Raw genomic sequence first — 56,888 nt, 5'->3', positions numbered from 1 at the left:
ATCCCGATGCTTTCCTCGCGCCACCGCCGGGCCTTGCGCCTGACCAGTTCTTTCCTTGCCCCTTATCGCTGGCCGGCCTTTGGTGCGCTGCTGGCACTGATCGTCACGGCGGGCATCACCCTGTCGATGGGGCAGGGCATCAAGTTGCTGGTCGATCAAGGCTTCATGACTCAATCGCCGCACTTGCTCAATCAATCCATCGGCCTGTTCATGCTGTTGGTGCTCGGCCTCGCGGTCGGCACGTTTGCGCGGTTTTATCTGGTGTCCTGGATCGGTGAGCGCGTGGTGGCGGACATCCGTCGGCAGGTGTTCAACCATCTGGTGTACCTGCATCCCGGGTTTTACGAGGACAACCGCAGCTCGGAAATCCAGTCGCGGCTGACCGCTGACACCACGCTGCTGCAATCAGTGATCGGCTCGTCGCTGTCGCTGTTCCTGCGCAATTTGCTGATGGTCATTGGCGGTGTGGTGCTGCTGTTCATCACCAACCCCAAGCTCACCAGCATCGTGGTAATAGCACTGCCGCTGGTGATTGCGCCGATCCTGATTTTTGGCCGCCGCGTGCGTAACCTCTCCCGGCTGAGTCAGGACCGGATCGCCGACATTGGCAGTTACGTCTCGGAAACCCTCGGCCAGATCAAAACCGTGCAGGCCTACAACCATCAGGTGCAAGACGAACAGCGTTTCGCCAGCACCGTCGAGCAGGCATTCGAGACTGCGCGCAAACGGATTTTCCAGCGGGCCTGGCTGATCACGCTGGTAATCGTGCTGGTGCTCGGCGCCGTCGCGGTGATGTTGTGGGTCGGCGGCATGGACGTGATCGCCGGGCGGATTTCTGCCGGTGAACTGGCGGCGTTCGTGTTCTACAGCCTGATCGTCGGCAGTGCGTTTGGCACGTTGAGCGAAGTGATCGGAGAGTTGCAGCGAGCGGCTGGCGCCGCCGAGCGCATCGCCGAATTGCTGCGTTCGGAAAACATCATCCAGCCACCGACCACAGGATTGGTGACGCTGCCGGAGCGGGTCAAAGGCGAGCTGGAGTTGCAGGATGTACGTTTTTCCTACCCTTCGCGTCCCGATAGCCTCGCCGTCGATGGCTTGAGTCTGACGATCAACGCCGGGGAAACCCTCGCGCTCGTGGGACCGTCCGGCGCGGGCAAGTCCACGGTGTATGACTTGCTGCTGCGTTTCTACGATCCCCGGGAAGGGCGGATCCTGATCGATGGCGTACCGCTGACGAGCCTCGATCCGCTGGACCTGCGTCGCTGCTTCGCGCTGGTCTCGCAAACCCCGGCACTGTTCTTCGGCAGTGTCGAAGAGAACATTCGCTACGGCTGCCCGACCGCCACGCTGGAGCAGGTGCGGGAGGCGGCCAGAATCGCCCACGCCCACGACTTCATCGAACAGATGCCCGACGGCTACCAGACCCATCTGGGCGACGGTGGCCTCGGTCTGTCAGGCGGACAACGCCAGCGCCTGGCCATTGCCCGGGCGTTGCTGGTCGACGCGCCGATCCTGCTGCTCGACGAAGCCACCAGCGCCCTTGATGCCCAAAGCGAACACCTGATTCAGCAAGCACTGCCGAGCCTGATGCAAAACCGCACCACGCTGGTCATTGCCCACCGGTTGGCGACGGTGAAAAACGCCGACCGGATTGCGGTGATGGATCAGGGCAAACTGGTGGCGATCGGTACGCATCAGGAGTTGATCGCCAGTAATCCGCTGTATGCGCGGTTGGCGGCGTTGCAGTTCAGTGATGGTCGTCAGGTTTCAACCGACCCTGTAACCGACTAAGTAATCGACCTAGTAGAACGCCATAAAAAATGCCCGCATCTCTCGATGCGGGCATTTTTGTTTACGTCGATCTATCGGCGAAACACGCCCCGATCACTGATCGTCGAAATACCGCTCATGCCAATCCACCAGCGGTTGCGGCGAATTGAGTTTCTGGCCGTAGATCACCGAGTAGGACAGCACGTTCTGCACGTACTGGCGGGTTTCGTCGAACGGGATGCTTTCCACCCACACGTCGAAGCTCAGATGGTCGGCGCCACGCAGCCACTGGCGCACGCGGCCGGGGCCGGCGTTGTAGGCGGCGGAGGCGAGCACGCGGTTGCCGTTGAACTGGCTGTGCACCTGGCTCAGGTAAGCGGCGCCGAGCTGGATGTTTTTATCCGGATCCAGCACCTGCTGTGGCGAGGCCAGCGGAATGCTGAACTTGCGCGCGGTTTCCTTGGCGGTGCCGGGCATCAGTTGCATCAGGCCGCTGGCGCCGACGCTGGAACGGGCGTCGTCCATGAATGCACTTTCCTGACGGGTGATGGCGAACACCCAGCTCGAATGCAGGCCGCGCACCTTGGCTTCGCGCACCAGAGTGTCGCGGTGGGCCATCGGGAAACGGATGTCCAGATCATCCCAGTACTGCGCCTGACTGATGGTGCGGATGGCCGGGAAGTACCATCTCAGGTCGTAGGCCAGTTTCGCCTGGGCGACCATTTCGTCGCGGCTGAAATGCCGGCTGACGTGATACCACTCGCGGCGGCCATCGACGATCTGCCCACGGGCGTGGAACTCCAGCGCACGACGCACGCCCGGGGTGTTGCGCACCTTGTTGATCAGCGCCTGACTGAGCACCAGCGGCTTGTTGTTCAGCGAGTACGGCGATTGCGAGCGGTCGGCGGCGAGGAAGCCGTAGAAATCCCGTTCCCGCGACAGATTCTTGTACAGCGTCTGCGCTTCCGGGTTTTGCGGTTGCGCCAGTTCCAGGCTGCGGGCCTGCCAGTAGCGCCAGCGGTTGGTAGTGGCCAGATCCTGCGGGAGACGGCGGGTCAGTTGGTAGGCGTCGTCCCAGCGCGCCAGACGCAGCAGCAGCCGCAGGCGCCATTCGGACACGGTGTTGTCGCGCAGTTCCGGGTCGTACTTGGTCATCACGTCCAGCGCGCGGCTGTCGAAGCGCCGGGCGAGGGTCAGGCCGATTTCCCGGGCGATCGCGACTTTTTCATCGCGGGAGAAATGCATGCTGCTGGCATAACCGTCGAGCAGGGCCATGGCCTTGTCCGGGTCCTGACGCGCGAGGCGGCGCAGGCCGAGGCTGACCACGTCCGACATCGGTTCATCGGCCGGCATGAACCGCGAAGGCTGATTGAGCAGTTCCGGTTTCTGCGCCACGTCCACCAGCAGGCGGCCGCGCGGGGCGAGGGTGGTCAGGCCGTTGACCAGGCTGTTGGCCAGCGGATAGTTGCGGTGTTGGGCGGCGAGTTTGGCGCGCTCCCAGCGTTTCTGTTCGGTCAACTGACCTTCGGCGGCCCACATGCCAAACAGCGCATCACAGGCGGCAGGCTGGGATTTGCCGGTCAGCCAGAGCTTCTCGGCGTTGGCGTAGCCCTCGGCCTTCTTGTTGTGGCTGATCTGGTATTGCGCGTGGAGGCAGTCAAGTTCAGTGAAATTCAGTTTCGGGTCGTAATACTTGACGAACGTCGCCCAATCGCCGCGATCGGCCAGCCAGCGCAGCCAGCGCAATTTCATCCAGTTGGCCTGCGGCAGGTCACCGTGCTCGGCGAGGAATTTCTCGATCTCCGCGTTGCTGGCGGTTTTCAGCCGCGCAGTCAGCTCGTCGTAGGCGAGGTACGGCTCCAGCGGATAATCGGCGAGAGCCTGGCTGTAACGGAAATACGGGCCGCTGTCGCCCTTGGCCAGGGCGCGCTTGGCTTCATCGTAATACTGGCGTTGGGTGGACAGGTCCACCGCCTGAGCGGATTGAACGGCAGCGGCGGAAAGCAGCAAACATGACAAAACACTGAAGAGGCGACTGCGCATGAGACATCCGGGCAGAGAAATCATGACAAGTGCCGGCTCAAAACCCGCACTGAATTGCCTGTAGCTTAGCCTTTTGCCAGCAAGGGGCGAAAGCTTTGCCGGCCTTGCAGCACAAGTTCGCAACAATTGTTGTGCAGAGTGCGTCAGCGGCGAAATTGCCGGCCTGTTCGGGCCCCGATTCAGGTAGAATGCGCGCCCGGTTTTTGGAGAAGCTCATGACCCTGCTCAAATTCAGCGATGTGTCCCTTGCATTCGGCGCGATGCCGTTGTTGGACAAGGTGTCCTGGCAGATCGCCCGTGGTGAGCGGGTGTGCATCATCGGCCGCAACGGCACTGGCAAATCCAGCATGATGAAACTGGTCAAGGGCGACCAGAAGCCTGATGACGGCTCGGTGTGGCGTGCCCCCGGTCTGAAAATCGGTGAATTGCCGCAGGAATTGCCTGTGGCCGACGAGCGGACAGTGTTCGACGTGGTTGCCGAAGGACTCGACGGCGTTGGCGCTTTGCTCGCCGAATACCATCACCTGAGCCAGAACATCGTCACCGATGCCGATCTGGACAAGCTGATGCATGTTCAGCACGACCTCGAAGCCCGCGATGGCTGGCGCTTGCAGACTTTGGTCGACAGCACCCTGAGTCGTCTGCAATTGCCGGCCGACAAGACCCTCGCCGAACTGTCCGGCGGCTGGCGTCGTCGCGTGCTGCTGGCGCAGGCGCTGGTGTCCGAGCCGGATCTGCTGCTGCTCGACGAGCCGACCAACCACCTGGACATCGGTGCGATTGCCTGGCTTGAAGAAGCGCTGAAGGATTTCCAGGGCGCCGTGCTGTTCATCACGCACGACCGTTCTTTCCTGCAAAACCTCGCCACCCGCATCCTTGAACTGGATCGCGGCGGCCTGATCGACTGGAACGGCGACTACGCCAGTTTCCTCGTCCATAAAGAAGCCGCACTGGCCGCCGAAGAAACCGCCAACGCGCTGTTCGACAAGCGTCTGGCCCAGGAAGAAGTGTGGATTCGTCAGGGCATCAAGGCCCGTCGCACCCGTAACGAAGGCCGCGTGCGTGCTCTGAAAGCCCTGCGCGTGGAGCGCAGTGAGCGTCGCGAGCGCACCGGCAAGGCCAACATCCAGCTGGAAACAGCGGAGAAGTCCGGCAAGCAGGTGATGGTGCTGGATAACGTGAGCTTCGCGCATCCGGGCGGTCCGTTCCTGATTCGCGATTTCTCCATGGTGCTGCAGCGCGGCGACCGGATCGGTCTGCTCGGCGCCAACGGTACCGGCAAAACCACTTTGCTGAAACTGATGCTCAGCGGTCTGCAACCGACCAGCGGCAAAGTGGAAGAGGGCACCAAGATCGACGTGGCCTACTTCGACCAGTTGCGCCATCAGCTGGATCTGGAAAAAACCGTGATCGACAACGTCGCCGAAGGTCGTGACTTCATCGATATCGACGGCCAGAGCCGCCACGTACTGAGCTACCTCGGCGACTTCCTGTTCAGCCCGCAGCGTGCCCGCACGCCGGTGAAGGCGTTGTCCGGTGGTGAGCGTGCACGTTTGCTGCTGGCCAAGCTGTTCAGCAAGCCTGCAAACCTGCTGGTACTCGACGAACCGACCAACGACCTCGACGTGGAAACCCTCGAGCTGCTCGAAGAAGTGCTGCTGACCTTCAACGGCACGGTGCTGATGGTCAGCCACGACCGGGCATTCCTCGACAACGTGGTTACCAGCACCTTGGTCTTCGAAGGTGAAGGCAAGGTTCGCGAATACGTCGGCGGCTATCAGGACTGGATCCGTCAGGGTGGTTCGCCGCGTCTGCTGGGCGTGACTGAAAGCAAATCCGGCAAGGCCGATCTGAATTCGGCGGTGGTGACTGCCGAACCGGCTCCGGTTGCCGCGCCGGTTGCTGCGGCCCCGGCTGCGAAGAAGAAACTGAGCTACAAGCTTCAGCGTGAGCTGGAAGCGTTGCCGGGCGACATCGACGCGAAGGAGCAGCAGATTGCTGCTGTCGAGGCTGAAATGGCCGAGGCCGGCTTCTATCAGCGTCCGCCGGCCGAGACGGCCAAGGTGATTGCTTCTCTGGAGCAGTTGCAGGCCGAGCTGGATGCGCTGGTGGAGCGTTGGGCTGAGCTGGACGCCTGATTGTTTCAAGGCATGAAAAAGCCCGGCATCCAGTAATGGGTGCCGGGCTTTTCAGCTTTTCACAAGCGAGTGGGATCAGCGTTTGACCAGGTGCACCGCCAGCACATCGCAAGGCGCGCCGTGCAGGACATCGTTGGCGGTCGAGCCCAATAGCAGCGCCAAACCGTGTCGGCCATGGCTGCCGACCACGATCAGGTCGCACTGCTGTTCCTTGGCGAAATGGTGGATTTCCTGACGCGGCTGGCCGTAGGTCAGGTGGCAGTTGGCGCCTTCGAGTTCGGTGTATTTGTGCTTCAGGCGTTCGAGGCGTTCCTTGGCCTGATCGAACTGCTGTTGTTGCAGTTGTGACAGATCCATCGGCACGTCACCGCCGAAGGCCATGGCCATCGGTTCGACGATATGCACCAGCGACAGCTTGGCGCCATTGCTCACCGACAGCTCTCGGGCGCGGTGGATCACAGGGTCGCACTCTTCGGTCAGATCTACGGCGACCAGGATATGGTGGTAGGGCATGAGGTGCTCCTCGTGAGGGATCAATATTGTTAAGTATGGCTGGTTTCAAGCGCATTGGTTCCAAAGTGACGCAATGGGCTCATGACAAAACGGGAGTAGAGATATGACGGTCTGGCTGGTGGTGTCAATCCTGCTGGTAGTGTTGAGTCCGCTGGCGTGGTTGCGTCCGTCCCGTGCCCAGAGTGGCCGGATAGCCTTGCGCACGGAGGCACGGCGCATCGGGCTGGCCATGCAACTGGCGCCTCAGGAATGGCCGCACTGGCTGAGCCAGGAGCCGCCAAACCCGTGCGCGCAATACCATCGGCCACGCCGTGGAAAGCAGCCGGCGTGCTGGACGTATTGGCAGAAATCCCCGGGGGTTTGGGTGAATCAGTGGCAGGAAGTCTGTGAGGATCCGCTGCTGCTCAATCATTTCGAAAAATTGCCGGGCAACGTTTTCAAGGTCGAGGCGGACAAGCAGATGATCGCGCTCTATTGGGGTGAGAAGGGTGACGCTTCGGTTTTGCTGGAAATTGATGCCACGCTGAAAGCGCTGGCATGACTCCCGGACTTTTCGCGCTGCAACGGTGCGAAACGTCCGGCAGACGCGCAATAAAAAGCCCGACATGATTCATCGGGCGGGGTTGGCCAGGCAGGCCGGAAATTCTTTTTTTGCGTTGGCCCGGAGTCATCCGGTCAGCAAACGTGCGCCTGTTTTCCTTCGTAGTCCAGCCAGCGTAGCCTGTTAAACAAGGCTTGCGGTGAATTAGGGCGACTTTTCTAACTATTAATCTTATGAATACCCTCACATGCAAGCGTGGGTGGCCGGGCTGCGTCCTACAGAAATGACCGCAAAGTCGCATTTCAACCCGTATTTAGGGCGATTGACAATTGTCGGAAATTCCGTGAAGGTGGCGTACCCAAATCAAACGGGCGTATGAATTGAGCGTTTGTATTGCAGACTGCTCCTACAGAATCCCGACTATCGCGTTGGCGGGTGTGCCGGGTGGATGGGTGTCAGCATCGACGAAAAAGCGTCCTGCCGAGCCATTTGCCTGCGTCCGACGTGTACTGTTCAGCTTCCATATCGTGGAGATCAGTTGATGATTTACGAAGGTAAAGCCATCACGGTTAAAGCTCTTGAAAGTGGCATCGTCGAATTGAAATTCGACCTCAAGGGTGAGTCCGTCAACAAGTTCAACCGTCTTACCCTGAACGAACTGCGTCAGGCCGTAGACACCATCAAGGCAGATGCTTCGATCAAGGGCGTGATCGTCAGCAGTGGCAAGGACGTGTTCATCGTCGGCGCCGACATCACCGAATTTGTCGACAACTTCAAGCTGCCGGATGCCGAGCTGGTTGCTGGCAATCTCGAAGCCAACAAGATCTTCAGCGATTTCGAAGACCTCAACGTTCCGACCGTCGCCGCGATCAATGGCATCGCTTTGGGCGGGGGGCTGGAAATGTGCCTGGCAGCGGACTACCGCGTCATGTCGACCAAGGCCAAGATCGGTCTGCCGGAAGTCAAGCTGGGCATCTACCCTGGCTTCGGCGGCACCGTGCGTCTGCCGCGCCTGATCGGTGCCGACAACGCCATCGAGTGGATTGCCGCCGGCAAGGAAAACCGTCCTGAAGACGCGCTGAAAGTCGGCGCCGTCGATGCCGTGGTTGCCCCTGAAAAACTGCAGGATGCCGCCCTTGAGCTGATCAAGCGCGCCGTCTCCGGCGAGTTCGATTACAAGGCCAAGCGTCAGCCTAAGCTGGAAAAGCTCAGGCTGAACGCCATTGAACAAATGATGGCTTTCGAAACCGCCAAAGGTTTCGTGGCTGGCCAGGCTGGCCCGAACTACCCGGCCCCGGTCGAAGCGATCAAGACCATCCAGAAAGCCGCGAACTTCGGTCGTGACAAGGCGCTGGAAGTCGAAGCCGCAGGTTTCGTGAAACTGGCCAAGACCTCTGCCGCGCAGAGCTTGATCGGTCTGTTCCTGAACGATCAGGAACTGAAGAAAAAGGCCAAGGCCTACGACGAAATCGCCAAGGACGTGAAGCAGGCCGCCGTACTGGGCGCCGGCATCATGGGTGGCGGTATCGCCTATCAGTCGGCTTCCAAAGGTACGCCGATCCTGATGAAGGACATCAACGAGCACGGCATCGAGCAAGGTCTGGCTGAAGCCGCCAAGCTGCTGGTCGGTCGCGTTGATAAAGGCCGCATGACCGCCGCGAAAATGGCTGAAGTGCTCAACGGCATTCGTCCGACCCTGTCCTACGGTGATTTCGGTCACGTCGACCTGGTCGTTGAAGCCGTGGTCGAGAATCCGAAGGTCAAGCAAGCCGTTCTGGCGGAAGTCGAAGACAAGGTCAAAGAGGACACCATCCTCGCGTCCAACACTTCGACCATTTCCATCAGCCTGCTGGCCAAGGCCCTCAAGCGTCCGGAAAACTTCGTCGGCATGCACTTCTTCAACCCGGTGCACATGATGCCGCTGGTGGAAGTGATCCGTGGCGAGAAGTCCAGCGAGCTGGCCATCGCCACCACCGTTGCCTACGCCAAGAAAATGGGCAAGAACCCGATCGTCGTCAACGACTGCCCGGGCTTCCTGGTCAACCGCGTACTGTTCCCGTACTTCGGCGGTTTCGCCAAACTGGTCAGTGCCGGTGTGGACTTCGTCCGTATCGACAAGATCATGGAAAAATTCGGCTGGCCGATGGGCCCGGCGTACCTGATGGACGTGGTCGGCATCGACACCGGTCACCACGGTCGTGACGTGATGGCTGAAGGCTTCCCGGACCGCATGAAGGACGACCGTCGTTCGGCCATCGACGTGCTTTACGAAGCCAAGCGTCTCGGTCAGAAGAACGGCAAGGGCTTCTATGCCTACGAGGCCGACAAGAAGGGCAAGCAGAAGAAAGTCGCCGATCCGTCGGTACTGGAAGTGCTCAAGCCGATCGTCTACGAGCAGCGCGAAGTCACTGACGAGGACATCATCAACTGGATGATGATCCCGCTGTGCCTGGAAACCGTGCGTTGCCTGGAAGACGGCATCGTCGAAACCGCCGCCGAAGCCGACATGGGTCTGGTCTACGGTATTGGTTTCCCTCCATTCCGTGGCGGTGCGCTGCGCTACATCGACTCGATCGGTGTTGCCGAGTTCGTTGCCCTGGCCGACCAGTACGCTGATTTGGGCGCGCTGTACCACCCGACCGCGAAGCTGCGTGAAATGGCCAAAAACGGCCAGAGCTTCTTCGGTTAAGCGCCCCCAACTAGAGTGAGAGTGAACTTATGAGCTTGAATCCTAGAGACGTCGTGATTGTCGACTTCGGTCGTACTCCGATGGGCCGCTCCAAGGGCGGCATGCACCGCAACACCCGCGCCGAAGACATGTCGGCACACCTGATCAGCAAACTGCTGGAACGCAACACCAAGGTCGATCCTGCCGAAGTCGAGGACGTGATCTGGGGCTGTGTGAACCAGACCCTGGAACAAGGCTGGAACATCGCGCGCATGGCGTCGCTGATGACCCAGATCCCGCACACCTCGGCCGGCCAGACTGTCAGCCGTCTGTGCGGCTCGTCGATGAGCGCGCTGCACACTGCTGCGCAAGCGATCATGACCGGCAACGGTGACGTGTTCGTGGTTGGCGGCGTCGAGCATATGGGTCACGTAAGCATGATGCACGGTGTCGATCCGAACCCGCACATGTCTCTGTACGCGGCGAAAGCCTCAGGCATGATGGGCCTGACCGCTGAAATGCTGGGCAAAATGCACGGCATCACTCGCGAACAGCAGGACGCCTTTGGCGTGCGTTCCCACCAGTTGGCCCACAAGGCGACTGTGGAAGGCAAGTTCAAGGACGAAATCATCCCGATGCAGGGTTACGACGAGAACGGTTTCCTGAAAACCTTCGACTACGACGAAACCATTCGTCCGGAAACCACCCTGGAAAGTCTGGCGGCTCTGAAGCCGGCGTTCAATCCAAAGGGCGGCACCGTGACCGCCGGTACTTCGTCGCAGATCACCGATGGTGCTTCGTGCATGATCGTGATGTCGGCGCAGCGTGCACAGGACCTGGGTATCCAGCCTCTGGCCGTGATTCGCTCGATGGCGGTAGCGGGTGTGGACCCGGCCATCATGGGCTATGGTCCGGTACCGGCTACTCAGAAAGCACTGAAACGTGCCGGCCTGGGTATCAACGATATCGACTTCTTCGAGCTCAATGAAGCGTTCGCCGCACAGGCCCTGCCAGTGCTGAAAGACCTGAAAGTGCTCGACAAGATGAATGAGAAGGTTAACCTGCACGGCGGCGCGATCGCCCTGGGTCACCCGTTCGGTTGCTCCGGTGCCCGTATTTCCGGCACTTTGCTGAACGTGATGAAGCAGAATGGCGGCACCTTCGGGGTGGCCACCATGTGCATTGGTCTCGGCCAAGGCATCTCCACCGTCTTCGAACGCGTTTAAGCGTCTCGTCGATGGAAGCCGGGGCCAAGTGCCCCGGTTTTTGTTTTTGCGGATTTATTTTTGTTTTTATTTTGAAAAAATTTGAGTGAGGGCCGAAGCATGCCGATACAACCTGGGCTCTACCAACATTACAAAGGTCCGCAGTACCGCGTATTCAGTGTCGCGCGGCATTCCGAGACCGAAGAAGAAGTGGTCTTTTACCAAGCCCTGTATGGTGATTACGGCTTTTGGGTACGTCCCTTGAGCATGTTCCTGGAGTCCGTCGAGGTTGACGGGGAGCAGGTCCCACGCTTTGCTTTGGTGCAAGCCGAACCGAGCCTTTTTTCGAAGCCGTAAGGCGAGTGTGCGCAAAACCCTGCGCTTGACCTCACCTTGTAGCCACTATATATAGCGGTGCCGCGTCAGGCGCCAACCGCCTTTCACTTCTAGAATTCAGGAATTTTCTGATCCATGGGCAAATCGCTGGTCATTGTGGAATCCCCGGCTAAGGCCAAGACCATCAACAAGTATCTGGGTAACCAATACGTGGTGAAGTCGAGTATCGGCCATATCCGAGACCTGCCCACCAGCGGTTCGGCTAGCGCCAGCAAGGAGCCTGCCGCCAAGCGCGGCAAGGCTGCTGCGGGCGAAGCGCCAGCGCTGTCGCCGAAAGAGAAGGCGCGCAAGCAGCTGGTCTCGCGCATGGGTGTCGATCCCGAGCACGGCTGGAAAGCCAAGTACGAGATCCTCCCAGGCAAGGAAAAGGTCATCGAAGAGCTGCGCCGGCTCGCCAAGGATGCTGACACCATCTATCTCGCAACCGACTTGGATCGCGAGGGGGAAGCCATTGCCTGGCACCTGCGCGAAGCCATCGGTGGTGACGACAGCCGCTACAAGCGCGTGGTGTTCAACGAAATCACCAAGAAGGCGATTCAGGAAGCCTTCTCGGAGCCGGGCGAACTCGACATCGATCGAGTGAACGCGCAGCAGGCCCGTCGTTTCCTCGACCGCGTTGTCGGCTACATGGTTTCGCCGCTGCTGTGGGCGAAGATCGCCCGTGGCCTGTCCGCCGGTCGCGTGCAATCGGTTGCCGTGAAGCTGGTGGTGGAGCGTGAGCGCGAGATCCGTGCGTTCAACCCGGAAGAGTACTGGGAAGTGCACGCCGACCTCGGCACCGCCAAAGGCTCGACCGTGCGTTTCGAAGTCGCTCGCGAGAAAGGCGAAGCGTTCAAGCCGCTGAACGAAGCGCAGGCCACGGCCGCGCTGGAGAAGCTCAAGTCCTCCAGCTACAGCATCGTCAAGCGTGAAGACAAACCGACCAGCAGCAAGCCGTCGGCACCGTTCATCACCTCCACACTGCAACAGGCCGCGAGCAACCGCCTGGGCTTCGGTGTGAAGAAAACCATGATGATGGCCCAGCGTCTGTACGAAGCCGGCTACATCACCTATATGCGTACCGACTCGACCAACCTCTCGGCTGATGCCGTAGCGATGGCGCGCGATTACATCGAAACCGAGTTCGGCAAGAAGTACCTGCCGGAGTCGCCGAACGTTTACAGCAGCAAGGAAGGCGCACAAGAGGCTCACGAAGCGATTCGTCCTTCCGACGCCAACACCACGCCAGCCAAGCTGGCCGGCATGGAGCGCGACGCTGAGCGCCTCTACGAGCTGATCTGGCGCCAGTTCCTGGCTTGCCAGATGCTGCCGGCGCAATACCTGTCGACCACCGTCAGCGTCGCTGCTGGCGACTTCGAGCTGCGCGCCAAGGGCCGCATCCTGAAGTTCGACGGTTACACCCGCGTGCTGCCGCAAATCACCAAGCCTGGCGACGATGACGTTCTGCCGGACATGGCGCAGGGCGACGTGATGAAGCTTATAAAGCTCGATCCGTCCCAGCACTTCACCAAGCCGCCGGCCCGTTATTCGGAAGCCAGCCTGGTGAAGGAAATGGAAAAGCGCGGCATCGGTCGTCCTTCGACCTACGCAGCGATCATCTCGACCATTCAGGATCGCGGCTACGTGACCCTGCACAATCGTCGTTTCTATTCGGAAAAGATGGGCGACATCGTTACCGAGCGTCTGTCGGAAAGCTTCTCGAATCTCATGGACTACGGCTTCACCGCCGGCATGGAAGAGAACCTCGATGACGTGGCCCAAGGCGAGCGCGACTGGAAAAACGTGCTGGACGAGTTCTACGGCGACTTCAAGAAAAAACTCGAAGTGGCTGAAAACCCAGAAGCTGGCATGCGTGCCAACCAGCCGGTGATGACCGACATTCCGTGCACCACTTGCGGCCGTCCAATGCAGATCCGTACTGCATCGACCGGCGTGTTCCTCGGCTGCTCCGGCTACAGCCTGCCGCCGAAAGAGCGCTGCAAGGCCACCGTCAACCTGGTGCCGGGCGATGAAATCGCGGCGGACGACGAGGGCGAGTCGGAATCCCTGGTACTGCGCGGCAAGCATCGCTGCCCGATCTGCAGCACGGCGATGGACGCTTACCTGCTCGACGAGAAGCGCAAGCTGCACATCTGCGGTAACAACCCGGATTGCGCCGGCTACGAGATCGAAGAGGGCAGCTACCGCATCAAGGGCTACGAAGGCCCGAGCCTGGAATGCGACAAGTGCGGCAGCGAGATGCAGCTCAAGACCGGCCGTTTCGGCAAGTTCTTCGGTTGCACCAATCCGACGTGCAAGAACACTCGCAAACTGCTGAAGAGCGGTGACGCGGCACCGCCGAAGATGGATCCGGTGAAGATGCCTGAGCTGAAATGCGAAAAGGTCAACGACACCTACATTCTGCGTGACGGTGCTTCCGGCCTGTTCCTGGCGGCTAGCCAGTTCCCGAAAAACCGCGAGACCCGTGCTCCGCTGGTGATTGAGATTCTGCCGCACAAGGATGAGATCGATCCGAAGTATCACTTCCTGTGCGAAGCGCCGCAGAAGGATCCGGATGGTCTGCCAGCCGTGATCCGCTACAGCCGCAAGACCAAGGAGCAATACGTTCAGACCGAAGTCGACGGCAAGCCGACTGGCTGGAAAGCATTCTTTGACGGTGGCAAATGGACGGTTGAAGACAAGCGTCCGGCGAAAGCCAAGGCTTGAGCAATCGCTGATCTGAAGGTGTCCTGACTGGGCATCTTCAATACAAAAGGCCGCATGACAACCTTCGGGTTTTCATGCGGCCTTTTTGTTTAATGCTTGCGGTTGGATTGGCTGATCCATGACACTGTCCGGCCTGTGTGAAGCAATTATTTCGTTGTGGAGAGTGCCAACATGGCCCACGAACTCTATACCCGTACCAATCAGAAGATCTATTTCGCGGGTTTGTCGCTGGAAGCGCTGGCCAGGGCCGAAGAGGGGCGGGCGATGAACTCGCTGGCGCTGATTCAGGCCGGGCGCGAATCCGCACTGTTTCATCTCTACGGTGCGTTGTTGGGGCTGTGTCATGAAATCGCCGGCTTCTATCGTCTGCCGCAAGCCAATGCGTCGCGGGCGGAAGTCTTGCTGACCCGCGAAGTGCTGGAGTCGATTGCCATTCCTGAGCTGGCGGAGATGATCGAGCTGGCAGGTAATCCGGAGACCTGGCTGTCCAAATTGCTGGCTGCGCACTCGGCGCTGTTTCAGCCGCCACGGGTGCCACACAAGCCGAAGGGTGATGTGACGCAGCCGTTGATTCAGGCGGTGAATCTGGATGAAGAAGAGGCGGTTGAAGAGCTGAGCCGCGAAGAGCTCGAGATCTGGCGGCAGAACCTCAAGGGGCTGGCGATCCGTTTCCGTGAAGGCTTGAACGAGTGCTGAGGAGCTGTGGACTGGCGGCGACGAGAGGCGTGCTGCTGGTCAAGATCCCGAGCGAAGCCTGAATGATGTCTATATAATCCCTGCCTTTCGTGGAGAACAGACCTATATGCCAACGTCCTTTCTAGAAATTGTCGAGCTACCAGACGGCCGAATCGAACTGCGCAGGGCCGAGGACGAGGGTTCTCTGGTGACTCTGGATTTCTCCGAGGATGCCAAGGCGTTTCTGCAGGGCCAGCACGTTGAAATTGCCAAAGCGATGTTGAGCGTCGGCGTGCAAATGGCGGGGCGTATGGTTGAAGGTGAATTCGATAAGGATGAGGGGCCGCGGGTTCTTCATTGATCCGCTGTCTGTCAGTTACTGCTCCAGATCGGCTTCTCTATCCCTGGAGAAGCCCTGCGCTTTATATGGCGCGCTTTGTTGCTGAATCACCCCAAACGAATGTTCAGGCTTTGAGCGTCCCCGGTGCGGGCGGCGCTGATCAGCTGTTGCCGTGACCCTGCGCTCAGTGGATTTAGCCACGTGACGACCGTGTGGCTGCGGCCCAGGCGTAATGCCTCACAGGCCAGTTGCTGCGTGCTTTGAGCGCCGCGCGGTTGCAACAGCAGGATGCGTTCTCGATTCAATCCAGCATCCCGCAACCAGGTCTGGGTCAGGCTTGCAGGCGGTGCAATCAGGGTCAGCCAGCGTGCGTCCTGATCTTCACTCAATTCGCGAAGAATCGGTGCCAGCAGGCTCAGGCAGTTCCCGGCCGCGCCGCGCAGTGACAGCTCGCTGAACGCTTCAGGTTCGGTATTCCACGGACGCTCGACGACATCCTTGAGGATGGGGGCGAGGGGTTGCGCCAGAAACGCTTCGAACAACGGCAATTGTGTTTGCTGAGGTGCGTGTGGGAACTGCATAAAGCCTCCTTTAGCGGCGGATAACGCCGACACTCAAGCCTTCGATCACCAGTTCCTGATCTTTCAGGTTGACTTCGATGGGGGCGAACTCGGGGTTTTCGGCAATCAGCCAGACTTTGCTGCCGTCACGCTTGAAGCGTTTGACGGTGACTTCGTCGCCGATCCGCGCAACCACGATCTGACCGTTGCGTGCCTCGCGAGTGGTATGAACCGCCAGCAGATCACCGTCGAAAATGCCGATGTCCTTCATGCTCATGCCATGAACGCGCAACAGGTAGTCGGCACGCGGATGAAAGAAGGCCGGGTTGATGTTGCAGGACTCTTCGATGTGTTGTTGGGCGAGAATCGGCGCGCCGGCAGCTACTCGACCGATGATCGGCAGGGTGGATTCGTCGACCTTGGCTTCAAAACCGGGGATCCGAATGCCGCGCGAGGCGCCGGGAGTCATCTCGATCGCGCCTTTGCGGGCGAGTGCCTTGAGGTGCTCTTCGGCCGCATTGGGCGACTTGAAACCCAGTTCCTGAGCGATTTCCGCACGGGTCGGCGGGTAGCCGTTGTCTTCGAGGCAACGTTTGATAAAGGCCAGAATCTCGGCTTGGCGTGGCGTCAGTTTAAGCATATTGATCGCTCTGTCTTTTTATACAGTGACTGGGATTATATACAGTGAAGCGGTCTTGGCAATGATCGTTTTTTGCCATGCCGCCGGACGGTCAGTGACGACGCCGATTAATGTGGCGTCCTTGTTGTGGTTAAATATCTGACCGACCATTCCCAAAACGAACTGGCAGGCTTGACAAGGCATAGGCTGAAACGTATGTTTCAAACAAGTGTTTGTCAGGCGGAGTAGCCATGGCCCAGTCGGAAACCGTTGAACGCATTCTTGATGCTGCAGAACAGCTGTTCGCGGAAAAAGGTTTCGCTGAAACCTCATTGCGTCTGATCACCAGCAAGGCAGGGGTCAACCTCGCTGCGGTGAACTATCACTTCGGCTCGAAGAAGGCGCTGATCCAGGCGGTTTTCTCGCGCTTCCTCGGTCCGTTCTGCATCAGTCTCGACAAAGAGCTGGAGCGCCGCCAGGCCAAGCCAGAGAACAAGCCTTCGCTCGAAGAGCTGCTGGAAATCCTCGTCGAGCAAGCGCTGGTGGTACAACCTCGCAGCGGCAACGATCTGTCGATCTTCATGCGCTTGCTCGGTCTGGCCTTCAGCCAGAGCCAGGGCCACCTGCGGCGTTATCTGGAAGACATGTACGGCAAGGTATTCCGTCGCTACATGTTGCTGGTGAACGAAGCTGCCCCGCGCATTCCTCCGATCGAACTGTTCTGGCGCGTGCACTTCATGCTCGGTGCCGCAGCATTCAGCATGTCGGGTATCAAGGCCTTGCGCGCGATTGCCGAGACCGATTTCGGTGTCAACACCTCCATCGAGCAGGTAATGCGTCTGATGGTGCCGTTCCTGGCAGCCGGCATGCGTGCCGAAACCGGTGTCACCGACACGGTAATGGCCACCGCGCAGTTGCGGCCACGCAGCAAATCCGCGCCGGCACCTGCCAAGGTTTAACCGTCCATGGGTGGGCGCGGCAGCTGACATCCGCTAAGCTAGCCGCCCATGTCGACTCTCGTTCTGAACCCGTTTCTCATTGAAATCACCGACCCGCCGGACAATGCCCCAGGCGGTGATTTTGTGGGCGACGGGTTTTTCGTTTTCAAGGAATCTCTATGACTGCTGGCCTGCAAGGCTCGTTGATGGTGGACGTCGCCGGTACCTGGCTGACGGCCGAAGATCGCCAATTGTTGCGCCAGCCCGAAGTGGGCGGCCTGATCATCTTTGCCCGCAACATCGAGCATCCGCGCCAGGTGCGCGAGCTGAGCGCGGCGATCCGTGCCATTCGTCCGGACTTGCTGCTGGCGGTGGATCAGGAGGGCGGCCGCGTCCAGCGCCTGCGTCAGGGCTTCGTCCGTTTGCCAGCCATGCGCGCCATCGCTGACAACCCGAACGCCGAGTATCTCGCCGAACAATGCGGCTGGATCATGGCCACCGAAGTGCTGGCGGTCGGCCTCGACCTGAGCTTCGCGCCGGTGCTGGATCTGGATTACCAGCGCAGTGCCGTCGTCGGCACCCGCTCGTTCGAAGGTGACCCGGAGCGCGCCGCGCTACTCGCCGGTGCGTTCATCAAAGGCATGAACAACGCCGGCATGGCCGCCACCGGCAAGCATTTCCCTGGCCACGGCTGGGCGGAAGCCGACTCCCACGTCGCAATCCCCAACGACGAGCGCAGCCTTGAAGAGATCCGCGCCAACGACCTCGTGCCGTTCGCCAGACTCAGCAAGCAACTGGCCGCCGTCATGCCCGCCCACGTCATTTACCCGCAAGTCGATGCACAGCCCGCCGGTTTCTCCCGGCGCTGGTTGCAGGACATCCTGCGCGGCGAGCTGCAGTTTGACGGCGTGATCTTCAGCGATGACCTGTCGATGGCCGGCGCGCATGTAGTGGGCGACGCCGCCAGTCGTATCGAAGCGGCTCTCAGCGCCGGTTGCGACATGGGCCTGGTGTGCAACGACCGCGCCGCCGCTGAACTGGCCCTGAGCGCTACGCAGCGCATGAAGGTCAAGCCGTCGCCGCGTATCGCACGCATGCGCGGTCAGGCATTCGCCAACACCGAATACCGTCAGGATCCGCGCTGGCTGACCGCTGTCGGTGCGCTCAAAGACGCTCAACTGATCGATTAAGGATTTTTCGCTATGACGGTTTACGCAATCATCGGCGGCACCGGCCTGACCCAGTTGGAAGGCCTGAGCATTCGTCAGTCGCTGGCGGTGGATACGCCCTATGGCGCGCCATCGGCCGAGGTTCAGATTGGTGAGTACGCCGGCAAGGAAGTGCTGTTCCTCGCTCGCCACGGTCATCCGCATCGCTTTCCGCCGCACAAGGTCAACTACCGCGCCAACCTGTGGGCGTTGAAGCAGGCCGGAGCCGAATCGATCATTGCGGTCAACGCCGTGGGCGGGATTCATCCTGCAATGGGCACCGGACATTTCTGCGTGCCGCATCAGGTCGTGGACTACACCAGCGGTCGCGAGCACACCTATTTCGCCGATGACCTGGAACATGTCACACACATCGACTTCAGCTTTCCCTACAGCGAACCGCTGCGTCAGCAATTGATTGCTGCGTTGGCCGCCGAAGGTTGCGAGTACAGCGATCAGGGCGTTTACGCCTGCACCCAAGGCCCGCGTCTGGAAACCGTGGCCGAGATCGTGCGCCTGGAGCGTGACGGTTGCGACATCGTCGGCATGACCGGCATGCCGGAAGCGGCGCTGGCCCGCGAGCTGGATCTGAATTACGCCTGCCTGTCGTTGGTGGTGAACCCGGCGGCGGGCAAGACCACTGAAGTGATCACCATGGCCGAGATCGAGCAGGCGCTGCATGACGGGATGGGCAAGGTGAAATCGACGTTGGCGCGGGTGCTCAAGGGCTGAGTCTGGCTCCGCAATGACGTGACTGAACAAGCGCTGAGAATCTCAGCGCTTTTCAAACTTGTCCGGCAACGGCGCAAACAGCGCCTCGATATCATCACTCTGCAACTTCCAGTCCCCGGCCTTGCGCCCATCCAGCACGCCGGCCGCCAGGTCGGATTTCTCCCGCTGCAGAAGCTGAATTTTCTCCTCGACCGTGCCCCGGGCAATCATCTTGTAAACGAACACCGGCTTCTCCTGACCAATGCGATAGGCGCGGTCGGTTGCCTGATTCTCGGTCGCCGGGTTCCACCACGGATCGTAGTGAATCACCGTGTCCGCTTCTGTCAGGTTCAGGCCCACACCACCAGCCTTCAGGCTGATCAGAAAGATCTGACGCTTGCCGCTCTGGAATTCCTTCACCGGGGTGCGTCGGTCACGGGTCTGTCCCGTCAGAAGCGCATACGCGACATTGCGTTTTTTCAGCTCGTCCTCGATCAGTGTCAGCATCGAAGTGAACTGCGAAAACAGCAGAATCCGCCGACCTTCCTCAAACAGCTCCTCAAGCATTTCCATCAGGCTGTCGAGCTTGCCCGATGTGCTGCCGCGGGCGGGCAGGGTGGCGTCGTTGACCAGGCGCAAATCGCAGCAGACCTGGCGCAGTTTGAGCAACGCTTCAAGAATAATGATCTGACTGCGCGCCACACCTTTGCGAGTGATCTCGTCGCGAACCTTTTTATCCATGGCCAGGCGCATGGTTTCGTACACGTCGCGCTGCGCCTCGTTGAGATCGACCCAGTGAATGATCTCGGTTTTCGGTGGCAACTCAGTCGCGACCTGTTCCTTGGTGCGGCGTAGCAGGAACGGTTTGATCCGGCCGTTGAGGTGCTGAAGTCTGACTTCGCTGGCGCGTTTTTCGATCGGCACACGGTAATCGGCGTTGAAGCTTTTGATGTCGCCGAGCCAGCCGGGCAGCAGGAAGTGAAACAGCGACCACAGTTCGCCCAGGTGATTTTCCAGCGGCGTCCCGCTCAGGCACAGACGCTGACGCGCATTGAGTTCACGGGCGGCCTGGGCGGCTTTGCTGTTCGGGTTCTTGATGTACTGCGCCTCATCCAGCACCAGCACGTGCAGTGGCTGCTGGGCCAGACGTTCGACATCCTTGGGCAGCAATGCATAAGTGGTGAGGATCAGGTCGTAATCGGCCAGATGCTCGAAATGCTTTTTTCTGCTGGCACCGTACAGGGCGACAACCTTGAGTTGTGGCGTGAAGTGCGCCGCTTCGTCCAGCCAGTTGGGGATCAGGCTGGTAGGCATCACCACCATGCACGGTCGATCCAGTCGCCCTGCGTTTTTCTCGCTGAGAATGTGCGCCAGCGTCTGCAGGGTTTTACCCAGGCCCATGTCGTCCGCGAGAATCCCGCCGACCTCCAGTTGCCGCAACGACTGCATCCAGCTCAAGCCTTCGAGCTGATAAGGACGCAGCGTCGCATTCAGCCCCTTCGGTGCCTTGGCGCTGTAATCGCGGATGTCGCGCAAGCGTTGGGCGAAGCTGCGGATCTGCTCGCCACCTTCCCAGAGCAGGGGAATGCCTTCCAGCGAATTCAGGCGCGTGGCGTCGGCTTTGCTCAGGCGCAGGGTGGTTTCGCCCGGCTCCTGCAAATAAAACTCGCCCAAGGTCGCCAGCACCGGTTTCAGCCGGCCGAGGGGCAGGGCGACTTGCAGCGGCCCGTGCTCGCTGTTGCGTTGCGGGATGTTCACCAGAATCAGTTCATCGTCGCGACGGCGGGCGAGACGTTCCGGGTTGAGTATTTCCGTGTGCGAACGCATCAGGTTGAGCAGGATCGGCAACAGGCTCAGGCGCTCACCGTTAACGATGATCCCCAGCTCCAGATCGAACCAGTCGCGCTCCGGCGTTTGCTCGACGGTGGCGTACCAGTCGTCGACGGCGGTCAGGTCGAAACCGAACTCATCGTCGACCAACAGCTCCCAGCCCTGGGTGCGCAGCTTCGGCAGATCGTTGAGGGTGAACGTCAGCCAAGCGCTGTCGTTGACCATCTCGTAAAGTTCGCCGGCGCTTTCCGGCAGGGCCTTGCTCTGCCGGGTGGCAATGCGGAAGCCGAGAATTCGCAGTTGCTCGCGGTAGCTCTGTTCGACGTCCGGGTGGCGCTTGACCCGCAGGGTCTGGGCTTCCTGGCGAATCAGAATGTCGCTGTTTTTCTGCCCGCTGACGTATTCGTCGAGGTAGCTGAAGGACAGCGCCGCACGGTGCTGGATGTAACGCTGCATCTTGCCGTTGCGCGGCTCGAACGCGCTGAACTCGACGCTGGCCAGCCACAGGCGCGGCACTGGCTGCACATTGTCCACCAGCACTTGCGGCGGCGCTTTCGGGCTGCGGTTTTCCAGCACGGCCTGGAGTTTTTCCAGCAGTTCGGCGTCTTTGGCAGCAGCGGGGTATTCGAGGGTTTCCTGCACTTGCAGCAACACCGCCGCGCAATGTTTGCAGTTGCTGTGCACCGGGCAGGTGCATGTGGCGTCGACCATCAGCAACGTGCCTTTGGCCGACTCACGCAGATGAATCGTCTGACGGTAGACGTTACCGCCAGAGCCTTCGCAGCTGGCGGTAATGGTCGCGTCGCCGACCTGCACGAATCGCACCCGGTTTTCCAGCGCGTAGCGACGGCCACGCTCCAGGCTTTGTTCCTTGAATCGGCTGACCCAGGAGGAGGCCAGCGGTTTACTCAGTGGCGGGGGCATAAGGACTTCGATCAGTCCGGAACGACTTCAGGCGCTTCCCGAGGCGCGGGCGCCGTCAGTGAAGTGATCTTGATCAGCAGGGCCAGATGGCCGTTGTCGAGGTAGTTGAGTTGGCCATTTTTGGTGTGGCTGTCCTGTTTCAGGCGCTCGCTGGCTGTGACCATGCCGTTGGCGTCGATCTGGTTGACCCAGAAGTCGGCGTTCACGTCGGTGAAGCGCCCGAGCTTCATTTCAATCGTGCCTTCGATCGGGAACTGGCCGAACTGCTCCTGACCTTCGCTGACCGCCACTTTGGCAGGCGTCTCGCCCAGCGTCTGCTGCCAGGCTTTGTGCATCAGCACGCTGTATTCGCCGCTGGCGGTGAGTTTGGTCACAACATCGTTCAGCGCCGGGGTGCGTTTGCTGTCATCGCCCAGGCGTTGCGCGCCGGCCGCCCAGTCTTCCGGTGCGGCGCGGCTGACAATCGCCGGCACGGCGTTCTGGCGTACCAGAATCATTTCGACCTGATACAGGTCATCGGCAAACGCCGTCGGTGCTACGAGCGTCAGTAGCAAAGTCAGAGAGCGAAACAGGCGCATGCGGCGTCCTTCAAGCAGTTTTCGGGATGAGGCGTTCGAACAACGCCTCCACAGTATTAAAGCGCTCTTCCGGGCGCTCCATCGGCACCTGGAACTTGAACATCGTGGCGCCTTCGAATTTGTAGCGTTTTGGCTGGCTCTGGATCAGTTTGATCAGGGTCATCGGATCGACCGGCGTCTGCGCCGCGAACTCGATACGGCCACCTTGCGGGCCGCCATCGACTTTCTTGATGCCCAGCTGCTCGGCCTGCAATTTAAGCGCCGTGATGCGCACCAGATTTTTGGTCGGCTCCGGCAGCAGACCAAAGCGGTCGATCATTTCCACTTGCAGATCCTTCAGACCTTCCTCGTCGGTGGCCGAAGCGATGCGTTTGTACAGGATCAGGCGTGCGTGAACGTCCGGCAGGTAATCTTCCGGAATCAGCGCCGGCACCCGCAGGTTGACTTCCGGGCCACCGCCGAGCGGTTGGTCGAGGTTCGGCTGTTCGCCCTTGCGGATCGACTTCACCGCGCGCTCGAGCATTTCCATGTACAGCGTGAATCCAACGGCCTGAATCTGCCCGCTCTGACCGTCGCCCAGCAATTCGCCGGCGCCACGGATTTCCAGATCGTTGGTGGCCAGCACGAAACCGGCACCCAGATCCTGAGTATTGGCAATCGCCTCCAGACGTTTTTCCGCGTCACCAGTAATTTGCTGGCGTGGCGGGGTCAGCAGGTAGGCGTAAGCCTGGTGGTGACTACGACCAACACGACCGCGCAACTGGTGCAACTGCGCCAGACCGAACTTGTCGGCGCGCTCGATGATGATGGTGTTGGCGCTCGGCACATCGATGCCGGTCTCGATGATGGTCGAGGCGATCAGCACGTTGAAGCGTTTGTGATAGAAATCGCTCATCACCTGTTCGAGTTCGCGTTCGCGCATCTGCCCGTGGCCGATGCCGATCCGCGCTTCCGGCACCAGTTCGGCCAGCTCGGCGGCGCACTTCTCGATGGTCTTCACGTCGTTGTGCAGGTAGTAAACCTGACCGCCACGCAGCAGCTCACGCAGCAAAGCCTCTTTGACCGTGCTCTTGTTCTGCTCCATGACGAAGGTGCGCACGGAGAGGCGTCGCGCCGGCGGCGTGGCGATGATTGACAGGTCGCGCATGCCCGACACCGCCATGTTCAGCGTGCGCGGAATCGGCGTGGCGGTCAGCGTAAGAATGTCGACTTCGCTGCGCAGGGCCTTGAGCTGTTCCTTCTGACGGACACCGAAACGGTGCTCTTCGTCGATGATCACCAGACCGAGGTTTTTGATCTTGACGTCGTCCTGCAGCAACTTGTGAGTGCCGATGACGATGTCGATATTGCCTTCGGCCAGTTGGGCGACCGCTGCGTTCACTTCCTTCGCCGACTTGAAGCGGCTCATCACTTCCACGGTCACCGGCCAGTCGGCGAAGCGGTCGCGGAAACTGTTGTAGTGCTGCTGGGCGAGCAGGGTGGTCGGCACCAGGATCGCCACTTGCTTGCCGCCGTGCACGGCGATGAACGCGGCGCGCATGGCCACTTCGGTCTTGCCGAAACCAACGTCGCCGCAGACCAGGCGATCCATCGGTTTCGGCGAAAGCATGTCCTCGCGCACGGCTTCGATGGTGGATTGCTGGTCTGGGGTTTCTTCGAACGGGAAGCCGGCGCTGAAGGTCGCGTAATCGGCCTTTGGATCGGCAAACGCATAACCTTCGCGTGCGGCGCGGCGGGCGTAGATGTCGAGCAATTCGGCAGCCACGTCGCGCACTTGCTCGGCAGCCTTGCGCTTGGCTTTCTGCCAGGTTTCGGAGCCGAGGCGGTGCAGCGGGGCCAGCGCATCGTCGCTGCCGGTGTAGCGGGCGATCAGGTGCAGGTTGGCCACCGGCACGTAGAGCTTGGCGTTCTCGGCGTATTCAAGGGTCAGGAATTCGGCAGCCTGATTGTCGATTTCCAGAATCGTCAGGCCGAGATAACGGCCGACGCCGTGATCGATGTGCACCACCGGCGCGCCTTCACGCAGTTCGGTGAGGTTCTTGATCACCGCATCGTTGTTGGCGTCGGCGCGTTTTTCGCGACGGCGACGCTGCATCACGCGCTGGCCGAACAGCGGACTTTCCGCGACCAGTGCCAGCGCCGGGTCGTCGAGCATCAGGCCTTCGTCGAGCGGGGCGATGGTGATCGCCAGGCGATCCTTGCTTGCGACAAAGTCCGGCCAGCTGTCGACGGTTTTCGGCCGTAGCTTCAGGCGATCCAGCAACTCCAGCAGCACCTCGCGACGACCGGCGGATTCGGCGGTGAACAGCACGCGTCCGGGGAATTCGTCGAGGAATGCCGACAGCGCGGCCAGCGGCTGGGTAGCCTTGGCCTCGATCGCGAGATTCGGCAGTGCCTGCGCCGGGAAACGCTCGCGGCCTGCACCGGACTCAACATCCTGCTGACTGGCGACCACACGCGGCCAGTTCTTCAGGCGGGCAAAGCAGTCCTCCACCGGCAGGAACAGTTCGGCCGGCGGCAATAAAGGACGCGAAGGGTCGACGCGGCGCTCTTCATAACGGTTGCGCACGTCGTTCCAGAAGTTTTCCGCCGCCTGCTCGATACCCGGCAGCGAGAACACCTGGGTGTCCTGCGGCAGGTAATCGAACAGCGTCGAGGTTTCTTCGAAGAACAGCGGCAGGTAGTACTCGATACCGGCCGGTGTGATGCCGCTGCTCAGGTCCTGAAAGATCGGGCAGCGACGGAAGTCGACGTCGAAACGCTCGCGAAAACGCGCCTTGAAGCGGGTGACCGCGTCTTTCAGCAGCGGGAATTCCTTGGCCGGCAGAAGCTTGACTGAATCGACCTTGTCGATGGAGCGCTGGTTTTCCGGATCAAAGGTACGCAGGGTTTCGATTTCGTCGTCGAACAGGTCGATGCGATAGGGCAGTTTGCTGCCCATCGGGAACAGGTCGATCAGTGCGCCACGTACGGTGAACTCGCCGTGCTCGTAGACCGTGTCGACGTAGCGATAGCCACTGGCTTCGAGCCGCGAGCGCATTTGCTCGACGTCGAGCTTCTGACCGACATCCAGCACCAGGCTGCTGCCGAGCAGGAATTTGGTCGGCGCCAGACGATGCAGGGCGGTGGTGATCGGCACCACCAGCACGCCGTGCTCCAGCTCCGGCAGCCTATAAAGGCTGGCGATGCGCTGGGAGATGATGTCCTGGTGCGGCGAAAACAGGTCGTAGGGCAGGGTTTCCCAGTCCGGGAAATGCAGCACCGGCAAATCCGGGGCGAAGAAACTCAGCTCCTGCTCCAGCCGTTCGGCACTCTGGCTGTCGGCGGTCAAAAGCAGCGTGAAGCGCTTGGCAGCGCTGGCAGCCTCGGCAATCGCCAGGCTCAGGGCGGCACCGGGGAGGTTGCCCCAGTGCTGTTTACCTGCCGCGGCAGGGAGAAGCGGTAGACGCAGAACAGGCACGGAAGGTTGAGCTCCAGGCGTTGCGACAAAGTCGGTAATTGTAGCGGCGTCCGGTGCCGCCTGTCAGTTGCAGGATGCGTCTATCTGCGCTGTTTGAGAAAAATGTAGTGGTAACCATAAAAACCAGCGCTTTTTTTACGGTTATGTAGTGCCAAAAGTCGGTGGTGTTACGGAGGGTTACAGACATCGTCTAACAGTCGTCGAAAAACTGACTGCGCTGGAAGCCCCGGTTTTACTGGGCTGGCGGAGAGCGTTATTTTTTTGGACGGATTTTTGTTACCGATTGCGCGACAAGCGCGCATTGCTACAAGAGGTTCTCGGCGGCATAATGTAGCCCCTTTTTTCTGCCCCTACATGTGGAAGGTTACCGTGACTCAGAAGCCCGACCAGTGTCTTGGTGAATGGATCGACCGTGAAGCACTCGCAGAAGCGATGATTCCGCTTATCGGTCAGCTCTACCGCAACAACAACGTGGTGAGCTCGATCTATGGCCGCAGCCTGATCAACCAGTCTGTCATCGCGATTCTCAAAGCTCACCGCTTTGCTCGCCACCGTTCTGCCGACGACAGCGAACTCTCCGTCCACGAAACATTCCCACTGCTCAAGGCCATGAGCGAGCTCAAGCTCGGCGCGGCCTCGGTAGATCTGGGCAAACTGGCGTACAAATTCCGCAACGAAGGCAACGGCCGCACCGCCGAGCAGTTCGTCCGCGAAGAAATGGCTGACGTGGTTGGCCAGCAAAACGCTTCGGCCCGCAAAGGCACCGACGTTGTTCTGTACGGCTTCGGTCGTATCGGCCGTCTGCTGGCGCGCATCCTGATCGAGAAAACCGGTGGCGGCGACGGCCTGCGTCTGCGTGCCATCGTGGTGCGCAAGGGCGCCGAAAACGACCTGACCAAGCGCGCCAGCCTGCTGCGTCGCGATTCGGTACATGGTTCGTTCAACGGCACCATCACCATCGACGAAGAAAACAACACCATCACCGCCAACGGCAACCTGATCCAGGTTATCTACGCGAAGAACCCTACCGAAGTGGATTACACCCAGTACGGCATCAAAGATGCGCTGCTGGTGGACAACACCGGTGTATGGCGTGATGCCGATGGCCTGGGCCAGCACCTGGCGTGCCCGGGTATCGACCGCGTGGTTCTGACTGCGCCTGGCAAGGGCAAGCTGAAGAACATCGTTCACGGTATCAACCACAACGAAATCACTGCTGACGACAAGATCGTGTCCGCCGCTTCCTGCACCACCAACGCCATCGTGCCGGTGCTGAAAGCCGTGAATGACAAGTTCGGCATCATCAACGGTCACGTCGAAACCGTTCACTCGTACACCAACGACCAGAACCTGATCGACAACTTCCACAAGGGCGATCGCCGTGGCCGTAGCGCCGCGCTGAACATGGTGATCACCGAGACCGGTGCTGCCACCGCTGCTGCCAAGGCCCTGCCTGAGCTTGCTGGCAAGCTGACCGGTAACGCGATCCGTGTTCCGACGCCGAACGTGTCGATGGCCATTCTCAACCTGAACCTCGAGAAAGCCGCCACCCGTGAAGAGATGAACGAGTACCTGCGCTACATGGCGCTGCACTCCGATCTGCACAAGCAAATCGACTTCGTCAATTCGCAGGAAGTGGTTTCGACCGACTTCGTGGGCTCGCGTCACGCCGGTGTGGTCGACGCTGAAGCGACCATCGTTCAGGACAACCGCGTTGTTCTGTACGTCTGGTACGACAACGAGTTCGGTTACAGCTGCCAGGTGGTTCGCGTAATGGAAGACATGGCCGGTGTAAACCCGCCAGCGTTCCCGCGCTAAGCCTTAGCTGCAAATGAAAACGCCCCGACTCTGGTCGGGGCGTTTTTGTTTGTGCGCGATTTGCCTTAGCGGGGGATGGCGGCTTGTGCCGTGCGCAGTTCGTGCCTGTTGCCACGAAACAGCACCAGCGTGGCGATCACGCCCAATACCGCTGCACCACTGAGCCAGATCCCCGGTGCCGCCTTGTTGTCCAGCACATGGATCAGATAAGTGCAGGCCGCCGGGGTAAAGCCACCAAAGGTGGCGGTCGCCAGGCTGTAGGCCAGCGAGAAGCCAGTCGTACGAACTTCTACCGGCATGATTTCGGTGAGTGCCACCACCATTGCCCCGTTGTACGAGCCGTACAGGAACGACAGCCACAGCTCGACGATCAGCAAATGGCTGAAGCTCGGGTTCGCCACCAGCCACGACAGCGCCGGGTAAGCGGTCAGGATCGCCAGAATCGTCGCCGCCAGCAGTAGGGGTTTACGCCCGACCTTGTCAGACACCGCGCCCATCACCGGCAACCAGAAGAAGTTCGACAGACCGATGCACACGGTCACCAGCAACGCATCGAAGTCCGACAGGTGCAATTCCGCCTTGCCGAACGTCGGTGTGTAGGCCGTGATCAGGTAGAACGACACCGTGGTCATGACCACCAGCGCCATGCCGGCGATGACGATGCCAAAGTTCTGACCGATCGAGCGGACAATTTCCTGCAGGGTAGGGCGATGTTTGCGCGCCTGGAACTCCGGGGTTTCCTCCAGCGAGCGGCGGATGACGAAAATCACCGGGACGATCATGCAGCCGATCAGGAACGGCACCCGCCAGCCCCATTCGCCCATCTGCTCAGGGCTCAGCCAATGGTTGAGGGCGACACCGAGCAGGCCGGCGAACACCACGGCCGCCTGCTGGCTGGCGGACTGCCAACTGACGAAAAAGCCCTTGCGGCCCGGCGTGGCGATTTCCGCCAGGTACACCGACACACCGCCTAATTCGACGCCAGCCGAGAAGCCTTGCAGCAAGCGGCCGAACAGCACGATCAGCGGCGCGGCAACCCCAAGGGTGGCGTAGCCCGGCACGCAGGCAATCAGCACGGTGCCGGCCGCCATCAGGGCCAATGTGATGATCAGGCCCTGGCGTCGGCCGTGACGGTCTATGTAGGCGCCGAGAAAAATCGCCCCCAGCGGACGCATCAGGAAACCTGCGCCGAAAGTGGCCAGAGAAAGCATCAGGGAAGCGAAGGCGCTGTCGGTGGGAAAGAAGGTCTTGGCAATGGCCGTGGCGTAGAAACCGTAGACCATGAAGTCGAACATCTCGAGAAAGTTGCCGCTGACAACGCGAAAAATCGCCTTGCCTTTGCCGGTCGTTGAGGACATGGGTAGGTACTCACTCTAAATCTTGTAAGAAAGCGTTGCGCTCGTAGCCCATAATGGCCGGCGCGGTTTTGCGGGGAGATGAAGAATTGTTAACTGGACGGTGGGGGATTCTCGTGCTGCTGGGCTGGGTTTTGGCCGGCTGTGGCAACGGCGATTCCCTTGAGACTTTCGGTGGCCCGACGATGGGCAGCACCTATTCGATCAAGTACGTGCGCCACGCCCATCTGCCTGCCCCCCAGACGGTGCGTATCGAAGTGGAAAAAATCCTCGCGGACGTCGACCGGCAGATGTCGACTTACCGCGCAGACTCCGATATCTCGCGCTTCAATGCATTGCCGGCTGATCGCTGTCAGGTCATGCCCGCACCGATCCTTGAATTGATCCGCGTGGGCGAACAGCTGTCGCAACAAAGCGAAGGCTCCTACGACCTCACGGTTGAGCCGCTGATGAATCTGTGGGGTTTCGGCCCGCAGGGGCGTGAAGAAAAAGTCCCGGATGCGGCGGCGCTGGCCAAAGTGCGCCAACGAGTCGGTCATCAACACCTGCACATCGACGGCGACCGGTTATGCAAGGATGCGGCGGTCGAGGTGGACGTCAACAGCATTGCCGCCGGGTACGCGGTTGACACCATTACCGCGCGGCTCGAGGCTCTGGGCATCCATGACTATCTCGCGGAAGCCACCGGCGAGCTCAAGGCTTCCGGCAAGAAGCTTGATGGTTCGCCGTGGCGTATCGCTCTGGAAGAACCGCAAGACGATCAGCAGGTGGCAGAGCGCGTCATTAATGTGGATGGCTACGGCCTGTCCACCTCCGGCGACTATCGCAACTATTTTCAGCAGGATGGCCGTCGCTATTCCCACACCTTCGATGCCCGGACCGGTGCGCCGGTCCTACACGATCTGGCGTCGGTCACGGTAATTCATCCTTCAGCGCTGATGGCCGATGGACTATCGACGCTGTTGCTGATTCTCGGGCCTGAAAGAGCTTGGGACTATGCCGAAAAACACGACATTGGTGCATTCTTTGTGATTCGTGCCGATACAGGTTTCGTCACACGCACCAGTCACGCTTTTGAACGGCTCAGTGGCGCAAAAGTTGACTGAGAACAGTACGAAAGCTGGCGTTGTAGTGCAGGCAAAAGTAGCCTACGACGCGACCAAGGGTTAATGTGCGCGGCGTTGACGCTTCTATAGACTGTGTCCGGGTTTTCTACTGGCCCCCAATTGTTCCTTCGCGCCGTCGTTCGGCGTGATTTAGCCGCCGGTGCTGCTGGCACCGCGGCCTGTTCTGAGGAGTACGCATGGCTGTCTACAACTACGACGTGGTGGTGCTGGGTTCCGGCCCGGCGGGAGAAGGCGCGGCAATGAACGCCGCCAAAGCAGGGCGCAAGGTGGCGATGGTCGACAGCCGTCGCCAGGTCGGCGGCAACTGCACCCACCTGGGCACCATCCCGTCCAAGGCCCTGCGTCACTCGGTGCGGCAGATCATGCAGTTCAACACCAATCCGATGTTCCGTGCGATCGGCGAGCCGCGCTGGTTCTCCTTCCCGGATGTGTTGAAAAGCGCCGAGAAAGTCATCTCCAAGCAAGTCGCTTCGCGTACCGGCTACTACGCCCGTAACCGCGTCGACGTGTTTTTCGGCACCGGCAGCTTTGCCGACGAGCAAACCATCGAAGTGGTCTGCGCCAACGGCGTGGTCGAAAAACTGGTGGCCAAGCACATCATCATCGCCACCGGTTCGCGTCCTTATCGCCCGGCGGACATCGACTTCCACCACCCGCGTATCTACGATAGCGACACCATCCTCAGCCTCGGCCACACCCCGCGCAAACTGATCGTTTACGGCGCCGGCGTGATCGGTTGCGAATACGCTTCGATCTTCAGCGGTCTGGGCGTGCTGGTCGAGCTGGTGGACAACCGCGGCCAGTTGCTGAGCTTCCTCGACTCGGAAATCTCCCAGGCGTTGAGCTACCACTTCAGCAACAACAACATCACCGTGCGTCACAACGAAGAATATGACCGCGTCGAAGGCGTGGACAACGGCGTAATCCTGCACTTGAAGTCCGGCAAGAAGATCAAGGCCGACGCCTTGCTCTGGTGCAACGGTCGTACCGGTAACACCGACCAGTTGGGTCTGGAAAACATCGGGGTCAAGGTCAACAGCCGTGGCCAGATCGAAGTCGACGAGAATTACCGCACCTGCGTGCAGAACATCTATGGCGCCGGTGACGTGATCGGCTGGCCGAGCCTGGCCAGTGCCGCCCACGACCAGGGCCGTTCGGCCGCTGGCAGCATCGTCGACAATGGCAGCTGGCGCTTCGTGAATGACGTGCCGACCGGCATCTACACCATTCCGGAGATCAGCTCGATCGGCAAGAACGAGCAGGAACTGACCCAGGCCAAAGTGCCGTATGAAGTGGGCAAGGCGTTCTTCAAGAGCATGGCGCGGGCACAGATCGCCGGCGAGCCGCAAGGCATGCTGAAGATCCTGTTCCACCGTGAAACCCTGGAAGTGCTGGGCGTTCACTGCTTCGGTTATCAGGCGTCGGAGATCGTGCACATCGGTCAGGCGATCATGAACCAGCCAGGTGAGCTGAATACTCTGAAATACTTCGTCAACACGACGTTCAACTACCCGACCATGGCCGAAGCCTATCGGGTAGCGGCGTACGACGGCCTCAACCGGCTTTTTTGACGGGCTCCGGCCGGTGGCCTGAGCCGGCCGGGGAGACCGATTTCAGCAATTCCCGAGGGTGGCAGTGGCCAAACCGGGAAAGTCTGTAATCAGGCTGTCAACGCCGAAGTCGGCGAGTCTGCGCATCAGCGCAGGCTCGTTGACGGTCCACACCGACACATGCAGCCCCTGACGCTGCGCCTTTTGCAGGCGTTCCGGCGTACACAGCGTCCAGTTCAACGCCAGAATCTCGCAACCGTAACTCTGTGCGACCTTCAACGGGTCGAGCCAGGCGTATTCGGCCACCAGGCCGCGCGATACGTCGGGCACCAGATCCAGTGCAGCCTTCAACACTTCCCGCGAACTCGAGGTGATTGTCACTTTGTCGAGCAGCCCGTGTCTGACTGCCATTTCACGGATCGCCAGCACGGTGGTCGCGGCGCGGGTGCGAGAAGCGCTTTTGACTTCCAGCTGCCAGTGCTCGAAATCACACTTTTCGAACAGTTCTTCCAGCGTTGGAATCGGGCATGGCTTGATCCAGCCCGGACCGCCCTTGCGCGCGTCGTAGGTCACCAGCTCGGCGGCGGTGTGCTCGACTACCTTGCCGCGCCGGTCGGTGGTGCGCTTGAGGGTCGGGTCGTGGATGACCATCAGCTCGCCGTCCTTGGACAGGTGCAGGTCCAGCTCGCAACGGCGAACGCCGTGCTTGAGACATTCCTGAAAACTGCTCAGGGTGTTTTCCGGTGCTTCGCCCTTGGCGCCGCGGTGGCCGTAGATAAGGGTCACGGTTCTTCCTTAATTTAGATGCCTGATTCGTTCTGTTCGCGGGCCAGGCGTCGTTCCTGGGCCTGCTTCTGCAAGATATAGCGGGCGAGCAACTGGCGCTGGGCGTCGGTCAGGTGTTCGAACTCGGTGCCGACGTCGTAGCCGTCGCCCTTGCGGTCGCAATGGGTCACGCGGGCACGCAACAACAGGCCAAGCGCCTGAGGCATCAGCACCAGTTTTACCGACAGGTGGGCGCCGCTGGCGATCGGGGTAGGGTGCTGAAAGTCGATGCCGCCCTCGGAGATGATCACCGGTTGCGGCTCGCCGATATGGCCGAGCACGGTCAGGGCGACCACCTGGCTGAGCAGGTCGATGCGTTTGTTCTGGGATTTCAGGAACGCCGCGATGGCGCGGTCGCGTTCACTGATCTGGCGCAGCAGGTGCTGCGACTCGAATTCGCTCAGGTGCAGTTCGCTGAGCAGGTTGAACAGTGGAGAAGCATCCTGCAACACTTCCTGGCCTGCGGCTTCGGGAGCGGACAGGGGCCGAATTTCCAGTGCGATCGTGTCCTCGATACGGTAGTATTCGCGGCGATCTTCTTCATCTAATGTCGACATGGCGAACCCATGGTAGCGGCGGTGGTCTGAGTGTAAAGCTGGTTATCGACCCCCGCCACAAGGACGTTCCTTTTCCCTCCGAACAAGCCCCGACATGTTCAGACCTCTCTTCGTATTTATCGGCACGCGTTATACCCGTGCAAAGCGTCGCAATCATTTTGTGTCATTCATTTCCCTGACTTCGATGATCGGGCTCGCCCTTGGCGTGGTCGTGATGATCGTGGTGCTGTCGGTGATGAACGGCTTCGATCATGAGATGCGCACCCGCGTGCTGGGCATGGTGCCCCACGCGACCATCGAGTCCGGTGAAGCCATCAACGACTGGCCGAGCCTGGCCGCCAAGGTCAAGCAGAACCCGCAGGTGGCGGCCGTCGCGCCTTTCACCCAGATGCAGGGGTTGCTGACCAACAACGGCCAGGTGTCCAAGGTGTTGCTCAATGCCATCGACCCTGCGCTGGAGCGCAACGTCTCGATCATCGACAACTTCATGAAGCAGGGCAAACTCGACGATCTGACGCCGGGCAGCTTCGGCATCGTGATCGGCGACAAGGCCGCGACCAAGCTCGGCGTAGGCATCGGTGACAAGATCACCTTCGTCGCACCGGAAGTCAGTGTGACCCCGGCCGGGATGTTCCCGCGCATGAAGCGCTTCACTGTGGTCGGCATCTTCCATGTCGGCGCCGGCGAGCTGGACGGCTATCTGGGCGTCACCAACCTGCAGGATCTGGCGAAGATGCACCGCTGGAAGCCTGATCAGGTACAGGGTCTGCGTCTGAAGTTCGACGATCTGTTCCAGGCGCCGCGTGAAGCGTGGAACATCGCCCAGCGCCTCGGCGAGGACCGTTACTACGCCCGCGACTGGACCCGTACCCACGGCAACCTGTATCAGGCGATCCGCATGGAAAAAGCCATGATCGGCCTGCTGTTGCTGCTGATCGTCGCCGTGGCGGCGTTCAACATCATTTCCACGCTGGTGATGGTGGTGAACGACAAGAAGGGCGACATCGCCATTCTGCGCACACTGGGCGCCACACCGGGCACGATCATGCGCACATTCATGGTGCAAGGCACGGTGATCGGCGTGGTCGGCACGGCCATCGGCGCCGTGGTCGGGATCTTCGCCGCGCTCAACGTCAGCGCCGCGATTTCGGCCCTCGAAGGCGTGATCGGACACAAATTCCTCAACGCCGACGTGTATTTCATCGATTACCTGCCGTCGCAGGTGCAGAGCCAGGACGTGGTCATGGTCTGCGCCGCTGCGTTGGTCCTGAGTTTCCTCGCCACCCTGTATCCAGCCTGGCGTGCCGCGCGCACCCAGCCGGCGGAGGCGCTACGTTATGAGTGAGTCGGGCATGAGTGAAAAAGCAATCTTGAGCTGCCGCAACCTGGGCAAATCCTACGAGGAAGGCCCGGAGTCGGTGGAAGTGCTGGCCAACCTGCAACTGGAACTGCATCCAGGCGAGCGGGTGGCGATCGTCGGCAAGTCCGGTTCGGGCAAAAGTACCTTGCTCAACCTGTTGGGCGGTCTCGACACGCCGACCAAGGGCGGTGTCTGGCTCGACGGTGAAGAACTGTCGGCGCTGAGCGAGAAAAAGCGTGGCCTGCTGCGTAACCGTGCCCTCGGGTTCGTGTACCAGTTCCACCACTTGCTGCCGGAATTCACCGCGCTGGAAAACGTCTGCATGCCGCTGCTGATCGGCAAGACCGCGATCCCGGAAGCCCGTCAGCGTGCCACGGCGTTGCTGGAGCGAGTGGGCCTGGGCCATCGCCTGGAACACAAACCGGCGGAGCTGTCCGGTGGCGAACGCCAGCGTGTGGCCATCGCCCGTGCGCTGGTCAACAATCCAGGACTGGTGATGCTCGACGAGCCGACCGGCAACCTAGACTCCCACACCGCTGAGGGCATTCAGGATCTGATGCTGGAACTCAGCACGTCGATGCGCACGGCGTTTCTGGTGGTGACTCACGACATGAACCTGGCTCGCCAGATGGACCGCGTCCTGCAGCTGCAGGAAGGTTGCCTGACCCCCATCTGACGGCTTGAAACCCGGTGCCTGAAAAGGCATCGGGTCTTTTATTTTTATACGGTGCCCCAGCGAATGTTCAGACCGTTATCGATCTTTATCGGCACGCGCTATACCCGCGCCAAGCGCCGCAATCGCTTTGTTTCGTTCATTTCGATGACCTCGATGATCGGCCTCGCCCTCGGCGTGCTGGCGATGATCGTGGTCCTGTCGGTGATGAACGGCTTCCAGCGCGAAATGAGCTCGCGCATCCTTGGCATGGTGCCTCACGCGACCATCGTCGGCGTCAAGCCGATCGACGACTGGCAGCCAGTCGCTGCCGCCGCGATGAAGAATCCGGAAGTGACCGCCGCCGTGCCGTTCACCGAGATGGAAGGCATGCTGTCCTACAAGGGCATGATGCAGCCGATCCAGATCAGCGGCGTCGATCCGGCTCAGGAAGGCAAGGTGTCGATCGTTGCCCAACATATTGTTCAAGGCCGTCTCGATGCCTTGAAACCGGGCGAATTCGGCGTAGTGCTCGGCGAAATCACCGCTCGGCGTTTCCGCCTCAACGTCGGCGACAAGATCACCCTGATCGTGCCGGAAGTCAGCACCGCACCGGGCGGCATCACCCCGCGCATGCAGCGTCTGAATGTGGTCGGCGTGTTCAAGGTCGGTGCCGAACTCGACGGTTCCATGGGCCTGATCCACGTCTCCGACGCCGCGACCATGCAGCACTGGGAGCCGAATCAGGTGCAGAGCGTGCGTCTGGCGGTGAAGGATCTGTACGCCGCACCGAAGGTTTCCTCGGACATTGCCTCCGGTCTCGGCGCCGATTTCAAGGCTGACGACTGGACCCACACCCAGGGCAGCCTGTTCAGTGCGATGAAGATGGAAAAAACCATGATCGGCCTGTTGCTGCTGATGATCGTCGCGGTGGCGGCGTTCAACATCATCGCGACCCTGATCATGGTGGTGAACGACAAGGGCGCGGATATCGCGATCCTGCGCACCATCGGCGCCACGCCACGGCAGATCATGGCGATCTTCATGGTGCAGGGCACGGTGATCGGTATCGTCGGCACCATCATCGGTGGCGTGCTGGGTGTGATTGCCGCGCTGAACGTCAGTGAGATGGTGGGCTGGGTCGAGCGAGTGACCGGGCAGCACATCTTCAGTTCGGACGTGTATTTCGTCAGCAACCTGCCATCGGAATTGCAGGGCGGTGACGTGCTGCTGATCTGCTCGGCGGGCTTTATCCTCAGCTTCCTGGCCACGGTTTACCCGGCCTGGCGGGCGGCGAAGATCGAACCGGCGCACGCATTGCGCTATTCGTAAGTTCCCCATTGAGGCCGGCATTGCCGGCCTCAATCGTTTTTCGGCAACTCAATCACAAACCGCGTCCAGCCCTGAGCCGATTCGCAATGAATCTGCCCGCCATGGGCCCGGATGATCGACTGAGTGATCGCCAGCCCCAATCCCGCATGCTCGCTGCTGCCTTCCTGGCGCGCCGGATCCGCCCGGTAGAAGCGGTCGAACAAGCGCGGCAACAACTCGACAGAAATCCCCTCACCACTGTTCTCCACAGTCACGCTCAAGAATTTCGCCTGCTCGACCACCTTTACACGCACTTCGCCGGCGGCCGGGGTAAAGCGCAACGCGTTATCCAGCAGATTCGACAGCGCCCGACGCAACATCGCGCGATCACCCTCGAACCGCCCCGCACCGTCACGGCTGAGGCTGACCTGAGCGTCTTCGGCCAGCGGCGCAAAAAACTCCAGCAACGCATCGGCTTCTTCCGCCAGCTCCAGCGGTTCACGCTTGGGCACCAGCAAGCCGTGGTCAGCCTTGGCCAGATAAAGCATGTCGTTCACCAACTGCGCCATCCATTGCAGCTCTTCGAGGTTGCTGTGCAGTGCCTCGCGATAGTCTTCGAGGGGGCGAGGGCGGGTCAGGGTGACCTGAGTTTGAGTCAGCAGGTTTGACAATGGGGTGCGCAGTTCATGGGCGATGTCGGCGGAAAACGCTGACAGCCGCTGAAAGGAGTCATCGAGGCGTCCGAGCATGGCGTTGAAGCTGTGGGCCAATTCCGCGAGTTCTGCAGGCATCCGTGCGTCCGGCAGTCGGGCATTCAGCGATTGCGCCGAAATCCCCCGGGCGACCGCACTCATGCGGCGTAACGGGCGAAGACCGCTGCGGGCAGCCCAGGCGCCGAGCAGCGCAGTGGCCAGCGCCGACAGGCCGACGGTCAGCCAGATCAGATGCTGCATGCGTTGCAGGAAGTGCTGGTGGTGGGTGATGTCCAGCAGCAAGGTCAATTGCGGGGAATCGGGTTTTCCCGGTTCAAGCGCGGCGTTGAGCAGGCGATAGTCGGTGCCGTTGTCGTTGATGGTGGCCAGGCCGGGCTGTTGCGGCAGATTCGCCGGGGTATGCAACGAGCGACCGAACCAGCGCTGCCCCTCAGAGCTGCTGATACGCAACGAAACATCGCCCTGTTGGCTCAATTCATCGGTGATGTGCGCGGCGTCGCTACCGCTGCGCAGCGTCTGACGCACGCTGAGCAGTTTTCCTTCGAGCAATTGCTGGTCGAGTTCGATGAAGTGGCCTTCGCTGGCCCGATTGAACACCACCCCGGCGACCAGCGAAACCACTGCGGTGCAGCCGGCGAACAACAGCACCAATCGGCCGCTCAAGGACAGTCGGCGCATCAGTCGGCACGCTCTTCAAGGACGTAACCCATGCCGCGTACGGTGTGGATCAGCTTGTTGGGGAAGTCGTCATCGATCTTCAGGCGCAGTCGACGAATCGCCACTTCGATCACATTGGTGTCGCTGTCGAAGTTCATGTCCCAGACCTGCGAGGCGATCAGTGACTTGGGCAGCACTTCGCCCTGACGGCGCAGGAGCATTTCCAGCAGGGCGAACTCTTTGGCGGTGAGGTCGATGCGTTGACCGCTGCGTTCGACCCGGCGGCGGATCAGATCCAGGCTCAGATCGGCTAGGCGCAGGCTGGTTTCCTGGGGCGTGGAACTGCCGCGGCGTAACAGGCTGCGCACCCGCGCCAGCAGTTCGGAGAAAGCGAACGGTTTGACCAGGTAGTCGTCGGCGCCCAGTTCGAGGCCGTGAACCCTATCTTCCACGGTGTCCTTGGCGGTCAAAAACAGGATCGGTGTTTCCAGGCCGGCGCTGCGCACCGCCTGCAGGATCTGCCAGCCATTGCGTCCGGGCAGCATCACATCGAGGATCAGCAGCGCATAGTCGCCACTCAACGCCAATTGCTGGCCGGTGGTGCCGTCGGCCACCAGTTCGGTGTTGAAACCGGCCTCGGTCAGGCCCTGGCGCAGGTACTGGCCGGTTTTGGGTTGGTCTTCGACGATCAGCAGTTTCATGGGCAACTCGGGTAGCGGGAACGAGGACGTTATACCGTGGGCTCACGCGGTGAGCGCCAAACTGACAAAGTTGTAATCTCTCTGTCAGGTCGCTGCCAGCGCAGGCGGGCTAGAGTTTCCCACAGGCTGAACCTTGATTTATTGGAGTACGACTATGTTTTTGCGCAACCGTCTGGCCCTTGCCGCGTGTCTGCTGGCGCTGAGTTCGCCGCTGTGGGCGTCGCCGGCGCACACCTATGACTTCGGCCAGCCGGCCCCGGCGGCCAAGGCCACCCGCAGCATTGAAGTGGTGATGGGCGACATGAGCTTCGATCCGAAGGCGATCGAGATCAAGGCCGGTGAGACCGTTCGTTTTGTGCTTGTGAATAAAGGCCAGTTGTTGCACGAATTCAACCTCGGCGACGCAACGATGCATGCCAAGCACCAGCAGGAAATGTTGCAGATGCAACAAAGCGGCATGCTGACGCCGACCGGCATGAAGGAAATGTCCCACGACATGGCGGGCATGGATCACGCCGCAATGGGCCATGGCATGAAGCACGACGACCCCAACAGCGTGCTTGTCGAACCGGGCAAGACCGCCGAGTTGACCTGGACCTTCAGCAAAGCGGTGAACCTGGAGTTTGCCTGCAATATTCCCGGGCATTACCAAGCGGGAATGGTCGGCAAACTGACTGTCAGTCAGTAAGCACTCAAAGGCGGAAGCAAAGGCTGGTAGAATCCGCTGATTCTTCAGTCAGGTTTCCGCCATGCATCCCGCAGCCGAACATTCGCCGCTGGGCAAATCCAGCGAATACATCGCCACGTACACGCCGTCCCTGCTGTTCCCGATCCCGCGCACCGCGAAATGGGCCGAATTGGGCCTGACCGCCGAGACCCTGCCGTATAAAGGCGTGGATTTCTGGAACTGCTTCGAACTGTCGTGGCTGCTGCCGTCGGGTAAACCGGTGGTGGCGATCGGTGAATTCAGCATTCCGGCGGATTCGCCGAACATCATCGAATCCAAGTCGTTCAAGCTGTACTTGAACTCGCTGAACCAGACGCCGTTCGCCGACACCGCGAGCCTGGAAGCGACGCTGGTCAAGGATTTGTCCGCTGCTGCCGGCAAACCGGTGGGCGTGCGCGTCCGCAGCCTGAAAGACGTCGAAGCCGAAGGCGTTGTGGCGCTGCCGGGCGTGTGCATCGACGATCTGGATATCAGCGTCAGTGACTACGAACACCCGCGTCCTGAGCTGCTGCGCTGCGACGATTCGCGGGTGGTGGAGGAGAGCGTGCACAGCCATCTGCTCAAATCCAACTGCCCGGTGACCAGTCAGCCGGACTGGGGCAGCGTGGTGGTGGAATACCGTGGCGCGGCGCTGGATCACGCCAGTTTGCTGGAGTACATCGTCAGCTTCCGTCAGCACTCGGACTTCCACGAGCAGTGCGTGGAGCGGATCTTCCTCGACCTGCAGCGCCTGCTGAAACCGGAAAAGCTCACGGTGTTTGCGCGTTACGTGCGCCGGGGCGGGCTGGACATCAACCCGTACCGCAGCACTGAAAGCGTGCAACTGCCGAACCACCGTCTGGTTCGTCAGTAACCCGCCTCGCGGACATGAAAAAGCCCTGCCAGTGATGGCAGGGCTTTTTTGCATTCGCGGGGTCTCAGATGCCCATGCTGACCAGGGAATTCATGATGTTGCGCAGTGTGCCGGCGATGGTGGGGTGATCAACTTCAAAGCGCTCAACGGCCAGGTTCACACCATCGGCAATGTTGGAGTCCTTGGTTTTGGTTTCCAGTTCAAGTTCCAGTTCGATCTGTTTCATCAGGGCATGTAGATCAGCGCGCTCGGCTTCGGTCAGCGGAGGATTTTGATCCAGTTGCTCGCGCAGGGCATTGAGCTGTTTCTGCAGTTCTTGAGCGGGCATGGTTGTTTCCTTTTATCGAGAGGCACTGGCATAGACCGCAGCCGTGCGCCAAAGGTCTATGGCTCTCCTTAAGACTAATCCACTCTTGGCCAACCTGCATGATCCCGGTCAGGGCTTTTCGCCTTTGAGGCGGCGCAGGTTGATGTCCGCCAGACAAGTGTCGAGTTCGCCCAGATGATCGATCACCGAGTGCACGCCCAGGCCGAACAGCTGCACCGTCGCCTTGCCGCGCAGCTGTTCGCGTTCTTTCTGGCTCAGGGCCTGCCATTCGCTTGGCGCCAGGCCGCACAGCGAGCCGCAGGACGCCAGGCCGATGGTCCACAACCCGGCATTCAGGCCCGATTGCAGCAAGCGCGGCTCGCCGCTGACCAGCACGCAACCGTCGAGGCAACCGACATTCAAGCCCATCAGCGCTTGCCAGCAGGCGTTGGGCGCCGGCCATGGATTGATTGTTGCCGAATGTTGCGACGGTTTTATCCAGTCAGGCAGTGTGGATGACAGCACTTGAGTGAAGCTTGCAGACAACTCATCCAGCCAGGCGCAGGGAATTTGCTGGCGCTGCAGGCTGCGCAGGCTGTCCAGGGCGCCGGGTGTGACGTCGGCGTGTTCCGGGCCGACGCTGGTGTGATGACGGGCGCGAGCGCCGAAGTCCACCAGACAGCCGCTGAGTCCGAACAGCACGGCGGTCAGCGTCGGTGCCGCGAGGGGCAAGGCTTCGGCTTGAGGCATGGAAAACGTCCCTGAAATAGCGATCAGGCTAGGCAACATCGGTGACAGTTGCATGACAGGCCAGTGACGAAGCGTCCTACAGAGGGTTTCACCGGGGGAACTGCCTAAAGTGCCGTTTCCGTCTTATACTGACGCACTAATCGCCGCGGCCCAGGTGCTGCGTCCGTACTATCCAAGGAGTTTTCTATGCGCTGGAGCCATCCTCTTGCTCAGCTTTGTGTATGTGCCAGCGTGATGCTGGTGCCGTTCGCCGCTCAAGCCGCAACGGAAGAAGACCCTTGGGAAAGCGTCAACCGTCCGATCTTCCAGTTCAACGATTTCGTCGACACCTATGCGCTGAAGCCGCTGGCGCAGGGCTACGAATTTGTTACTCCGCAATTCCTGGAAGACGGCATCCACAACATGTTCCGCAACGTCGGTGATGTCACCAACCTGGCGAACAACATTCTTCAGGCCAAACCGGCTGCGGCTGGCGTCGACACCGCGCGCCTGATCTTCAACACCACCTTCGGCCTGCTCGGATTCTTCGACGTCGGCACCAAAATGGGCCTGAACCGCAGCGACGAAGACTTCGGCCAGACCCTCGGCTACTGGGGCGTCGGCAGCGGTCCTTACGTGATGCTGCCACTGATGGGCCCGAGTACCCTGCGCGACGCGCCGTCCAAGTACGTCGACAGCTTCACCGGCCCGTACCGCTACATCAACGATGTGCCGGTGCGTAACTCGATTTTCGGCCTGAACATCGTTGATACCCGCGCCAGCCTGCTGTCGAGCGAGAAGCTGATCAGCGGCGACAAGTACACCTTCATCCGCAACGCCTACCTGCAGAACCGCGAGTTCAAGGTCAAGGACGGGCAGGTCGAAGACGATTTCTGATCTCGGTTGATCGGTATGAAAGGGCGGCCGCGAGGTCGCCTTTTTTGTGGGCGCGTCCAATGATTGGGTTACGGTTGAAGCCGTTCTTATAACTGCGAGTGATTTGACAAACAAAGTCTCCAAGCGACCATCGGCGCATGCTTGAAACGCTCGAAGGATGGGAGTACCGTCTGCGCCTTAGAAGGGCACCTCTGGTGCAACCGTGTGCGGGGCGAACGCTCCGAAGCGGTGCAGCAGAGAGGCTAGAAAGCGAATCCAGTAGTCTGTGCCGGGCCTTTGCCCCGCCTGCTACGCCAACCTAATTCTGGCGCCGTTTGCCCACATGCCAAAAACCAGTGCCACGCTGCTGATAATCGATGATGACGAAGTAGTGCGCGCGAGCCTCGCGGCCTATTTGGAAGACAGTGGTTTCAGCGTCTTGCAGGCCAGTAACGGCCAGCAGGGTCTTCAGGTATTCGAGCAAGACACGCCCGACTTGGTCATCTGCGATCTGCGCATGCCGCAGATGGGCGGTCTCGAACTCATCCGTCAGGTCACTGAGCGGTCACCGCAGACACCGGTGATCGTGGTCTCGGGCGCCGGCGTGATGAACGACGCGGTCGAGGCCCTGCGCCTGGGCGCGGCGGATTACCTGATCAAGCCTCTCGAAGATCTGGCCGTGCTCGAGCATTCCGTGCGCCGGGCCCTGGATCGTGCGCGCCTGCTGCTGGAAAACCAGCGCTACCGCGAGAAACTGGAAAAGGCCAACCGCGAACTCGAAGCCAGCCTGAACCTGCTCCAGGAGGACCAGAACGCCGGTCGCCAGGTGCAGATGAACATGCTGCCGGAAAGTCCGTGGGCCATCGACGAGTTCAGGTTCGCGCACCAGATCATCCCGTCGCTGTACCTGTCGGGTGATTTTGTCGACTATTTCCGTGTCGACGAGCGCCGGGTGGCGTTCTACCTGGCGGACGTTTCCGGTCATGGCGCTTCTTCAGCGTTCGTCACCGTGCTGCTGAAGTTCATGACCACGCGCTTGCTGTTCGAATCCAAGCGCAACGGCACGCTGCCGGAATTCAAGCCTTCGGAAGTCCTCGGTCATATCAACCGGGGGCTGATCAGTTGTAAGCTGGGTAAACACGTCACAATGGTCGGTGGAGTCATCGACGAGGAGACCGGTTTGTTGACCTATAGCATCGGCGGCCATCTGCCGTTGCCTGTGTTGTACACGCCTGACAGTGTTCGCTACCTCGAGGGGCGCGGTCTGCCGGTGGGGCTTTTCAACGAAGCCACCTACGAAGACCACGTGCTCGAGCTGCCACCGACGTTCAGCCTGACGCTGATGTCTGATGGCATTCTGGATCTTTTGCCAGAGCCCACACTCAAAGAGAAAGAAGCCGCTTTGCCGCAAAAGGTGAAGTCGGCGGGCGGCAGCCTGGATGGTCTGCGGCAGGTTTTTGGATTGGCCACGCTAGGGGAGATGCCGGATGATATCGCCCTGTTGGTGTTGAGCAGGAATCTTTGATGAGTACCGGTAGAATCCAGTTCGCCGAGCAGGACGGCACCTTCGTCCTGAAGTTCGTCGGTGAAGTTCGCCTGACCCTGTGTTCGGCGTTGGATGCGACTATTGAAAAAATCTTCACCGCGCTGAATTTCAACGCGATCGTGATCGATTTGACCGAAACCCGCAGCATCGACAGCACCACCCTGGGCCTGTTGGCCAAGCTGTCGATCCTGTCGCGGCAGAAGGTCGGCCTGCTGCCGACCGTGGTCACCACCCACGAGGACATCACCCGTCTGTTGCAGTCGATGGGTTTCGAGCAGGTGTTCAATATCGTCAATCATCCCGTGCCGTGCCCGGAATGCCTTGATGACCTGCCGGATCAGGATCAGTCGGAAGAGGTGGTGCGGATCAAGGTGCTCGAAGCGCACAAGATTCTCATGGGCCTGAACGACTCCAACCGCGAAGCCTTCCATGACCTGGTGAATGCCCTCGAGCGGCATTGATCGATCAATCCGCCAGGCACAAAAAAGGGCGAACCTGTGAGGGTTCGCCCTTTTTGCGTTTGTGCTCGGCCGATTACAGCTTGGCTTGCAGCAGCGCCTCGAGTTTTTCCTGGTCGCGGGCAAACTGACGGATGCCTTCGGCCAGTTTCTCGGTGGCCATCGCGTCTTCGTTGGACAACCAGCGGAATTGCGCTTCGTTGAGGCTCAGGCGCGCTTCGCCAGCATGGCCCGGAGCAAGTTTGCGTTCCAGCTTGCCGGTGTCGGCCGCCAGTTTCTCGATCAGGTCCGGGCTGATGGTCAGGCGGTCGCAGCCGGCCAGTTGCTCGATCTGACTGAGGTTGCGGAAGCTCGCACCCATGACCACGGTCTTGTAGTCATTGGCCTTGTAGTAGTTGTAGATGCGCGTCACGGACTGTACGCCCGGATCGTCGGCACCGGTGTAGTCGTTGCCGTTGGCCTTCTTGTACCAGTCGTAGATGCGACCCACGAACGGCGAGATCAGGAACACGCCGGCATCGGCGCAGGCAGCGGCCTGAGCGAAGGAGAACAGCAGGGTCAGGTTGGTCTGGATGCCTTCCTTCTCGAGGATCTCGGCGGCGCGGATGCCTTCCCAGGTCGAAGCGATTTTGATCAGCACCCGGTCACGGCCTACGCCGGCCTTGTCATACAGCTCGATCAGGCGATGGGCGCGCTTGAGCACCGCGTCCTGGTCGAACGACAGGCGCGCATCCACTTCAGTGGAAATGCGGCCCGGGATCACTTTAAGGATTTCCTGACCGACCGCGACGCCGAAACGGTCGCTGGCCAGGCCGACATCGCCCTTGCAGTCGCGCACGCTGGCGTTCAGCAGTTCGGCGTAGGCCGGAATCGCCGCTGCCTTGAGCAGCAGGGAAGGGTTGGTGGTGGCGTCGACCGGTTTGACCCGGGCAATCGCTTCGAAGTCGCCGGTGTCGGCCACGACGGTGGTGAATTGTTTGAGTTGTTCCAGCTTGGAAGTCATGAGCGTGCTCTGTCCTATGGGTCTGGTGACATTACCCGAGCGCCGACAGCCACTCAAGGGCATGTCGGCGTATCGAGCGCCCCGGTGGCAACAACCTGAAAACGGCTGTTTGAAAGGCGGGGCGCGTTATCGATCAATACGATGCCAAAAAGAACCACAGGTTCAAAGCAACCGACCCGCTGTACCGCTCAATCGGCGTTCAAATGAGTCGAGACCGCCGCCTGTGCCGGTTTCGGCTGGCCGTCGGAGGTCAGCAAGCCGAAATTCTTCTCCCGGTCGTTGCTGCCCGATTCGCTGTTCTTCCATTCATAAATCGACGTCAGCGGAATGTTGAGTTTTTTAACATCGGCGATGAACGCGGAGATTTTACTGGCTTGCCCTTCCGGCCCACCGTTTGAAGCGAGCGCCGAGATGCCCCATTCACTGATGACCCCCGGCAGACGGAAGTTTTGCTGGATGAAGGTCTGCGCGTTACTGATCTGCGTCGCGGTCATGCCGTAGGGGTGATAGGAAATGGCGTCCAGGCACTCGGGATACGTGCCGAGAATGCTGTTGAGTGCCACGGTCGGGGCGGAACCGGCCGCCGGCGGGCGGGCGAAACCGAATCCCACCAGGGGCGTCGATTGCGGCTTGCCCTGCAGCGTCTTGCACATGGCCGTCATGAACGGCACGAAGGTATTTTTGAAGTCCCCGGTGGGCCAGTAGGTGTCGAGATCCGGCTCATTCCAGATTTCGATCCCTACCAGTTGCGCGCTCCAGGTTTGCTCAAGCCCGGTTACCGCGTTGGCGAAGGCCTCGCCGGCGGTCGCCAGGTCGCCGCTCAACGGCTTGGTGGCGCGCACGGTCATCAAGACCGGCAAGCCGGCGGAGCGAGCCGCCGCAAACGCATCGCTGATCTGTTTCTGATAGGCCTTGGCGCCGAGGCTGTCGCTCCAGACGCCAAAGCGCACAAAGCTGAATCCGGCCGCTTTGATCTGCTCGGCGTCGGCCGGGTTGAAATTCTGGATCTTGACCTGTACGCCGATGGTTCTGGCGGGCAGTGACGGGAACAGCGCGCTGGCGTGAACCTGCGCGGTAGCACTGAGCATCAACAGGGCGGCGGCACCAAGATGTTTGAGATGTGCTGATTTCATGTCGGCTCTCCTGATGAGAATGACATCTAGCCAATAGTTATCTCGTTGCCTGTATTTCGATGCCGAAGAGGGCGTGAAGTGCACGAATGTTATTTTTTGTCGGAAAACGTTCGCCCGAAAATCACAGTTATTTTTAGTCCGGTAATTCTGGTTGGGAGACTTTTAGAGGCCGTGGTACTTAATGCATCGGTATTAAGGGTGAATCTATTTCCGAGTGAAGGAAGGTCTTGCGGGTTCACTCGAATTTGCAAGGCATGTTGGCCGATTGACATTACACGGGAAAGTAAACCTTGTTCAAAAAGATTCTTGTCGTTTGCGTAGGCAATATCTGCCGAAGTCCGACAGCGGAACTTCTGTTGCGCAACGCGCTGACCCCCTCGGCGATCAGCGTGACCTCCGCAGGCTTGTCTGCACGGGTTGGCGAAGGCATGGAGTCGACCGCGCGCCAGGTGCTGGAAGAACGCGGTCACAGTGCCGAAGGGTTCAAGGCGCGGCAACTGACAGCGGACATCGTCAATGAATCAGACCTGATTCTGGTGATGGAAAAACAACATGTTAATCAAGTACTGAAGATTGCCTCTCACGCCAGGGGCAAAGTGTTTCTGCTGGGCAAGTGGCAGAGCGAACGAGAAATACAGGACCCGTATCGTCAGGGGCAAGCCGCTTTTATTCATGCCCATGCATTGATTGAAGATGCTGTTAGCTCATGGGCGCAACGCCTGGCGCGTTGATGAATATTCTTCAGTTCAGTGAATGGTAAGAAAGACTTATGCAGTTACCGTCAGTAATCGGCACCCGTGAAAATGATCAAGACAGTATTGATCTTCTCGGCATCTTCGGCAGTCTGATCGATCAGAAGTGGTTGATCGGTGCGTTCACCGGCGCTTTCATGATGACCGGTGTGGCCTATGCGATTTTGGCCACGCCGGTGTATCTGGCCAATGCGTTGGTGCAGGTCGAACCGAAAAAGAACGACATGCTCGGTTTTTCCGACCTCAACAGCATGCTCGGCGGGCAATCGCCGTCGGTGACCGAAATCGGCATCATCAAATCCCGCGCGGTGATCGGCAAGACAGTCGACGACCTGCGCCTGGACATCGACGTCACCCCCAACACCTTTCCGCTGATTGGCGGCTTTCTTTCCCGGCGCTATCGCGGTGAGACCGAGCTCAGCGTCGCGCCGCCGCGCTTCGGCCTGAGCAGCTACGCCTGGGGCGGTGAACGCCTGGAGTTTGCCAAGCTCAATCTGCCCAAGGAACTGCTGGGCAAGAAACTCACCCTGATCGCCGGCGAACAACATCGCTTCCAACTGCTCGACGACAACGACAACCTGCTGGTCGACGGTGTGGCGGGCGAAGCCTTCGCCCAGGACGGCGTAGAAGGGCAGATCACGCAGCTGTTGGCCAACCCCGGGACCCGTTTCGAAGTGGTGCGCTACCCACGAATCGTGACCATTCAGGGTTATCAGGACGCGCTGGACATCTCCGAGCAAGGCAAGGAATCGGGGATCATCCGTCTGGCCCTGGCCAGCAGCGACGCCGCCGAAGCGGTGAAGATCCTCAACAAGATCGCTTCGCTGTACGTCGATCAGAACGTGCGCCGCACCTCGGCCGAAGCGGCGCAGAGCCTGGCCTTCCTGCAAAGCCAGTTGCCGCAGGTCAAACGCGATCTGGCCAAGGCCAGCGATGCGCTCAACGCCTATCAGACCCACGGCAAGACCGTGAACATCTCGCTGGAAACCCAATCGGTGCTCGGCCAGTCCGTGGCGCTCGAAACGCGGATTTCCGAGCTGAAACTGCAACAGGCGGAGATGGATCGCAAGTTCACCAAACAGCACCCGGCCTACCGCGCGCTGATGACCCAGATTGGCGAATTGACCCAGCAACAGCGCTCGCTGGAAGGCAAGGTTCAGGACCTGCCAGCCACGCAGCAGGAACTGCTCAACCTGACCCGCGATGTCGAAGTCGCCTCGCAGATCTACACCCAGTTGCTGAACAAATCCCAGGAGCTGGACATCATTCGCGCCGGTGCCGTGGGTAACGTGCGTCTGGTGGATACGGCGGACGTCGACCTGACCAGCCCGGTCAAACCGAAAAAAGCCCTGATCGTGTTGATCGCCACTTTCCTCGGCGCCTTCGTCGGCGTGGCGCTGGTGCTGTTGCGCAAATCCCTGAGCAAGGGCCTGGAAGGGCCGGAAGCCATCGAGCAGCTCGGCTTGCCGGTCTACGCGTCGATTCCCTACAGCGCCCTGCAGCAGGAAGAGGACAGCAAAAAAGTCCGGGCCAAAGTCGCGGCGGATACGCCGGCGTATCTGCTGGCCCTGCGCAACCCGACGGATCTGTCTATCGAATCGATCCGCAGCCTGCGCACCTGCCTGCACTTCGCCGCACTGGATTCGACCAACAACCGCATCATGATTTCCGGCCCGAGCCCGCAGGTCGGCAAGACCTTCGTCTCTTCCAACCTCGCAGCGGTCATGGCCCAGAGCGGGCAGCGCGTGGTGCTGATCGACGCCGACATGCGCAAGGGGCATCTGCACAAGACGCTGAACACGCCGATCACCAACGGCTTGTCCGATCTGCTGGTCAAGCGCTGCACCCTCGATCAGGCGATCAACAAAGTCGAAGTCGACAACCTGCACTTCATCAGCCGTGGCCAGGTCCCGCCCAACCCTTCCGAACTGTTGATGCACGCGAATTTCCGCGACCTGTTGGCGCAACTCAGCGAGCGCTATGACGTGGTGATCATCGACACGCCACCGCTGCTGGCGGTGACCGATGCGGCGATTGTCGGTCGCGAAGCCGGCATCAGTCTGATCGTCGCGCGGTTCGGGGTGAACCCGGCCAAGGAAATCGAAATGACGATCCGGCGTTTCGCTCAGAACGGTATCGAGTTGAAGGGCGCGGTGTTCAACGGCGTCGAGAAGCGCGCGGCCAGCTATTACGGCAATGGCAGTTATTACAACTACGAATACGCGTCCGACCAGTCCTGAATCTCAGCGACGGTCCTTACAGGCATGAAAGTGGGTGGGTTGTGAAAAAAATACTGCACGTGGCGGAAACGATCAAAGGCGGGGTGGCGACAGTCATCCGCACGATTTCGGCGGCTCCGGAAGACGGGCGCTATGAGCTGGTGTATCTGGTCCCGCTCGACCAGAAGAAAGAACTGCACGGCATCGATCCACAGCGGATCCGCACCTTCGCCCGAAGCGGGCGGAATGTGCCGTCGCTGCTGCGTTTCGCCTGGCAACTGGCGCGGGTCCTGCTCAAGGAAAAACCTGATGTGGTGCATTTGCACAGCACCTTTTCCGGGGTAATCGGCCGTTGCGTATGCGTGCTCCTGCGGCCATGGCGCAAGCCGAAAATCGTCTACTGCCCCCATGCGTTTTCGTTCCTGATGGAAAGCTCGCCGATCAAGCAGAAGGTCTATGCGGGGATCGAGCGCGTGCTGCAGAAGGTCACGGACAAGATCATCTGTGTCAGCCAATTCGAGCTGGACAAGGCCGCGAAGTTTGGCATCGAGCGCCAGCGCATGACGTTGATCTACAACGGCATCGACCACAAGGATGAAGAACGCAAAGTCGTTGATCCGGCACCGATTCATCTGCTGTTCGTCGGTCGCCTCGACTACCAGAAAGGCTTCGACGTATTGCTCAAGGCCTACAGCGAAGCACAGCGCAGCGACCTGAGACTGACGGTGGTGGGCAGCGCGGTGAACGAGGACGTCGTCGAATGTCCACCGCTGGACGGGGTGGAATACCTGCCCTGGGTGACGCCAACCGAGGTGCACGCGCTGTATCGGAAAGCCGATGCGCTGATCGTCCCGAGCCGCTGGGAAGGCTTTGCCATGGTGCCGCTGGAAGGCATGGCGCTGGGCCTGCCGGTGATCGCCAGCGACTGCACCTCGTTGCCCGAACTGGTCACCCATGGTGTGTCCGGTTACGTGTTCCCCGCCGGTGACCACCAGGCGCTGGCCGAGCGCCTGAAGAAAATCCAGAAGCCTGCGTTGTCGGCCCTCGGCATCGAAGGTCGGCGCATCGTCCGCGAGCGTTTCAGCGCCGCGTTGATGATCCGCCAGACCTACGACGTGTATTCCGCTCCCTCTTATTAAGTAGAACTCCGCTCATGAACGTAACGATTTTGCATGGCTACAGTGCCTCCAATTCCGGCGATGGTCTGCTGGTCGACCTGGCCATTGCGCTGGTGCAGCGCAACTTTGGCGAAGACACCGCGATCAGCGTCGTGGCGTCCGATCCGGACTCTTTCAAGTACCTGCCGCACCCGCGTTTCGACGCGCCGGTGATGGCGGCCAAGGGCCTGGGCCGGGTCAAGCAGGCGGTGTTCCTCAATCAGTCCTACGCGGGGCTGGCGGATCTGCTGAAGAAGACCGATCTGATCGTCGGCGTCGGTGGCGGTTACATGCGTTCGAAAAGTGCCTTCGAGCATATCAAGCTGAAACTCGGTCACGCCAAGCAACTGGAAACCGCGATCCTCAGCAAAGTGCCGTCGGTGTACCTGCCGCAAAGCATCGGGCCGTTCCACGGCGACAGCGACAAGATCGTCGGCCACTACGCCAGCGCCGATGCGGTGTTCGTGCGCGATAACCGTTCCTCGGCGCTGTTCGATGCCTGTGAAAATGTCTACCGCGCGCCGGACCTCGCAGTGCAGGCGCTGGCCGGCAAGATCCTTCAGCAACCCAAGTTCACCCGCTGCGCCTCGACGCCGGCCACGGTGTGCGTAGTGCTGCGCAAACCGCCGGCGTGGAGCAAGGAAAAGAAACTCGCCTACGTGGCCAACCTGAAGGTGCTGCTGCAGCGTTTGAAGAACAAAAGCAAAGTGGTCTGCGCCGTACAGAGCGCCGTGCGCGGTAATGATGACGGCGCGTTCTATCGCGAACTGGGCATCACCGAAGACCTGTTGCCGCTGAAGGCAACGCTGGCCAAATACCAACCGGACCTGGTGATTTCCGTACGCCTGCACGGCGCGATCGAATCGCTGCTCTCGGGCGTGCCGGCGTACCACATCAGCTACGAACGCAAAGGCTTCGGCGCCTATCAGGACATGGGCGTCGAAGACTGGGTGATCAACGGCGGCGACATCAATGTCGACACCATCATCGACACGGTTTACGCGCCGGACGCGCTGTCGAATTTCGGCAAACGCCTGACCGACACCTGCCGCGAGATCGAGGCGAAAACCGTGGCCATGGACGACATCATCAAGGGCGTCATTCGATGATATTCCGGCTGTTGCTGCGGGGCGGGGCACTGGGCGCGAAGTTCTTGCTGGTGCTCGCCATCACCCATTACCTCGGTTACGAGGCGCTGGGTTTTTACGGCGTGGTGGTTGCGGCGTCGTTGATCGCGTCGAAGTTCTACAGCGTCGGATTCAGTTCCGAGATCAATCGGCTGATCAGCGTCGGCGGCAGTTCGCGCCGTGTGGTGGACAAGGTGCTGCTGCTGTACCTGGCCGTGGGCCTGGCGTTGTCGGTGCTGACGGTGGTGATCTATTCGCTGTTCCAGTCGGTGGAGGCGACCACCGCGCTGATCGCCTGTGTGACGCTGGTGCTGCTCACCGAACACCTGTCGTTCGAGATCAACTCGTTCGTGTTTTCCGCGCAGAAAGCCACGGCGGGTGCGCTGCTGTTCTTCATCAAGACCGGGCTCTGGGCGCTGCTGGCCGTGGGCGGAATGGCGCTCGGCTGGGTGTCCGCAATCGCCAGTGTGTTGTGGCTGTGGGTCATCGCCAACGTGCTGGTGATCGTCGCCGGTTACCTGATCGTGGTGAAGGTTCATCGCGGGCGCGAAGAGGGAACGCTGGCAACGGCGGCCGTGTGGAAAGCCGGGTTGCCGTTTTACCTCGGCACTGGCCTGATCGCGCTGAGTCAGTACGCCGAGCGTTTTCTGATCATCGACCTCGAACCCTACGCCAGCCTCGGTAAATACGTGTACGCGTGGTCGGCGGCCAACACTTTGCAGGCGCTGTCCTACGCGGTGGTGGCGGTGGTCGGCATTCCGCTGCTCGCCAAGCGTTATCAGGCCGATCAGCAACCGTTCACGGTCCGGCAGTTATTCGTGAACAAATGGGTCGCGCGGTCGCTGGCGGTGTCGGCGGCGGTCGCGGTGGGCATTTATCTGTTCTTCAACGTGGTGCTCGATTACGTCGCCACCAGCGTTCCGCGTCCGGACAACGGCATCCTCGGCGTGCTGATTTTCTCCTTCGCCCTGCGTGCCATTGGCGACATCGTCTGGGGCGGGTTGATCGCCTCGAAAAACAGCCGGGTGTCCCTCGCCAGTGCGGCCATTTGTCTGTTGGTTTCAGTGCCGGTCAGTTACCTGCTGATCAAGCATTATTCGATCTACGGCGCGGCCTGGGGCAACGTGTTTGCGATCATCGTGCAGCTCGGCGTGATTGCGTTGCTGACTCGCGCCACTCGCGCGAAAAAGGCTGTCGTGTCATGGGCCTGAAACTGCCGTGCATCGAGTTTCGTGGTCGCCGTCTCGATTCGTCGCTGTCGTTCCTGATCCTGTTCACCGGGCTGTTTCTGTCGGTGGCGATGCCGCTCTTGGTGCCGCGCGATCCGGGCCCGGACGCGATGACCCTGTGGTCGTCCTATGCCCGGGCCGACAACTGTAATTTCTGGAACCCGTTCTCGCCGGATCGCTCGTCCTACGAGTGTTCGGCGTTCCTGCTGCGGCCCACCGGGATCAACCTGACCAACGCCTGGGCCTACGGGATGTTCTGCAACTTTTTCCTCACGGCGATTCCCGTGGTGGTGTTCCGGCGCATGCCGCTGACCATCTTCGGAACCCTGTGCCTGTGGGGCATTGTGCGTTCGTTTTTTCTGGAAAACCTGACCAAGGAAATCATTGTCTCGGTGGCGGTGCTGAGCATTCTGTTCAGCTCATTGACGCGCAAATATCGCGGCGGATTTTTCCTCTCGGCGGTGATCTACGGCGTGCTGATCCGGCCCTACTGGATTCTGTTTTCGCTGTCCTGGGTCGGCGTCTGCGTGATGAAAAAATACGTCTCGCGCACGACCTTCTTCCTGATGCTGTTCCTGTTCTATCTCGCGGTTGCGATGGCGATCCAGCTGGCGCTGGGCTTTCCGGTGTCGTCGATTCGCGCCAGCAACAACGAACTGCGCACGGCGGGCGAGGAGGGTTCCAAATCGCTGATCGTCTCGTGGCTCAGCGGCAGCGACTTCGTCTCGCAGGCCCTCGACTCGATGATCATTTTCTTCCGCTTGTCGTTCCCCGTAGAGCTGATCCTGCTCTCCGGGCCGGGTCAGGTGATCTTCGTCGCGTTGATGATCATGACCGCGCTGCTGCTGTTCAAAGTCATCACCTCGACCGATTACAAGGGCGCGCCGATCCAGACCAAACCCAAGGAACTGATCGCGATTCCGCTGGCGTTTTTGCTGGTTCAAGGCTTGTTCGAACCGGACTTCGGCTCGTTCGCTCGGCACTTTTCGATGGTGGTGCCGGTGCTGTTCGTGGGTCTGGGTCTGATGCTGCGGGCGAACAAGCCGGTGAAGGTTGAATCAAGAATTCTGAATTGAGGCGGGTGCTTTATGTCGAGCAAGAAAAAGTCCCTGGAGATCGAAACCCTGCGTGGCCTGGCGTGCCTGTTGCTGGTGCTCTATCACGTGATCGGGCCGTTGGGCGGTGGTTTGAAAATCGACATCGGCTCGCCGTTCCGGGTGATCGCCGATTCGATGGTGTACGTGCGCATGCCGCTGTTCACCTTTATTTCCGGCTACATCTATTCCCTCTACAAGATTCGCGGCAATGACTTTTCCGCGTTCTTCAGCGGCAAGGTGCGGCGGCTGATCGTGCCGCTGTTTTGCGTGGGCGTGCCGTTCTCGGTGTTGCAGGCGGTGGGGCCGGGCGTGAACAAGGACGTCAGCGTGATGGATGCGTTGTTATCGTTCTATGTGCCGATCAACCACTTCTGGTTCTTGCAGGCGGTGTTCATCATCTTCATGTTCGTCGGCCTGCTGGAATGGCGCGGGTTGCTGCGTACACCGACGCGCCTGTACCTGTTGTTCGCCTTCGCGGCGGCGGTGTTCCTGTTGCCTGCGTTTCCGGTGGATGCGTTCGGCATCAACGGGGCGATTTATCTGCTGCCGTTCTTCGTGGCGGGCATGATCGGCCAGGAGAAAGTCAGCGAGCTGAAGCAGACGTTCAAGGTGATCGGCCCGCTGGTGTTTGTGCTGATCTCGCTGACGCTACTGTACGTGGCGGCGGTGGACCGCGAGCTGATTGTCGACCGCCGCAGCCTGATCGGCCTGACGGTGGGCTGCGTGTCGTGCATCGCGTTGCTGTCGAGTGACATGCGCTCGAAGGCGCTGACCTGGCTTGGCGGTTACTCCTACGCGATTTTTCTGTTTCACGTATTGTTCGCCGCCACGTCGCGTTCGATCCTCGGCCGCCTGGGTGTGAAAGACGAAAGCGTGCTGGTGTTCTGCGGTTTGACGTGTGGCTTGCTCGGGCCTGTGGTGTTGTCGATGATTTTCAGTCGCTTCAACTTCACTTCAGTGTTGTTTCTCGGCGAACGTGCGGCGACGAAAAAGAAACCGGCGGCAACCATCGCTCCGGTGGCGCAGACCCGATGAAGGAAGCGATTCATGCTGGCTGTTGATGAGGTGCCGCCGGTGGCGGCGTCGGTGGTGCAGGTCGGTGACGCCCGCGAGCGGTTTGGCCAGTGGCGCGAAGGCAAGGCCGGCAAGGTGTTGTCGATCTCGGTGATCGGTGACAGCTACAGCGCCGGGCAGGATTTCTACCTGAACAAACTGGTGCAACGCGTGGCCGGGGAGGTCGGGTTTGCCGGGCCGGGGTATGTCGGGTTCAACCACGGCGCAGCGCTGGGCGGCACGCACTTCAAGTACACCCGCAGCAGCGAAAAATACTTCGGCGGTGACTGGCAGGTCTCCGGCCTCGGCCAGGCCAGCCCCGACAGCCGCACGGTGACCGGCCACCCCGGCGCCTGGCTGCAAGTCGAGGCCAGCCCGACGCCCGCCATCAATACCGCCGTGACTCAGGCGAAGCTGCTCTACCTCGGCAACGGTCAGTCCAGTGAGTTGCGTTATCGCTGGTCACCCTCCGCCGACTGGCAACCGTTGAAACTCGCGAGCGAGGGCGTACAGGAAGTCCCGCTGCCCGGTACGTCGGCCGCGACCGATTGGGCCTTCAGGCTTGAAGTGGTAAAAGGCGCGCCGACCCTGTTCGGTCTGTGGCTGAGCAACGATCAGAACGGGGTTCGGGTATCGAAACTGGCGGCGTCCGGCGCGGCGTCCGCTGATTTCTATCACGACGATGCTCGCTGGCAGGCGCAGTGGAAAGCCGTTGTATCGAAGATTCCCGCAGACATTTACCTGATCATGCTCGGTGGCAACGATCAGGGTTTCGGCGTGAAGCCCGAGCAGTATCTGCATAACGTTCAGGGGCTGGTCGGCATGCTCCGCGAGATTCAGCCGGCGGCGAGCATCAACCTGATCCTGCGTCAGGACACCACCCGCTCCAGCGCCTATCCGATGTCGGCTTATGCGCAGGTCATCGAACCCTGGGCCCGTGCGCAGCATCTGGGTTATGCCAATCTGCAATGCGCGTTTGGCACCGACGTCAAACGCTACGCCGCCGCGATGATCGGGCCGGACAAGATTCATCCGCTGCCGGCCACGGGCGGGCGGGTGATTGCCGATTACTTCTATCGTTGGGTCGTGGGCGGGCAACAAAAAGTCTCGCCACAGGACAGCTGTGGCGAGACTTCGAAGTAGCCGTCAGTTATCGAACAGATCCAGATGGCTCAGCAGCTCTGCGGTTTTCTGCGGCATCAACTGCGTCACGCAACGGGTTTCCACGTTGACGATGATCGCCGGGTCGTTGCAGCAGATCCGCACCCGAAAACGCCAGTCGCTGAAGATCATCTTCAGGCCATCGCGGTCATCGACCTCCAGCGCCTGTTCGCCGTAAATCCGTTTCAGGTGGGCGAGCAGGGGGTAGGGATCGCGCATCGGTCGGCGTATGTCCCCGGACGAGGGAAACACGCCGAGGCGGTCGACCAGCAGCAGGGTGCCCAGCCACGGGCCATTGGCGCTGGGCAATGGCTGATGGCGGGATAACCAGCTCATCACCCCGAGGTTGTCCACCTCACGTTCAATCTCTGCGGAATGTTGTGCAATGTTCATGGTTGCCTCGTTGGCTGTGCGTGCTGCGATGGATCAGTGGGGGCCGCTCAGCGGCCCTTCAGGTAAACGTTGTCGTAGCAGAAGTTGGTCGCCTGCAGGTAGCCCTCGGCGTCACCGCAGTCAAAGCGCAGGCCTTTGAATTTGTAGGCCAGCACGCAACCGTTCTGCGCCTGTTTCATCAGGGCGTCGGTGATCTGGATTTCGCCGCCCTTGCCCGGCTCGGTGTCGGCAATCAGGTCGAAGATGTCCGGCGTGAGGATGTAGCGGCCGATGATCGCCAGGTTCGACGGTGCGTCTTGCGGGGCCGGTTTTTCCACCATGTGGTTGACCCGGTAGATGCCCTCGGAAATCGCCTCGCCGGCGATCACGCCGTACTTGTGGGTCTGGTCGCGCGGGACTTCCTGGATGGCGACGATCGAGCAGCGGAATTTCTTGTAGAGCTCGATCATCTGCGTGAGCACGCCGTCGCCTTCCAGGTTCAGGCACAGGTCGTCCGCCAGCACCACGGCGAACGGCTCGTCGCCGATCAACGGGCGGCCGCTGAGAATCGCGTGGCCCAGGCCTTTCATTTCCACCTGACGGGTGTAGGAGAAGGTGCAGGTGTCGATCAGCTCGCGAG

At 60.3% G+C, this 56,888-nt stretch carries 49 protein-coding genes (2 of these 49 running past the window's edge); 31 read left to right on the top strand and 18 right to left on the bottom strand.

What is annotated here, in order from left to right; genetic code table 11:
• Positions 1-1,791: the 3' portion of an ABC transporter transmembrane domain-containing protein gene (locus QRN46_RS07500; protein WP_011335200.1), read on the top strand. 3 nt of this gene lie to the left of the window's left edge; only the last 1,791 of its 1,794 coding nucleotides appear in the window; its start codon lies beyond the left edge, outside the window; it ends in the stop codon at positions 1,789-1,791.
• Positions 1,792-1,884: 93 nt separating this feature from the next.
• On the opposite strand, the gene QRN46_RS07495 is transcribed toward QRN46_RS07500, so the two are convergent.
• Positions 1,885-3,813, bottom strand: coding sequence for a transglycosylase SLT domain-containing protein (locus QRN46_RS07495; RefSeq protein WP_041475375.1), 1,929 nt, complete (start codon positions 3,811-3,813; stop codon positions 1,885-1,887).
• A gap of 215 nt (positions 3,814-4,028) precedes the next feature.
• Here QRN46_RS07495 and QRN46_RS07490 point away from each other — a divergent pair, with 215 nt between their 5' ends.
• Complete coding sequence (locus QRN46_RS07490; RefSeq protein ID WP_011335198.1) at positions 4,029-5,951, top strand: ATP-binding cassette domain-containing protein; 1,923 nt, start codon at positions 4,029-4,031, stop codon at positions 5,949-5,951.
• A 75-nt stretch (positions 5,952-6,026) separates the two neighbouring features.
• Here QRN46_RS07490 and QRN46_RS07485 read toward each other — a convergent pair whose 3' ends face one another.
• On the bottom strand, positions 6,027-6,464 hold the full coding sequence (locus QRN46_RS07485; RefSeq protein WP_011335197.1) for a universal stress protein: 438 nt from the start codon (positions 6,462-6,464) through the stop codon (positions 6,027-6,029).
• 103 nt (positions 6,465-6,567) lie between these two features.
• Between QRN46_RS07485 and QRN46_RS07480 the strand changes: the two genes are divergently transcribed.
• The 7 genes from QRN46_RS07480 (at position 6,568) to QRN46_RS07450 (ending at position 15,016) form a co-directional block, all read left to right on the top strand.
• On the top strand, positions 6,568-7,005 hold the full coding sequence (locus QRN46_RS07480) for a hypothetical protein (RefSeq protein ID WP_011335196.1): 438 nt from the start codon (positions 6,568-6,570) through the stop codon (positions 7,003-7,005).
• Between the two features lie 541 nt (positions 7,006-7,546).
• Positions 7,547-9,694 carry a fatty acid oxidation complex subunit alpha FadB gene (gene fadB, locus QRN46_RS07475; protein WP_011335195.1) on the top strand — a complete coding sequence of 716 codons (2,148 nt, stop codon included), beginning with the start codon at positions 7,547-7,549 and terminating at the stop codon, positions 9,692-9,694.
• Between the two features lie 29 nt (positions 9,695-9,723).
• Positions 9,724-10,899, top strand: coding sequence for an acetyl-CoA C-acyltransferase FadA (gene fadA / locus QRN46_RS07470; protein WP_007953060.1), 1,176 nt, complete (start codon positions 9,724-9,726; stop codon positions 10,897-10,899).
• Positions 10,900-10,998: 99 nt separating this feature from the next.
• On the top strand, positions 10,999-11,235 hold the full coding sequence (locus QRN46_RS07465; protein ID WP_007953059.1) for a DUF1653 domain-containing protein: 237 nt from the start codon (positions 10,999-11,001) through the stop codon (positions 11,233-11,235).
• A 114-nt stretch (positions 11,236-11,349) separates the two neighbouring features.
• A complete protein-coding gene (gene topA / locus QRN46_RS07460) occupies positions 11,350-13,980 on the top strand; it encodes a type I DNA topoisomerase (protein WP_007953057.1) in 2,631 nt (876 codons plus the stop codon).
• A 171-nt stretch (positions 13,981-14,151) separates the two neighbouring features.
• Positions 14,152-14,676, top strand: coding sequence for a DUF6586 family protein (locus QRN46_RS07455; RefSeq protein WP_011335194.1), 525 nt, complete (start codon positions 14,152-14,154; stop codon positions 14,674-14,676).
• 106 nt (positions 14,677-14,782) lie between these two features.
• A complete protein-coding gene (locus tag QRN46_RS07450) occupies positions 14,783-15,016 on the top strand; it encodes a hypothetical protein (RefSeq protein ID WP_007953047.1) in 234 nt (77 codons plus the stop codon).
• A gap of 86 nt (positions 15,017-15,102) precedes the next feature.
• On the opposite strand, the gene sulA is transcribed toward QRN46_RS07450, so the two are convergent.
• Together sulA and lexA are read right to left on the bottom strand one after the other, a co-directional pair.
• Positions 15,103-15,576 carry an SOS-induced cell division inhibitor SulA gene (gene sulA / locus QRN46_RS07445; protein WP_011335193.1) on the bottom strand — a complete coding sequence of 158 codons (474 nt, stop codon included), beginning with the start codon at positions 15,574-15,576 and terminating at the stop codon, positions 15,103-15,105.
• Positions 15,577-15,586: 10 nt separating this feature from the next.
• The gene (gene lexA / locus QRN46_RS07440) at positions 15,587-16,195 is read right to left on the bottom strand and encodes a transcriptional repressor LexA (RefSeq protein ID WP_007953044.1); all 609 of its coding nucleotides are present in this window, start codon (positions 16,193-16,195) and stop codon (positions 15,587-15,589) included.
• Positions 16,196-16,425: 230 nt separating this feature from the next.
• On the opposite strand from lexA, the gene QRN46_RS07435 reads away from it, so the two are divergent.
• The 3 genes from QRN46_RS07435 to QRN46_RS07425 all read left to right on the top strand — a co-directional run bounded on the left by QRN46_RS07435 (position 16,426) and on the right by QRN46_RS07425 (position 19,052).
• Positions 16,426-17,133 carry a TetR/AcrR family transcriptional regulator gene (locus QRN46_RS07435; RefSeq protein WP_011335192.1) on the top strand — a complete coding sequence of 236 codons (708 nt, stop codon included), beginning with the start codon at positions 16,426-16,428 and terminating at the stop codon, positions 17,131-17,133.
• 170 nt (positions 17,134-17,303) lie between these two features.
• On the top strand, positions 17,304-18,302 hold the full coding sequence (gene nagZ / locus QRN46_RS07430) for a beta-N-acetylhexosaminidase (RefSeq protein WP_181457897.1): 999 nt from the start codon (positions 17,304-17,306) through the stop codon (positions 18,300-18,302).
• Between the two features lie 12 nt (positions 18,303-18,314).
• A complete protein-coding gene (locus QRN46_RS07425) occupies positions 18,315-19,052 on the top strand; it encodes an S-methyl-5'-thioinosine phosphorylase (protein ID WP_011335190.1) in 738 nt (245 codons plus the stop codon).
• Positions 19,053-19,094: 42 nt separating this feature from the next.
• Here QRN46_RS07425 and QRN46_RS07420 read toward each other — a convergent pair whose 3' ends face one another.
• Genes QRN46_RS07420 through mfd form a run of 3 tightly spaced genes read right to left on the bottom strand, consistent with a single transcriptional unit; the run spans position 19,095 to position 25,823 of the window.
• Entirely contained in the window at positions 19,095-21,785 is a 2,691-nt protein-coding gene (locus tag QRN46_RS07420) for a DEAD/DEAH box helicase (protein WP_201820403.1), read from the bottom strand.
• A gap of 11 nt (positions 21,786-21,796) precedes the next feature.
• Positions 21,797-22,363 carry a CsiV family protein gene (locus QRN46_RS07415; protein ID WP_007953029.1) on the bottom strand — a complete coding sequence of 189 codons (567 nt, stop codon included), beginning with the start codon at positions 22,361-22,363 and terminating at the stop codon, positions 21,797-21,799.
• A gap of 10 nt (positions 22,364-22,373) precedes the next feature.
• The gene (gene mfd / locus QRN46_RS07410; protein ID WP_285354460.1) at positions 22,374-25,823 is read right to left on the bottom strand and encodes a transcription-repair coupling factor; all 3,450 of its coding nucleotides are present in this window, start codon (positions 25,821-25,823) and stop codon (positions 22,374-22,376) included.
• Positions 25,824-26,177: 354 nt separating this feature from the next.
• Here mfd and QRN46_RS07405 point away from each other — a divergent pair, with 354 nt between their 5' ends.
• Positions 26,178-27,641 (top strand): glyceraldehyde-3-phosphate dehydrogenase, encoded by a 1,464-nt coding sequence (locus tag QRN46_RS07405; protein WP_011335187.1) that lies wholly within the window; start codon positions 26,178-26,180, stop codon positions 27,639-27,641.
• 65 nt (positions 27,642-27,706) lie between these two features.
• On the opposite strand, the gene QRN46_RS07400 is transcribed toward QRN46_RS07405, so the two are convergent.
• Entirely contained in the window at positions 27,707-28,999 is a 1,293-nt protein-coding gene (locus tag QRN46_RS07400; RefSeq protein ID WP_011335186.1) for an MFS transporter, read from the bottom strand.
• Between the two features lie 53 nt (positions 29,000-29,052).
• Here QRN46_RS07400 and QRN46_RS07395 point away from each other — a divergent pair, with 53 nt between their 5' ends.
• Both QRN46_RS07395 and sthA read left to right on the top strand, forming a co-directional pair.
• The gene (locus tag QRN46_RS07395; RefSeq protein ID WP_011335185.1) at positions 29,053-30,102 is read left to right on the top strand and encodes an FAD:protein FMN transferase; all 1,050 of its coding nucleotides are present in this window, start codon (positions 29,053-29,055) and stop codon (positions 30,100-30,102) included.
• A gap of 197 nt (positions 30,103-30,299) precedes the next feature.
• Positions 30,300-31,694 (top strand): Si-specific NAD(P)(+) transhydrogenase, encoded by a 1,395-nt coding sequence (gene sthA / locus QRN46_RS07390; protein WP_007953019.1) that lies wholly within the window; start codon positions 30,300-30,302, stop codon positions 31,692-31,694.
• Positions 31,695-31,736: 42 nt separating this feature from the next.
• On the opposite strand, the gene QRN46_RS07385 is transcribed toward sthA, so the two are convergent.
• Positions 31,737-32,459, bottom strand: coding sequence for a glycerophosphodiester phosphodiesterase (locus QRN46_RS07385; protein WP_039772788.1), 723 nt, complete (start codon positions 32,457-32,459; stop codon positions 31,737-31,739).
• 14 nt (positions 32,460-32,473) lie between these two features.
• Positions 32,474-33,055 carry a PilZ domain-containing protein gene (locus tag QRN46_RS07380; protein WP_011335183.1) on the bottom strand — a complete coding sequence of 194 codons (582 nt, stop codon included), beginning with the start codon at positions 33,053-33,055 and terminating at the stop codon, positions 32,474-32,476.
• 94 nt (positions 33,056-33,149) lie between these two features.
• Here QRN46_RS07380 and QRN46_RS07375 point away from each other — a divergent pair, with 94 nt between their 5' ends.
• From QRN46_RS07375 to QRN46_RS07365, 3 genes are all read left to right on the top strand, one after another.
• Complete coding sequence (locus QRN46_RS07375; protein WP_011335182.1) at positions 33,150-34,400, top strand: lipoprotein-releasing ABC transporter permease subunit; 1,251 nt, start codon at positions 33,150-33,152, stop codon at positions 34,398-34,400.
• Positions 34,401-34,407: 7 nt separating this feature from the next.
• Positions 34,408-35,091, top strand: a complete 684-nt coding sequence (gene lolD, locus QRN46_RS07370; RefSeq protein ID WP_162831788.1) for a lipoprotein-releasing ABC transporter ATP-binding protein LolD — start codon at positions 34,408-34,410, stop codon at positions 35,089-35,091.
• A gap of 63 nt (positions 35,092-35,154) precedes the next feature.
• Positions 35,155-36,399 carry a lipoprotein-releasing ABC transporter permease subunit gene (locus QRN46_RS07365; protein WP_011335181.1) on the top strand — a complete coding sequence of 415 codons (1,245 nt, stop codon included), beginning with the start codon at positions 35,155-35,157 and terminating at the stop codon, positions 36,397-36,399.
• A 29-nt stretch (positions 36,400-36,428) separates the two neighbouring features.
• Here the strand turns inward: QRN46_RS07365 and QRN46_RS07360 are convergent, their stop codons facing one another.
• On the bottom strand, positions 36,429-37,769 hold the full coding sequence (locus QRN46_RS07360) for a heavy metal sensor histidine kinase (RefSeq protein ID WP_011335180.1): 1,341 nt from the start codon (positions 37,767-37,769) through the stop codon (positions 36,429-36,431).
• The gene (locus QRN46_RS07355; RefSeq protein WP_011335179.1) at positions 37,769-38,449 is read right to left on the bottom strand and encodes a heavy metal response regulator transcription factor; all 681 of its coding nucleotides are present in this window, start codon (positions 38,447-38,449) and stop codon (positions 37,769-37,771) included. Before QRN46_RS07355 ends, QRN46_RS07360 begins: the two co-directional genes overlap by 1 nt.
• Before the next feature lie 154 nt (positions 38,450-38,603).
• Here QRN46_RS07355 and copI point away from each other — a divergent pair, with 154 nt between their 5' ends.
• A complete protein-coding gene (gene copI / locus QRN46_RS07350; protein WP_011335178.1) occupies positions 38,604-39,137 on the top strand; it encodes a copper-resistant cuproprotein CopI in 534 nt (177 codons plus the stop codon).
• 61 nt (positions 39,138-39,198) lie between these two features.
• A complete protein-coding gene (queF, locus tag QRN46_RS07345) occupies positions 39,199-40,029 on the top strand; it encodes an NADPH-dependent 7-cyano-7-deazaguanine reductase QueF (protein ID WP_011335177.1) in 831 nt (276 codons plus the stop codon).
• Positions 40,030-40,093: 64 nt separating this feature from the next.
• Here queF and QRN46_RS07340 read toward each other — a convergent pair whose 3' ends face one another.
• Together QRN46_RS07340 and pcrP are read right to left on the bottom strand one after the other, a co-directional pair.
• Positions 40,094-40,357, bottom strand: a complete 264-nt coding sequence (locus QRN46_RS07340; RefSeq protein ID WP_011335176.1) for a DUF4404 family protein — start codon at positions 40,355-40,357, stop codon at positions 40,094-40,096.
• A 108-nt stretch (positions 40,358-40,465) separates the two neighbouring features.
• Positions 40,466-41,086 carry an HAD superfamily inactivated hydrolase PcrP gene (pcrP, locus tag QRN46_RS07335; protein WP_011335175.1) on the bottom strand — a complete coding sequence of 207 codons (621 nt, stop codon included), beginning with the start codon at positions 41,084-41,086 and terminating at the stop codon, positions 40,466-40,468.
• Between the two features lie 186 nt (positions 41,087-41,272).
• Here pcrP and QRN46_RS07330 point away from each other — a divergent pair, with 186 nt between their 5' ends.
• From QRN46_RS07330 to rssC, 3 genes are all read left to right on the top strand, one after another.
• On the top strand, positions 41,273-41,962 hold the full coding sequence (locus QRN46_RS07330) for an MlaA family lipoprotein (protein ID WP_011335174.1): 690 nt from the start codon (positions 41,273-41,275) through the stop codon (positions 41,960-41,962).
• Positions 41,963-42,284: 322 nt separating this feature from the next.
• Positions 42,285-43,466: a two-component system response regulator RssB gene (gene rssB, locus QRN46_RS07325; protein ID WP_041475374.1), complete on the top strand. Its 1,182-nt coding sequence runs from the start codon at positions 42,285-42,287 to the stop codon at positions 43,464-43,466.
• A complete protein-coding gene (gene rssC, locus QRN46_RS07320) occupies positions 43,466-43,948 on the top strand; it encodes an anti-sigma factor antagonist RssC (RefSeq protein WP_003226553.1) in 483 nt (160 codons plus the stop codon). The genes rssB and rssC overlap by 1 nt, the downstream gene beginning before the upstream one ends.
• A gap of 73 nt (positions 43,949-44,021) precedes the next feature.
• Here rssC and tal read toward each other — a convergent pair whose 3' ends face one another.
• On the bottom strand, positions 44,022-44,948 hold the full coding sequence (gene tal, locus QRN46_RS07315) for a transaldolase (protein WP_011335172.1): 927 nt from the start codon (positions 44,946-44,948) through the stop codon (positions 44,022-44,024).
• A 188-nt stretch (positions 44,949-45,136) separates the two neighbouring features.
• On the bottom strand, positions 45,137-46,081 hold the full coding sequence (locus QRN46_RS07310; RefSeq protein WP_285354459.1) for a glycosyl hydrolase family 5: 945 nt from the start codon (positions 46,079-46,081) through the stop codon (positions 45,137-45,139).
• 290 nt (positions 46,082-46,371) lie between these two features.
• Here QRN46_RS07310 and QRN46_RS07305 point away from each other — a divergent pair, with 290 nt between their 5' ends.
• Genes QRN46_RS07305 through QRN46_RS07270 form a run of 8 tightly spaced genes read left to right on the top strand, consistent with a single transcriptional unit; the run spans position 46,372 to position 55,858 of the window.
• A complete protein-coding gene (locus QRN46_RS07305; RefSeq protein WP_011335170.1) occupies positions 46,372-46,812 on the top strand; it encodes a low molecular weight protein-tyrosine-phosphatase in 441 nt (146 codons plus the stop codon).
• Between the two features lie 38 nt (positions 46,813-46,850).
• A complete protein-coding gene (locus QRN46_RS07300; RefSeq protein ID WP_221614309.1) occupies positions 46,851-49,073 on the top strand; it encodes a polysaccharide biosynthesis tyrosine autokinase in 2,223 nt (740 codons plus the stop codon).
• A 41-nt stretch (positions 49,074-49,114) separates the two neighbouring features.
• Positions 49,115-50,191 (top strand): glycosyltransferase, encoded by a 1,077-nt coding sequence (locus tag QRN46_RS07295; protein WP_285354458.1) that lies wholly within the window; start codon positions 49,115-49,117, stop codon positions 50,189-50,191.
• 14 nt (positions 50,192-50,205) lie between these two features.
• A complete protein-coding gene (locus tag QRN46_RS07290; protein WP_039772772.1) occupies positions 50,206-51,318 on the top strand; it encodes a polysaccharide pyruvyl transferase family protein in 1,113 nt (370 codons plus the stop codon).
• Positions 51,315-52,547 (top strand): MATE family efflux transporter, encoded by a 1,233-nt coding sequence (locus QRN46_RS07285; protein ID WP_285354457.1) that lies wholly within the window; start codon positions 51,315-51,317, stop codon positions 52,545-52,547. Before QRN46_RS07290 ends, QRN46_RS07285 begins: the two co-directional genes overlap by 4 nt.
• Positions 52,538-53,641 (top strand): hypothetical protein, encoded by a 1,104-nt coding sequence (locus tag QRN46_RS07280; RefSeq protein ID WP_011335164.1) that lies wholly within the window; start codon positions 52,538-52,540, stop codon positions 53,639-53,641. Before QRN46_RS07285 ends, QRN46_RS07280 begins: the two co-directional genes overlap by 10 nt.
• 12 nt (positions 53,642-53,653) lie before the next feature.
• A complete protein-coding gene (locus QRN46_RS07275) occupies positions 53,654-54,697 on the top strand; it encodes an acyltransferase family protein (protein WP_285354456.1) in 1,044 nt (347 codons plus the stop codon).
• Positions 54,698-54,709: 12 nt separating this feature from the next.
• The gene (locus QRN46_RS07270) at positions 54,710-55,858 is read left to right on the top strand and encodes an SGNH/GDSL hydrolase family protein (RefSeq protein ID WP_285354455.1); all 1,149 of its coding nucleotides are present in this window, start codon (positions 54,710-54,712) and stop codon (positions 55,856-55,858) included.
• 3 nt (positions 55,859-55,861) lie between these two features.
• On the opposite strand, the gene QRN46_RS07265 is transcribed toward QRN46_RS07270, so the two are convergent.
• Together QRN46_RS07265 and galU are read right to left on the bottom strand one after the other, a co-directional pair.
• The gene (locus QRN46_RS07265) at positions 55,862-56,269 is read right to left on the bottom strand and encodes a phosphohexomutase domain-containing protein (RefSeq protein ID WP_039772767.1); all 408 of its coding nucleotides are present in this window, start codon (positions 56,267-56,269) and stop codon (positions 55,862-55,864) included.
• A gap of 47 nt (positions 56,270-56,316) precedes the next feature.
• Positions 56,317-56,888: the 3' portion of a UTP--glucose-1-phosphate uridylyltransferase GalU gene (gene galU, locus QRN46_RS07260; RefSeq protein WP_007951629.1), read on the bottom strand. 262 nt of this gene lie beyond the right edge of the window; only the last 572 of its 834 coding nucleotides appear in the window; its start codon lies beyond the right edge, outside the window; it ends in the stop codon at positions 56,317-56,319.

The organism is Pseudomonas sp. lyk4-R2A-10 (assembly GCF_030209075.1).
GTDB lineage: Bacteria > Pseudomonadota > Gammaproteobacteria > Pseudomonadales > Pseudomonadaceae > Aquipseudomonas > Aquipseudomonas glycinae.
This window is presented reverse-complemented; position numbering and strand designations above follow the sequence as displayed.

Excerpts from the sequence above, each read along its gene's own strand:
- QRN46_RS07495 (WP_041475375.1), bottom strand. The coding sequence starts at position 3,813 with ATGCGCAGTCGCCTCTTCAGTGTTTTGTCATGTTTGCTGCTTTCCGCC.
- QRN46_RS07490 (WP_011335198.1), top strand. The coding sequence starts at position 4,029 with ATGACCCTGCTCAAATTCAGCGATGTGTCCCTTGCATTCGGCGCGATG.
- QRN46_RS07485 (WP_011335197.1), bottom strand. The coding sequence starts at position 6,464 with ATGCCCTACCACCATATCCTGGTCGCCGTAGATCTGACCGAAGAGTGC.
- QRN46_RS07480 (WP_011335196.1), top strand. The coding sequence starts at position 6,568 with ATGACGGTCTGGCTGGTGGTGTCAATCCTGCTGGTAGTGTTGAGTCCG.
- fadB (WP_011335195.1), top strand. The coding sequence starts at position 7,547 with ATGATTTACGAAGGTAAAGCCATCACGGTTAAAGCTCTTGAAAGTGGC.
- fadA (WP_007953060.1), top strand. The coding sequence starts at position 9,724 with ATGAGCTTGAATCCTAGAGACGTCGTGATTGTCGACTTCGGTCGTACT.
- QRN46_RS07465 (WP_007953059.1), top strand. The coding sequence starts at position 10,999 with ATGCCGATACAACCTGGGCTCTACCAACATTACAAAGGTCCGCAGTAC.
- topA (WP_007953057.1), top strand. The coding sequence starts at position 11,350 with ATGGGCAAATCGCTGGTCATTGTGGAATCCCCGGCTAAGGCCAAGACC.
- QRN46_RS07455 (WP_011335194.1), top strand. The coding sequence starts at position 14,152 with ATGGCCCACGAACTCTATACCCGTACCAATCAGAAGATCTATTTCGCG.
- QRN46_RS07450 (WP_007953047.1), top strand. The coding sequence starts at position 14,783 with ATGCCAACGTCCTTTCTAGAAATTGTCGAGCTACCAGACGGCCGAATC.
- sulA (WP_011335193.1), bottom strand. The coding sequence starts at position 15,576 with ATGCAGTTCCCACACGCACCTCAGCAAACACAATTGCCGTTGTTCGAA.
- lexA (WP_007953044.1), bottom strand. The coding sequence starts at position 16,195 with ATGCTTAAACTGACGCCACGCCAAGCCGAGATTCTGGCCTTTATCAAA.
- QRN46_RS07435 (WP_011335192.1), top strand. The coding sequence starts at position 16,426 with ATGGCCCAGTCGGAAACCGTTGAACGCATTCTTGATGCTGCAGAACAG.
- QRN46_RS07425 (WP_011335190.1), top strand. The coding sequence starts at position 18,315 with ATGACGGTTTACGCAATCATCGGCGGCACCGGCCTGACCCAGTTGGAA.
- QRN46_RS07420 (WP_201820403.1), bottom strand. The coding sequence starts at position 21,785 with ATGCCCCCGCCACTGAGTAAACCGCTGGCCTCCTCCTGGGTCAGCCGA.
- QRN46_RS07415 (WP_007953029.1), bottom strand. The coding sequence starts at position 22,363 with ATGCGCCTGTTTCGCTCTCTGACTTTGCTACTGACGCTCGTAGCACCG.
- QRN46_RS07405 (WP_011335187.1), top strand. The coding sequence starts at position 26,178 with ATGTGGAAGGTTACCGTGACTCAGAAGCCCGACCAGTGTCTTGGTGAA.
- QRN46_RS07400 (WP_011335186.1), bottom strand. The coding sequence starts at position 28,999 with ATGTCCTCAACGACCGGCAAAGGCAAGGCGATTTTTCGCGTTGTCAGC.
- QRN46_RS07395 (WP_011335185.1), top strand. The coding sequence starts at position 29,053 with ATGGCCGGCGCGGTTTTGCGGGGAGATGAAGAATTGTTAACTGGACGG.
- sthA (WP_007953019.1), top strand. The coding sequence starts at position 30,300 with ATGGCTGTCTACAACTACGACGTGGTGGTGCTGGGTTCCGGCCCGGCG.
- QRN46_RS07380 (WP_011335183.1), bottom strand. The coding sequence starts at position 33,055 with ATGTCGACATTAGATGAAGAAGATCGCCGCGAATACTACCGTATCGAG.
- QRN46_RS07375 (WP_011335182.1), top strand. The coding sequence starts at position 33,150 with ATGTTCAGACCTCTCTTCGTATTTATCGGCACGCGTTATACCCGTGCA.
- lolD (WP_162831788.1), top strand. The coding sequence starts at position 34,408 with ATGAGTGAAAAAGCAATCTTGAGCTGCCGCAACCTGGGCAAATCCTAC.
- QRN46_RS07365 (WP_011335181.1), top strand. The coding sequence starts at position 35,155 with ATGTTCAGACCGTTATCGATCTTTATCGGCACGCGCTATACCCGCGCC.
- QRN46_RS07360 (WP_011335180.1), bottom strand. The coding sequence starts at position 37,769 with ATGCGCCGACTGTCCTTGAGCGGCCGATTGGTGCTGTTGTTCGCCGGC.
- QRN46_RS07355 (WP_011335179.1), bottom strand. The coding sequence starts at position 38,449 with ATGAAACTGCTGATCGTCGAAGACCAACCCAAAACCGGCCAGTACCTG.
- copI (WP_011335178.1), top strand. The coding sequence starts at position 38,604 with ATGTTTTTGCGCAACCGTCTGGCCCTTGCCGCGTGTCTGCTGGCGCTG.
- queF (WP_011335177.1), top strand. The coding sequence starts at position 39,199 with ATGCATCCCGCAGCCGAACATTCGCCGCTGGGCAAATCCAGCGAATAC.
- QRN46_RS07340 (WP_011335176.1), bottom strand. The coding sequence starts at position 40,357 with ATGCCCGCTCAAGAACTGCAGAAACAGCTCAATGCCCTGCGCGAGCAA.
- pcrP (WP_011335175.1), bottom strand. The coding sequence starts at position 41,086 with ATGCCTCAAGCCGAAGCCTTGCCCCTCGCGGCACCGACGCTGACCGCC.
- QRN46_RS07330 (WP_011335174.1), top strand. The coding sequence starts at position 41,273 with ATGCGCTGGAGCCATCCTCTTGCTCAGCTTTGTGTATGTGCCAGCGTG.
- rssB (WP_041475374.1), top strand. The coding sequence starts at position 42,285 with ATGCCAAAAACCAGTGCCACGCTGCTGATAATCGATGATGACGAAGTA.
- rssC (WP_003226553.1), top strand. The coding sequence starts at position 43,466 with ATGAGTACCGGTAGAATCCAGTTCGCCGAGCAGGACGGCACCTTCGTC.
- tal (WP_011335172.1), bottom strand. The coding sequence starts at position 44,948 with ATGACTTCCAAGCTGGAACAACTCAAACAATTCACCACCGTCGTGGCC.
- QRN46_RS07310 (WP_285354459.1), bottom strand. The coding sequence starts at position 46,081 with ATGAAATCAGCACATCTCAAACATCTTGGTGCCGCCGCCCTGTTGATG.
- QRN46_RS07300 (WP_221614309.1), top strand. The coding sequence starts at position 46,851 with ATGCAGTTACCGTCAGTAATCGGCACCCGTGAAAATGATCAAGACAGT.
- QRN46_RS07290 (WP_039772772.1), top strand. The coding sequence starts at position 50,206 with ATGAACGTAACGATTTTGCATGGCTACAGTGCCTCCAATTCCGGCGAT.
- QRN46_RS07285 (WP_285354457.1), top strand. The coding sequence starts at position 51,315 with ATGATATTCCGGCTGTTGCTGCGGGGCGGGGCACTGGGCGCGAAGTTC.
- QRN46_RS07280 (WP_011335164.1), top strand. The coding sequence starts at position 52,538 with ATGGGCCTGAAACTGCCGTGCATCGAGTTTCGTGGTCGCCGTCTCGAT.
- QRN46_RS07275 (WP_285354456.1), top strand. The coding sequence starts at position 53,654 with ATGTCGAGCAAGAAAAAGTCCCTGGAGATCGAAACCCTGCGTGGCCTG.
- QRN46_RS07270 (WP_285354455.1), top strand. The coding sequence starts at position 54,710 with ATGCTGGCTGTTGATGAGGTGCCGCCGGTGGCGGCGTCGGTGGTGCAG.
- QRN46_RS07265 (WP_039772767.1), bottom strand. The coding sequence starts at position 56,269 with ATGAACATTGCACAACATTCCGCAGAGATTGAACGTGAGGTGGACAAC.